The organism is Actinokineospora sp. UTMC 2448 (assembly GCF_024760565.1).
GTDB lineage: Bacteria > Actinomycetota > Actinomycetes > Mycobacteriales > Pseudonocardiaceae > Actinokineospora > Actinokineospora fastidiosa.
On record NZ_CP031087.1, the window covers coordinates 902558 to 960228 of the forward strand.

Genomic DNA, 57671 nt, shown 5'->3' on the forward strand with positions numbered 1-57671 from the left:
CGGGCGGATGGCCGCCGACGGCTACCCGGTCGACGCCGACACCCTGCTGGGCGAACTGCACCCCGACGCGCCCGCGGGCCGCCCGCACCTGGCCCAGGCGCTTGTGCGCGCGGGCGTCGTGGGCTCGGTGACCGAGGCGTTCGCGACGCTGCTGCACGGCCGCAGCGGCTACTACGTGCCCAGCCGCAAGACGCCCGTGCTGGAGGCGATCGGCCTCGTGAAGGCCGCGGGCGGCGTGTCGGTGCTGGCGCACGGGTTCGCCCACCGGCGCGGCCCGACGATCAGCGCCGAGGTGGTCTCCGAACTGGCCGGGGCCGGGCTCGACGGCGTGGAGGTCGACCACCCCGACCACGACGACGACGCCCGCGCCCGGCTGCGCGCGCTGGCCGACCGGCACGGCCTGCTGGTCACCGGCTCCAGCGACTACCACGGCACGAACAAGACCACCGCCATCGGCGCGGAGACCACCGCCCCCGAGGTGCTGGCCGCGATCGGCGAGCGGGCCACCGGCGCGGGGATACTGGTGGCCTGATGTTCGACGTCGCGCTGTTCGCCGAGGCCACGATCACCCTGCTGGTGATCATGGACCCGCCGGGCACCATCCCGGTGTTCCTGAGCCTGACCGGGCGCAAGTCCAAGCAGACCCGGCTGGGCGCGGCCCGGCAGGCGGTGCTGGTGTCGTTCCTGGTGATCAGCCTGTTCGCCGTCGGCGGCGAGGTGATCCTGCGCTACCTGGGCATAGGCATCCCGGCCCTGCAGGGCGCGGGAGGGCTGCTGTTGCTGCTGATCGCGCTCGACCTGCTCACCGGGCGCGGGTCGACCGAGCCGGAGATCGCCGAGGACGTCAACGTCGCCCTGGTCCCGCTCGGCACGCCGCTGCTGGCCGGGCCGGGCGCGATCGCGGCGACGATCGTCTTCGTGCGGCAGGCGGACGGCCACCTGGCGTCCTATCTGGCGCTCGGGGCCGCGATCGTCGCCGTGCACCTGTTCCTGTGGTTGTGCCTGCGTTATTCCGGCGCGGTCATCCGGTTCATCAAGGACAGCGGCATCACGCTGCTGGCCAAGATCGCCGGTCTGCTGCTCGCGGCCATCGCGGTGCAGTTGGTCGCGGACTCGGTGCGCGGCTTCATGGCGGGCTAGAGCACCTCGTCGATCGCCTCCTGGCTGCGGCCGATCACCGCGCGGCCGTCGTCGGTGATGATGATGGGGCGCTCGATCAGCACCGGGTTGGCGGCCAGCACGGCGATCCACGCCGCGCGGTCGTGCGGGAGGTTGGCCAGGTCGAGCTCCTTGGCCCTGGCCTCCTTCATCCGGGTGATCTCCCACGGCTGGCGGTCCAGCTTCGCGAGCACCTCGTCCAGCTCCGCCTCCGTGGGCGGGTCGTCGAGGTAGCGGCGCTCGGTGTGCCCGGGCGCGGCGGCGTCCAGCGCGGTCTTGGCGGCGCGGGACTTCGAGCAGCGGGGGTTGTGCCAGATCTCCACGCGGTCATTGTGCACGCCGGCGCGGATAGTGTCGGTGGGACTGCGTACGGTGTGGGCCGTGCGAGGTCAGCTGGGATTCGACAGCATGCCGCGGAAGTTGATCAAGGTGACGCCGTCGCGGCTCGGGGTGTGGGCGGACTGCCCGCGCCGCTTCCGCATGGCCTACCTCGACCGCCCGACCCCGCCGCGCGGCGGCCCCTGGGCGCACAGCACGCTCGGCGCGGTCGTGCACAACGCGCTCAAGGCGCTGTTCGACCTGCCCGTGCGCGCCCGCAACCCGGAGGCGGCGGCGGGCCTCGTGCGCACGCACTGGAAGGACGACGGCTTCGCCAGCGCCACCCAGGCCGCGGAGTTCCGCGACCGCGCCGCCGGGTGGGTGCACGACTACGTCGCCGACCTCGACGTCACCCACGAGCCGGTCGGCCTGGAGCGCTGGGTGTCCGCCCCGGTGGGCACGATCGTCGCCGAGGGCCGCGTCGACCGCATCGACCAGCGCGGCGACGAGGTCGTCATCGTCGACTACAAGACCGGCAGGCACGCCCTGACCACCGACGACGCCCGCGGCTCCCAGGCGCTGGCCCTGTACGTCCTGGCCGCCCGCCGGACGCTGCGCAGGCCGTGCACGAAAGTGGAACTCCACCACCTCCCGACGGGCACCGTCGCCGCGTGGGAGCACACGGACGAGTCCCTGGCCCGCCACCTCCGCCGGGCCGAGGAGATCGCCGACGAGTTCCAGCTGGCCACCGACACCCTCGCCGCGGGCGGCGACCCGGACATCCTGTTCCCCGCCCAACCCGGCCGCCAGTGCGCCTGGTGCGACTTCCGCCGCAGCTGCGCCGACGGCCAGGCGGCGGGCCCGCCCCTGGACCCGTGGGCCATGCTCGCCCCCTGACCGACGGTGCGGTCTCTGCGGTAGGGCACGCCGGATGCCTCGGCGCTGGCTGCTTCCGCTGGGTTGGCGACGCGCGCGGACCGGTCGGACTGCCCCGTCTTGGGGACGTCCGACCGCCCGTGCGGCGACGGCGACCAGCGCCATTCCGCACACGCCCGGCCATCGACCCGCCCCGGAGCGTGGCCGGGGGAGGGATGAGCGATGCTGTTGGGGTGACCGGTCCCACCGAACGCCTGCCGAAGCCGGATGATCCGACCGTGGAGCTGCCGCGTGCCCGGGCACGGCCCGGCGGGCCGTGGCGCGACCTGAGCGGCGCGCTGGCCGTCGGGCTGTGCGGCCTGGCGCTGGTGGTGCTCGCGCTGCAGGTCTACGCCTGGACCCAGCCGGACGTGCCCGGACCCGGCGTCGGCGTGCTGCTCGGCCACATCGCGGCCGCGGTCGCGGCCGTGGTCGCGCAGCGGTTCGCCGACCGGCTGCGCGGGCCGCAGGCGGCGTTGGCCATGGTGCTGGTCGCCGTCGCCTGCGGCGCCGCGTTCTGGTACTTCTGGTGGGCCTGAGTGGACTATCCGAACAGGACTCAGGCCAGCCAGGTGTTCCAGGTCGGCAGCAGCACGTCCAACAACGCCTCCGGGGCCTCGACGGCCGGGGAGTGCCCGGCGCCCAGGATGGCGGCGTAGTCGGCCTCCAGCCGGTCGGCCATGTCCCGCTGCACCGCGGGCGGCCAGGTGTCGTCGGCGATGCCGCAGGCGACCAGGCAGCCCGTGCTGTTGCTGCGCAGCCTCCGCGACAGGTCGGCGACCAGGTCGGGCTCGGTGCGCAGGCCGCGCGCCATGCCCAGCAGCGCCGCCGGGTTGTTGCGCAGGAAGCGGGCGCGGAAGAACTCGCGCAGCGGCTCCGACAGGCTCTGCCATCGCGGGTTCTCGCGGTTGAGCGCCTCCTGCGCCTGCTGCGCGGCCGCCACGCCGTGCTGGCGCAGGAGCGGGTCGCCCAGCTCGAGCACCTGCCTGCGGATGCCCTGCGGCAGCTCGCCCGGACCCGAGCTGAGCAGCGTCAGGCCCGCGATCGGCGCGCCCGCGAGCACCGCGCGCCGGGCGACCAGGCCGCCGAAGGAGTGGCCGACCAGCAGGACGGGGCGCCCGTCCGCGGCCAGCTTCTCCACCAGCTCCGCCAGGCCCGTGCCGAGCGCTGCGGGCAGGTAGGCGTTCTCATCGTCTGGTCCTGGCGTGTCCATCTGACCGGGGAGGTCGATGGCCAGCGCCTGGTAGCCCGCGTCGGCGATGGGGTCGAGCAGCGGGACGAAATCCTCTTTGGACCCGGTGTACCCGGGCACCAACAGGACAACCGGGCCGTCGCCGGTCGTGCGCAGGGCCGCGTAGTGGCCAGGCAGCTCGACCGGGACCGCGCGGTGCGGGGTCAGTTGCGAATACACCGGTACCTCGGACATGGGACCAGTGTGCGCCTCGGACCCGGTGTGAGTCTTATCGCAAAGCAACCAAAAGCGGGCCGCGCTGTTCGAGCACGATCGGACCGATCGTGGACATCGCCACCGGGCCGGTGTACCCGCCTCGGTCAACCGGGAACGTGCCCACCCGCGAGCCGTCGGTCTGGTCGATGACGGCCAGCCCGTCGGCCACCGGCACCAGCATCCGCCCGGCGAACAGCGTGCCGGGGCCCAGCGTGTCCGGCACGGTCCACAGGGGCTTCAGGTCCTCCATCGACAGCGCCACCGTCGCCGACCCGGTGTGCCAGTGGTACGCCCCGGACCCCGCGACGGTCTCGGCCACCGGGCCGTCCTGGCGCAGCGCGCCGACCTGCAGCGGGACGTTGGCCGTGCGCGCGCCGTCGTCGCCGAAGACGAGCAGCCGGGCCGGGTCGGGCAGCGCGACCGCGGTCAGCCGGTCGGTCATGGCCACGACCTGCGCGGACTCGGAGTCCAGCACCTCGCTGAACACGACCTCGGGCCGGTCGGCGTCCTTGGCCGTGGCCTTGTAGACCGTCAGCCGGTCGGCCAGGTCGTCGGGGCACCGCTCGATGACCGCGATGCGCCCGGCGTTCATGAACACCGAGTCGTAGGCGCACCCGGTGCGCGGCTGCCGGTCCGGCACGACCTGGGCCGGGACCTGGCCGTACTCCATGGTCTCGACCAGGTCGGAGCGCAGCGTGGTGATGAGCCGCTGGCCGGAGGCGGTCAGGTAGGTGCCGTCGCCGACCAGCTCGGCGTCCAGCTCGGCGTCCCAGTTCCGCTGGGCGGCCCGGGACCCGTCCTCGCCGTTGAGCGAGGTGACCTCGCTGCAGCCCCCGTCGCCCCGGGGGGCGTCGTCGGGCAGGAAGCCGCCGTCGGAGCGGTACACCGCGACGGCGTTCTGCCAGGCCGCGGTGACCGTGCACAGCGGCAGGTCGCGCCGGTAGCTCCACACCGGCTCGCCGGTGAGCGGGTCGCGCCCGATCACCTCGCCGTCCTGGGCGGTGACCACGACCGGACCGGCGGCGACCGGCTCCGGGGTGGCCGGGCTCTCGGCCCGCCACGCCTCGCCGAGCGACGGCGGGAACAGCTCCGGCGGCGCGGGCGACGGCGCCGCGCTGCGGGGAGCCGTCGCCGTGGCCTTCAGGTCGCTCGCCTGCCAGAGCAGGACCCACCCCGCGGCCACCGCGACGACCAGGCCGATCGCGACGACGACGTCCCGGCGCCGGGTGAACCGCGTGCGCCCGCCGGTGTCCACCGGGGGCGGAGGCGGCCCGGCCAGGACGTCCTCCGTCCAGGTGTGGAAGCCACCGCTCTCGGGCGTCAGCCCGTCGCCGTGGCCGCCGTCTCCCGGCTCCGGACGCGGGGAACCGGACTCGCTGCTGGGGGGCTCCGGTGCGGTCACCCGGTCAGTCTGCCGACCCCGGTGTATCGCCGGTGTTCGACCCCGGGGAAACGACCTCCCCGGCCCGCCTGCGCCGCCGGGTCCGGGTGCGCGCGGGCTTGGCCTGCGACTCCCCTTCCGAGGTCGACGCGGTCTCGGCGGGGGCGTCGTCGCCCTCGACGTCCACGCCGCCCCGCCTGCGCCTGCGCCGCGGCCTGCTGGACTTCTCCGCGCTCTCCTGGGCCTCCTCGGCCGGAGCCGAGCCCGTGCGCCTGCGGCTGCGCTTGGCGCCGCGCTTGCGCTCGCCGAGGTCCTCCTCCGGCTCGGCGTCCAGGCCCGCCCTGGTGCGCTTGGCCAGCGGGAGCCGCCCGCTCGCCTTCTCCGGGATGCCCAGGTCGGCGAACAGGTGCTCGGAGGTCGAGTAGGTCTCCACCGGCTCGGGCTTGCCGAGGCCGAGCGCGTCGCTGATCGACTTCCAGCGGGCCTCCTCGTCCCAGTCGACGAGGGTGATCGCCACGCCGGTGCGCCCGGCGCGGCCGGTGCGGCCGATCCGGTGCACGTAGGTCTTCTCGTCCTCGGGGCACTGGTAGTTGACCACGTGGGTCACGTCGTCGACGTCGATGCCCCGGGCGGCGACGTCGGTGCAGACCAGCACGTCGACCTTGCCGGAGCGGAACGCGCGCAGCGCCTGCTCACGGGCGCCCTGGCCCAGGTCGCCGTGCACGGCCCCGGCGGCGAAGCCGCGCTCGGTCAGGTCGTCGGCGACCTTCTGCGCGGTCCGCTTGGTCCTGGTGAAGATCATCGTCAGGCCGCGGCTCTCGGCCTGCAGGATGCGGGCCAGCACCTCGATCTTGTCCAGCGAGTGCGCCCGGTAGACGAACTGCTCGGTGCGCTCGTGGATGGCGCCCTGGTCGTGCTCCTCGGCGCGCACGTGCGTCGGCTGCCGCAGGAACGTCCTGGCCAGGGTGATGATCGGGCCGGGCATGGTCGCCGAGAACAGCATCGTCTGCCGCTCGTCGGGCACCATCGTCAGGATCCGCTCGATGTCGGGCAGGAAGCCCAGGTCGAGCATCTCGTCGGCCTCGTCGAGCACCAGCCCGCGCACCTTGCCCAGCACCAGGTGGCGCTGTTCGGCGAGGTCGAGCAGGCGGCCCGGCGTGCCGACCACGATGTCCACGCCCTTGCGCAGCGCGGCGATCTGCGGCTCGTACGGCCGCCCGCCGTAGATGGCGAGCACGCGGACGCCCATGTGCTTGCCCGCGTCCTTGATGTCGTGGGTCACCTGCAGGCACAGCTCGCGGGTGGGCACCACGACCAGCGCCTGCGGGGTGCCGTCGCCGGGCGTGGTGACCCGCTGCAGCAGCGGCACGCCGAAGCCCAGCGTCTTGCCGGTGCCGGTGCGGGCCTGCCCGATCAGGTCGTCGCCCGCCAGCGCCAGCGGCAGCGTCAGCGCCTGGATGGCGAAGGTCCGCTCGATGCCCGCCTCGCCGAGGGCGCGCACGATCTCCGCGCGCACGCCCAGTTCGGCGAAGGTCGGCGAGTCGGTGGCCACCGGCGCGCCCGCCTGCAGCGGATGCGATGTGTCGGTCTCCGGCACGCCCGCTTCGGCGTGCTCAAGGCTGACCGGGTCGAGTCCGGTTGTGTCGTTCGTCAGGGTGATCAACCTCTCCTGTTCACCAGCGCGCAACGGCCCTGGTCCGGCCGCTCGACCGCGCACCCGGACTCCCCCCGGTCCAGTCGTGCGCGGGAGGGCTCAGCGAGGCTTGCGCGCACCCTCCGCCCCGGCTCTCGATGGGCCGGGGACCACCCGTTTCCGCCGGTCCCGGCGGTGGGTGTCCTGCCGAGTCTACCCGGGTGTCCTGCCAGATACCCTGCCCGCATGGAGAACGCGGAGGTCGAGGGGCGCGGCGCGGCGCTCTCCCCGGGTGTGGTGGACCTGCTGGGCGTGCTCGCCTACGGCGAGCTGTCGGCCTTCGACCGGCTGGCAGAGGACGCGCGCACCGCCCCGACGCTGTCCGGTCGGGCGGCGCTGTCGGAGATGGCCGCTGCCGAGATGGGCCACTACCTGACCATCGCCAAGTACCTGGCCGGGCACGGCGTGGGCGTCGAGGACGCGATCCGCCCGTTCATCGGCCACATCGACACCTGGCACGCGTCCACCGCGCCGCGCTCCTGGCTGGAGTCGCTGGTCAAGGCCTACGTGGGCGACGGGCTGGCGGCCGACTTCTACCGCGAGATCGGCTCGTGGCTGGACCCGGACACCTCCGCCCTGGTCACCGAGGTGCTCGCCGACACCGGCCACTCCGCCTTCGCCGAGCGCGAGGTGCGCGCGGCCATCGAGCGCGACCGCACCGTCCGCGACCGGCTCGCCCTGTGGGGCAGGCGCCTGCTGGGCGAGGCGCTGACGCAGGCCCAGTACGTCGTCGCCGAGCGCGACGGCCTCGCCGAGCTGATCGTCTCCGGCACCGGCGACCTCTCCGGCATCGCGGCCCTGTTCCGCAGGCTCCAGCAGCAGCACGGCAAGCGCATGACCACCCTCGGCCTCGGCTGAGATTTCGCGGGTGGTGAACACCCTCGCCCCGTGCGGCGCGGGGGCGGCCCGCTCGACTAGCCTTCTGTCAGGCAACTACCAGTGTGGAGGTCGCGTGGAGGTCAAGATCGGTGTCGCGGACACCGCGCGGGAGCTTGTGCTGAACAGCAGCCTGACTCCTGACGAGGTCGAGGCCCTGGTCGCCGACGCCCTCAAGAGCAGCACGGGCCAGCTCGTGCTGACCGACGACAAGGGCCGCCGCTACGTCGTCCCGTCCGCGCGGGTGGCGTACGTGGAGATCGGCAGCGCGGACGTCCGCAAGGTGGGCTTCGCTCCCTGAGACCAGTCGCGCGGAAGGCCCACCCGGAACGTCCCGGGTGGGCCTTCCGCCGTTCCCGGCGCTAGACGTCGGCGTGGTCCAGGGTGGTCTGGACGACGAACGGGGGCCTGCTGGTGCCCATGATCCGGTAGCGGTCCCACGGGTCGGGGTCGGAGAGCTCGCCCGGGGCCTCGCCGCCGGGGGTGCGCAGGACGACCTTGGTCTTCTTCCCGCCCGCGAGCTCGGAGACCTTCTGGTCGGCCTGGATGCGGCCGTACCAGCGGTAGTAGCCGTCGATCGGCTGGAAGTGGCCGCGCAGCTCGACCCGGACGGTCAGCTCGTGGTCGGCGATGACGAGGGTGGCCTGGCCGCTGTAGCCGTCGTCCTCGGGGTGTTCGTCATGGGACATGGTGCGCGCTCCTACCCGGCCGCGGCGTCGTCGCCGTCGCCCAGTTTGACGATCTTGTTGATTTCCAGGGGCTTGTTCGGGTCGATGCTGACGCCGTGGGCGCGCATCGTCCCGTCGATGGCCGCCCAGATGGTCTGGGTCAGGTACTCCACGACGGAGTCGCGGCTCATGGTGCGGCGCTCCAGCCACCACTCGCCGACGTTCTGGACCATGCCGACGATGCCGTGGCCCCAGACCTCGGCGCCGCCGGAGTCGAGCTTGAACGCGCGCATGTAGTCGCCGAGCAGGCTCGACAGCGCGCCCGCGATGACGCCCTTGTCCTCGGCGACGATGTCGGAGTCGATGCGGCGGTCGCCGAAGGTGCGCCGCACCAGCAGGCGGTAGAGGTTCGGGTACTCCTCGATGATCGAGAAGAAGGCGTCGAGGCTCTTGCGGATGCGCGGCAGCGGCGCCTCCTCCCGGTTCATCGCCGGGATCAGCCGCTCGAACAGGATCTCGGTGCCGCGCTGGCCGAGGGCGACGAACAGGTCGGCCTTGTCGGTGAAGTGCCGGTAGAGCACCGGCTTGGTCACCCCGGCCTCGGCGGCGACGTGCTCCATGCCCACGTCGGGCCCGTGTTCGGCCAGCGCGCGCAGCGCCGCCTCCACGAACTCCTCGCGCCGCGCAGCCCGGTGCGACTTCCACCGGTCGCGCCTGGCGTCCCCGGAGAGCTGTCCCTTGACACGATCCGCCATGACGCTCATGCTACCAGAAGTAACTGTTACCGGAAGTAACGCATGATGCGTCAACGCACGGAGAAGGTGACTCGACGATGAGCCGCGCGCTGCAGGTGGCCAAGGTAGCCGATCGGGAGCGGACCGCGGGTCGGCTGCTCAAGTCTTCCGCCGAGAAGTTCTACGACCCCGAGGTCGACATCGATTGGGACGCCCCGATCGCCGAGGACAAGTACTTCCACCCCGAGCACCGGATCTCCCTGTACGGGACCGAGCTGTGGGAGCGGCTGACCCCCGAGCAGCGCGTCGAGCTGGGCAAGCACGAGACCGCCAGCATCGCCAGCACCGGCATCTTCTTCGAGGTCCTGCTCATGCAGATGCTGCTCAAGCAGGTCTACAAGCACGACCCGACCACCGACCACGTGCACTACATGCTCACCGAGATCGCCGACGAGTGCCGCCACTCGACGATGTTCGGCAAGGCGTGCAAGCGCTTCGGCGTCCCGGCGTACGGGCCGCGCCGGTGGATCAAGTCGCTGGCCCGGATCCTGCCGGTGGTCGGCCGGGGCCCGTCGGTGTACGCGGCGATCCTGGTCGCCGAGGAGATCCTCGACCGCATGCAGCGGGAGAACATGGCCGACGAGAACCTCCAGCCGCTGATCCGCATGGTCAACCGCATCCACGTGCTGGAGGAGGCCCGGCACGTGACCTTCGCCCGGCAGGAGGTCGCGCAGGGCATGTCCGAGGCGGGCTGGGTGGCCAAGCAGTACCACCGGGTCATGGCCGCGGTGGTGTCGTACTTCGTCGCGCTGAGCCTGGTGAACCCGAAGGTCTACGAGGCCGTGGGGCTGAACAGGCGCGAGGCGTGGAAGGCGGCGAGGAACAATCCCCACTTCCAGCAGACCATCGCCTACTGGGGCGAGCGGATCATGGCGTTCCTGAAGGAGGCGGACCTGGTCGGCGGCCCGTCGATGATCCTCTGGCGCCGCTCGATGCTGCTGCCGAAGTGACGGGCGCCGGTGCCTGGAACTCGAAGCTACCGCTTAGTAAGTTGAGCGGCATGTTCCAGGCATCGGACGGCGTCGCACTGCACGTCGAGGACAGCGCGGACGCGTCCGCCCCGGTCACGGTCCTGCTGACGCATGGGTGGACCAGCGACAACCGGGTGTGGGACGCGGTCGCGCCGCGCATCCCGCACCGCGTCATCCGCTTCGACCACCGCGGCCACGGCTCCTCCGGCCACGGCGAGGCCACCCTGGAGCGCCTGGGCGACGACCTGGCCGAGCTGATCGCCGCGGCGGTGCCGGAGGGCAGGCTGGTCCTGGTCGGCCACTCGATGGGCGGCATGGCGATGATGGCCCTCGCCGCCCGCCACCCCGACCTCGTGCGGTCCCGCGTGCACGCGGCGTTCTTCGTCTCGACGTCGTCCGGCCGGATGGCGGAGATCACCTTCGGCCTGCCCCGACCGCTGGTCAAGGCCGCCATGGCCCTGCGAAAGCGGCTCGGCAGGCCGCGCAGGCCCGCTTCCGCGGCGACCGCGCCGCAGCACCCGCGCAGGTCCGCCCCCGCGGAGACCGCGCCGCACAGGCCCGCCCCGGCGGAAACTGCGCCGCACAGGCCCGCCCCGGCGGAGGCCGCGGTGGCGTCCGCGCCGAAGCCGCCGCGCAGGCCGAGCCCGCTGCAGGCCCGCGCCCAGCTGGCGTTCCTGCGCTGGCTGCTGTTCGGCGCCCGCTACGACCGCGCCGACCTGCTGTCCGTCGCCGACCAGCTCCGCGTCGTCCACCGCCGCTCCGCCGCGGCCCTGCGCTCGTCGATCAACCGCCACGCCGCCGCCGAGGCCCTGCGCGTCTACCGCGACGTCCCCACCCAGATCCTGACCGGCCAGCGCGACCGCCTCATCCCGGCCGAGCACTCCCGCGCCATCGCCGCCGAACTCCCGGACGCCGAACTCGTCGTCTACCCCAACGCGGGCCACATGCTCCCGTACGAACGCGTGGACGACCTGGTCGCCCGAGTGCTCGCGGCGGTCTAGGCGCGGTCGCGCCTGCCCCACGCCTCGTGGAGCATCTTCTCGGCCATCGCTGCCAGGCTCCGATCGGCGGCCATCCGCAGCCTGCTCACCGCCAACTCGTAGCACTCGTCGTCCACCCGGCGGCCGATCACCCAGACCACGACCACGGTCCCGTCCGGCTCGACGCGGTAGACGATCCGGATGTCCCGGTCGCCGACCACCAGCTTGCGGAAGGTCGTCAGGTTGCCGAGTCGACGACCGCCGAGCGGCTCGCCGCGCTTGTCGGGCTCGGTCTCGAGCTTCTTGAGGGCCTTGATGACGGTCTTTCGCGTCGAGCCGTCGAGGTCGCGCAGGTCTTCCCGGGCGTCAGCGGTCAGTTCGACCCTGGCCACGATCACTCCTCGTCGAGGTTCACACCGAACTCAGCGGCGACGTCGTCCAGGCTGTACCGCTCGCCCGAGTCGGTGAGCGCGCGGGCCCAGGCGACCGCGATCAGCTTGAAGTCCTCCTCGAGTGACTCCAGGTACTGCAGGCGCTCCATGGTCTTGATGTCGACGATGGCCGCGGCAGGCCGGTTGTTGCGGAAGACGAAGAAGGTCCGTCCCTCGCTGGCCTGGTTCACCAGCTTGGACAGCCCGCGGGCGTTGGCCTCGCTGACGCTGATGACGTCGTTGGTGTCGATCTGCACGGCTGGCCTCCCCTTGGCCAGAATCCTGGCCAGAATCGTGCCCAGTCTACGCCGATCAAGGAGACATGTGCACCCGTGAGGCGGTGCTGTGTTCAGCTGCTGGACCGGTGCCGACACAGGCGGTGGGGGACGAGCTTCTGGTCGTCGGCCACCAGCAGGCGTTCGCGGATGAGGAAGTCCGGCAGCTCGTGGCGGTGGCCCGCCGCCTCGCCCCAGATCTCGGTGGTGACCTCGTCCAGGGCGCGCTCGAGGGCCGTGAAGGACGACAGGCCGAGGCAGAGGCGGGTCTGGGTGCGGCCCAATGGGGCGGGGGAGGCGATCCCGGGGGTGAAGTACTCCCGGTAGTACGCCGCCAGCACCGTCCGGTGGCGGGGTTTGCGGGTCAGCAGCAACTGCACCCGCACCGCGGCGCCCGAGAGGCCGATGGACGTCTCCGGGCCCAGTTCGACGAGGTCGCCGTCGTCCGGGGCGCTGCCGGACACCGTCAGGTGCACGCGGTAGCGGGAGTCCCACACGTGCACCTCGGACTCCCCGTCCGGCAGCGGGAACGCGCAGCGCTCGGCGACGGTGAAGCGCCTGCTCTCCGCCATCACGTACACCGCGAGCGGGGCCTGCCGCCCGTGGCCGTTGACCAGCCACCACCGGCCGTCCATGTGGCGCAGGTACGGCGCGTTCGGCGCGCGGGAGACGCGGTCGTCGGCGCCCGCGCTGAGGAAGTCGCGGTCGAGGGCGAACCGGGTGGTCGGCGCGACCGGGACCGGGGACGGCAGGGCGTGGTAGTCGACGATCAGGTCGGCCAAGCCACCACGTCTCCCACCACCGCGGTCACGTTGTCGCGGGCGCCCGCCTCGCAGGCCAGGCGGACCAGGGTCTCCACGCACTGGCGCGGGTCGGCGGCGCGCAGGCCGGTCAGCGCGGCCAGGAAGTCGGCGTCGTCCAGGGCGTCGGTGAGGCCGTCGCTGCACAGCAGGTAGCGCTCGCCGACCACCGCGGGCCGGGACCAGGTGTCCGGCTGCAGCGTCGGCTCCATGCCGACGGCGCGGACCAGGGCGTTGCGGTTGGGGTGGCGGGCCCCTTCCTCAGCGGTCAGGTGCCCGGCGGCGACGAGCTCGGCGCCCAGCGTGTGCGGGGAGCTCAGCAGCTCGACGCGGTCGGTCTGCACGAGGGTGACGCTGTCGCCCACATACGCCCCGCGCACCCAGCCGTCGGCGCCCAGGGCCGCGATGACCAGCGTCGTCGCCATGCCGTGGGTGGCCGGGTCGGTCTCGGCGTACGCGCGCACCGCCGCGTTCGCGCGGACCGCTGCCTCCTCGGGCGGCATGTCCGGACCCGCGGCGACCACCGACTCCATCGCCAGCCGCGAGGCGACCTCGCCCGCGGGCGCGCCGCCGACGCCGTCGGCGACGGCGATGAGCCGCTCGCCCGCGTGCCACGAGTCCTGATTGGTGTCACGCCCGCCGAGGGCGCTGCACCCCGCTACCAAAAGCCGCATATCTCCACGGTGCCGGCCGAGTGCTGAGAACGGCAGGGGGAGGGCTCCCCCTTATTCGTGCGCCTGCAGCGGGAACCCGCCGCCGATGCCGCGCCACGCCAGGTTGGAGATCAGGCCGATGGCCTCCTCCTTGGGCACCACCCGGTTGTCGTCCAGCCACGCGCGGGCGGCGATCTGGCTGACGCCGACCAGGCCCACGGCCAGCAGCCGGGCGCGGTTCTCGTCGAGGCCCGCGTCGGCGGTGATGGTCGCGGTGATGGCGTCGACGCTGGCGTTGGTCGCGCGGGCGACCGCGTCCTGGACCAGCGGCTCGTTGCGCAGGTCGGACTCGAAGACCAGGCGGAACGCCTGGCTCTCGCCGTCGACGAAGTCGAAGTAGGCCCGCACCGCGTTGCGCACGCGCGTCTTGTTGTCGGTCGTGGTCTCCATCGCCGTGGAGACCCGGCTGATCAGCTCGTCGACGTGCTTCTCCAGCAGCGCCATGTAGAGCTCCAGCTTGCCGGGGAAGTGCTGGTAGAGGACCGGCTTGCTGACCCCGGCGCGCTCGGCGATCTCGTCCATGCCCGCGGCGTGGTAGCCGTTGGCGGCGAACACGTCCTGGGCCGCGGCCAGCAGCTGGGCTCGGCGCGCCGTGCGGGGGAGTCTCGCGCCGCGCCCGCCGCTGTGCTGAATCGTCTCCGACATGCGTCCCCTCGCTCCACTGCGTGCCGCCGAGGTCACCGGCGCCGACGTCCGACACTACTAGCCGGTAGGCCGATTGCGGGAATCCTCGTCCGCCAAAACCGTCAAGACAAGTATCCGGCGTGACCCGGACCACTGTTCGGCGAGTCGCCCCCGGGCGATTCACACTGGAGCGATGACCGTTTCGCTGTCCGATGCCCAGTTGCCCCCGGTGGATCCGACGCGCCCGGCATGGCCCGGCGCCGAGGAGACCATCGGGGGAGTGCGGCTGCACGTGCGCCGCACCCCTGGCCACGGCGACGTCCCGGCCGTCTACGTGCACGGGCTCGGCGGGTCCGCCACGAACTGGACCGACCTGGCCGACCAGCTCTCCGGCCACGCCCCCGGACTCGCCGTCGACCTGCCCGGCTTCGGCCGCAGCACGCCGCCCGACGGCTACGACTACACGCTGCGCGCGCACGTGGACACCCTCGTCAAGGTCCTCGGCGGCCTCGACGGCAGGCCCGTGCACCTGCTGGGCAACTCGATGGGCGGGGCCATCTGCCTGCTCGCCGCCGCGGCCGCCCCCGAGCTGGTGCGCACGCTGACCCTCATCTCGCCCGCCGTCCCCGACCTGCGGCCGGACCCGCGCAGGCTGTCGGACCCGAGGCTGGCGCTGGCCATGCTGCCGCTGCTGGGCAAGCGGGTGCGGCGCAGCCTCGCGGCCATCACCCCGCGCGAGCGCACGCGCCAGATGCTGGAGCTGTGCTTCGCCGACCCGAGCCAGGTGCCCGAGCAGCGGGTCGCCGAGGCGGAGGCGGAGTACGCCGAGCGCGCCGAGCAGGCGTGGGCGAACCCGGCGCTGGAGGGGAGCACCATCGGCCTGATCCGGTCGTGGCTCGTCGTCGGGCCGCGTTCGATCTGGCGCGCCGCGCCCAGGATCACCGCGCCCACGCTGGTCATCTGGGGCACGCGGGACCGGTTGATGTCGGTGCGGAAGGCCCCGCGCACTGCCCGCGCGATCCCCAACGCCCGGCTGCTCGTGCTGCCCGACGTGGGCCACGTCGCGCAGATGGAGCGGCCCGCGACCGTGGCCAGGGCGGTGCTGAGCCTGTGGCGCTCGGCCGCTGGCGACCGGTGGTGACCCGCTTACCGAGAGCGCACGCGCCCGGTGTGGCACCCTTGAACCCGTGAGCGAGTGGGACGGTTCGTCACCCTCCGCGACCGCGGAGCCCGACGAGGAGCGCTACCGCCCCGGCGCTCGGCGCACCGCAGCCGAGCCGCTGGCGGCGTCGTGGCGACCCGACCCGACGGCGGGGGGCGGCGCGAGAAAGCACGCCCGCCGCGGCTTCTTCGCCACCTACGGCTGGCGCGTCTACGCCGTGCCGGTGCTGCTCGCCGTCACCGGCCTCGTGGTCGTCCAGACCGCGGCGGACCGCTCGCCGGAGACCACCGCCGCGGGCCTCAACCCGGCGCTGTCGCAGACGCAGCAGGCGACGACCACGCCCGGGCCCGCGCTGACCGAGCGCCCGCCGGTCGACCTGGACATCCCGTCCGCCGAGCTGCCCTCGGGCGGCTCCTACGCCAAGTCGGGCTCCGGGGAGTGGCGGGTGCTCGCGGGCAGCGGCAAACAGGTCGGCGAGGGACGCCTCTACACCTACACAGTCGAGGTGGAGGGCGGCATCCCCGCGGCCCAGTACGGCGGCGACGACGTCTTCGCCGGGATCGTCGACGGCACGCTGAGCGATCCCCGCGGCTGGACCAGCCTCGGCGAGGTCGCGGTGCGCCGGGTCGGGCCGGGGGAGAACGCGGACTTCCAGGTCAGCCTCACCACGCCGGAGACGACCCGCCGGGTCTGCGGGTTCACCATCAAGTACGACTCGTCGTGCGCGATCAACGACCGGGTCGTGCTGAACCTCGCCCGCTGGGTCCGCGGCGCGGTGGCCTTCGAGGCCGACGTGCTCACCTACCGCAAGTACGTCATCAACCACGAGGTCGGGCACGTGTTCGACCTCGGCCACGTGGGCTGCGCCAAGACCGGCGACCTGGCCCCGGTGATGATGCAGCAGACCTTCGGCGTGGCCAACGACTACGTCCACGAGCTCAACCGCGCCTCCGGCGGCGGGGGCGTGCCCAAGGACGGCAAGGTGTGCAAACCCAACGCCTGGCCGAATCCGCAAGCCCGCCCCGGCAACTGACCGCCGCGTCCCGCCATCTGGGAGCCGGGAAGGCGGAGTGGGAGTGTGGCGTTGGAAGCGATGACAATCGCCGCGCGAATCGCCGGAGTTCGAGGAGGACCGATGGCTGGCAGTCTGCCGCCGCTAGTGGAGCCCGCAGCGGAGCTGACCAAGGACGAGGTGGCCCGCTACAGCCGCCACTTGATCATCCCCGACGTCGGCATGGACGGCCAGAAGCGCCTGAAGAACGCCAAGGTGCTGGTGGTCGGCGCGGGCGGGCTGGGCAGCCCGGCGCTGCTCTACCTGGCCGCGGCGGGCGTGGGGACCCTCGGCGTGATCGACTTCGACGTCGTCGACGAGTCGAACCTGCAGCGCCAGGTCATCCACGGCCAGTCCGACATCGGCAAGTCCAAGGCGGTCTCGGCCAAGGAGTCCATCGCCGAGATCAACCCGCTGGTGAACGTGATCCTGCACCAGACGCAGCTGGACTCGTCCAACGCGCTGGAGATCTTCCGCGACTACGACCTGATCCTGGACGGCACCGACAACTTCGCCACCCGCTACCTGGTCAACGACGCCGCCGTCCTGCTGGGCAAGCCGTACGTCTGGGGCTCGATCTTCCGATTCGAGGGCCAGGTCAGCGTGTTCTGGGAGGACGCGCCCAACGGGCAGGGCCTCAACTACCGCGACCTCTACCCCGAGCCGCCGCCGCCGGGCATGGTCCCGAGCTGCGCCGAGGGCGGCGTGCTGGGCGTGCTGTGCGCGTCCATCGGCTCGATCATGGTGACCGAGGCGATCAAGCTGCTGACCGGCATCGGCGAGCCCCTGCTCGGCAGGCTGATGGTGTACGACGCGCTGGAGATGTCGTACCGGACCATCAAGATCCGCAAGGACCCCGAGACCAAGCCGATCGAGGGCCTGATCGACTACGAGGCCTTCTGCGGCGTGGTCTCCGACGCCGCCCAGTCCGCTGCGGCGGGCAGCACCATCACGGCGCAGGAGCTGAAGGAGAAGTTCGACCGCGGCGACGACTTCGTGCTCATCGACGTCCGCGAGCCGAACGAGTTCGAGATCGTCCGCATCCCGAACTCGATCCTCATCCCCAAGGACCGCATCCTCTCCGGCGACGCGCTGGCCGAACTGCCCCAGGACAAGCCGATCGTCCTGCACTGCAAGTCCGGCGTCCGCTCGGCGGAGGCCCTGGCCGCCCTCCACAAGGCGGGCTTCGCCGACGCCGTGCACGTCGGCGGCGGCGTCCTGGCCTGGGCCAAGCAGGTCGACCCGAGCCTGCCCACCTACTGACAGCAGCGCTGGCTCCTCTGGCTGCGCCCGCGCAGGTGCCCGGACGGGACTGCACGGGCGCAGCCAACCCGGCTGGGGCCGGGGGGGTCGGGCTGGCGGCAGGCAGGTCCGGCTGACGAGGGCGGGTTTGCCTGCCGAGAGCGAACTTGGCCGACGGGGACACCAGCCGACGGCAGGCAAGGTTATCGGACCCAGGCACCTCCAGTTGATGGCAAACCTTGCCAACCAGCGGCTGGCAAGGTCCGCCTGTGGCTGGTGAGGTCCGGCCGTCGTGTGGGCTGGCGAGGTGTGGTCGCCGCGTGGCTGGCGAGGTCCGGCCGCCGGGTGGCTGGTGAGGTGCGGTCGCCGGGTTGCTGATGAGGTTTGGCCGTCGGATGGCTGGTGAGGTCCGGCTGTCGGGTGGCTGGTGAGGTGCGGTCGCCGGGTGGCTGGTGAGGTCTGGTCGCCGGGTTGCTGGTGAGGTCTGGTCGCCGGGTGGGCTGGCGAGGTGCGGTCACCGGGTGGCTGGTGAGGTCCGGCTGTCGGGTGGCTGGTGAGGTGCGGTCGCCGCGTGGCTGATGAGGTCCGGTTGCCGGGTTGCTGGTGAGGCTCGGCCGTCGGGTGGCTGGCGAGGCCTGCGTGCTCGGCGGCAGGCCCTCCGGGCGGCGCGAGTGCGGCGATTCCCGCCTGCCGCGCCAGCACAACGCTCCCGCTGACCGCGCGGGCGACCCCGGTTATCCACAACCCATCGGTAACCGGGGCGCTCGCGGGTGTGACGTCGATAGACTGGCCAGGGGGCCGCCCCCCGGGGAGCGGTGGGCCGTTCCCGCGCGTCACAGCGCCGAAACCGCCGGTCCACCGGGTAGCGTCCCCGGCCGTGAGCACACCGCCCCCTGAGCACGTCCGGGCCGCGTTCGGCGCCCGGGGCGCCGACCCGGTCCTGATCGAGAACGGGCCGGTGTGGCGGTGTGACGACATCGCGCTGCGGCCTGCGGGGAGTCCGGCGGAGGCGTCCTGGGTGGCGCAGACGCTGGGCGAGTTGGACGTGCCCGACCTGCGCATCGCCCGGCCCGTGCGCTCCAGCGACGGGCGCTACGTCGTCGGCGGGTGGGCGGCGTTCCGGTACGTCACCGGCAGGCCCGAGCCGCGCTACGACGACGTCGTCGCCGCGTCCCTGCGCTTACACGAGGCGACCAGCCGCCTCAACCGGCCGCGCTTCCTCAACCTGCGCGCCGACGTCTTCGCCATGGCCGACCGCATCGCGTGGGGCGAGGAGCACGCCGAGCTCGACGCCGACCTCGGCGGCAGGCTGTTCCACCTGCTGGCCGAGCGCCGCGGCGAGCTGACCACCAAGCCGCAGGTGGTGCACGGCGACCTGTTCGGCACCGTCCTGTTCGACGGCGACGCCGCGCCCGGCCTGGTCGACTTCACCGCCTACTACCGCCCACCGGAGTGGGCGGCCGCCGTGGTCGTGGTCGACGCCCTGGCCTGGGGCGGGGCCGACGACGGCATCGCCCGCCGCTGGTCGCACCTGCCGGACTGGCCGCAGGCCCTCCTGCACGCCCTGCTGTTCCGCCTGGCCGTGCACGCGCTGCACCCGAAGTCGACCCAGCGCTCCATGCGCGGCCTGGAGCGCGCGGCGAACCGGGTGACCGACCTGCTCTAGCGCGCGGACCGCGGTCCGCCGTGGTCGTGATCACGCCAAGATCGTGCAGGCGTGTGCAGAAGAACTCCTTGACCGGCGGGACAACCGCCGTCGCGCCGCCGATTCTCACCAGTGCCGCACGGACACTGCGCAGGCAAGTTCGCACGCCGGAAACATGTCCGCATCCGCGGGTAACACGCCCTGCATACGTTCGGAAGTGCCCCAACCGCCGCCGGATCAGGAGACGGGCATGACGAACGTGGCCGCCCCCGCCGTCGACACGCACTGCCCGTATTGCGCGCTGCAGTGCGGAATTCGGCTGTCCGGCGCGCGGGTGGAGCCCCGCGAGTTCCCCACCAACCGCGGTGGCTTGTGCCAGAAGGGATGGACGTCGGGAACGCTGCTCACCACCGCGCACCGGCTGACCACCCCGCTGGTCCGCGTCGGCGGCGAACTCGTGTCCGCGTCGTGGGACGACGCCCTCGATCTCATCGCGCGCAAGCTGAGCGCGCTGCGCGCGGAGCACGGTCCGGACTCCGTCGCGGTGTTCGGCGGCGGCGGGCTCACCACCGAGAAGTGCTATCTGCTCGGCAAATTCGCCCGGGTCGCCCTCGGAACGTCGCAAATCGACTACAACGGACGCTTCTGCATGTCCTCCGCCGCTGCGGCGGGCACGCGCGCGTTCGGCCTCGACCGCGGGATGCCGTTCCCCATCACCGATGTCACGCGGGCCGACGTCGTCCTGCTCGCGGGGGCCAACCCCGCCGAGACGATGCCGCCGTTCCTGCAGCACGTCCGCAACGCCGCCAACTCCGGCGGGCTCATCGTCGTCGATCCGCGCCGCACGCCCACCGCGGAGCAGGCGACCCTGCACCTGCAGCCGCGCCCGGGCACGGATCTGGCCCTGGCGCTGGGAATCCTGCACGCCGTCGTGGCCGACGGTCACCTGCGTGGGGATTACGTCGCCGAGCGCACCACCGGGTTCGAGGCCGCGTGGCGGATCGCCGCGGCCTGGTGGCCGGAGCGGGTCGAGCGGGTGACCGGCGTTGCCGCCGCCGACCAGCGCCGGGCCGCCGCCCTGCTGGCGGACGCCGACCGCGCCGTCGTGCTCACCGGGCGCGGGACCGAGCAGCACGCGCGCGGCACCGACACCGTCTCCGCGTGGATCAACCTGGCACTGGCGCTCGGCCTGCCCGGCGTCGCCGGGTCCGGCTACGGCTGCCTGACCGGCCAGGGCAACGGTCAGGGCGGTCGGGAGCACGGCCAGAAGGCCGACCAGCTGCCCGGCTACCGCCGCATCGACGACCCGGCCGCCCGCGCCCACGTCGCCGGGGTCTGGGGCGTCGACCCGGACTCCCTGCCCGGCGTCGGCCGCTCGGCCTACGAGCTGCTCGACGCGCTCGGGACCGAGGGCGGGCCGAAGGCGCTGCTGGTGTTCGGCAGCAACGTCGTGGTCTCCGCGCCGCGCGCCGGGCACGTCGCCGACCGGCTGTCCGCCCTCGACCTGCTCGTGGTGGCCGACTTCGTGCTCTCGGAGACCGCGCGCCGGGCCGACGTCGTCCTGCCGGTCACGCAGTGGGCGGAGGAGGACGGCACGCTGACCAACCTGGAGGGCCGGATCCTGCGGCGCGTGAAGTCCGTCGACCCGCCGGACGGGGTGCGAAGCGACCTGTCCGTGCTCCGCGGGCTGGCCGTCCGCCTCGGCCAGCCCGCCCACCGCTTCCCCGACGACCCGGACGAGGTGTTCGCCGAACTGCGCCGCGCCTCCCGGGGCGGGCCCGCCGACTACTCCGGGATCACGCCGGAGCGGCTGAGCGCGGGCGAGGAGCTGTTCTGGCCGGTGCCCGACGAGGACCACCCGGGCACGCCGAGGATGTTCCTCGACAGCTTCGCCCACCCCGACGGCCGCGCCCGGTTCGTCCCCGTCGACCACAGCGGGCCAGCCGAGCCGGTGGACGACGAGTACCCGCTCATCGCCACGACCGGGCGGGTCCTGCAGCACTACCAGTCCGGGGCGCAGACCCGGCTGGTGCCCGAGCTGGTCGACGCCGTGCCCGAGGTCCACGTCGAGGTGCACCCGGACACCGCCGCCCGCGCCGGGCTCGCCGAGGGGGCATGGGCGCGGGTCGTCTCGCGCAGGGGCGCGACGCGCGCCCGGGTCCGGCTGGTCGCCTCGGCCCGGCAGGACACGGTGTTCCTGCCGTTCCACTTCCCCGGCGCGCAGCGCGCCAACCTGCTCACCAACCCCGCGCTCGACCCGACGAGCCGGATGCCCGAGTTCAAGGTCTGCGCCGTCCGCCTGGAGGTCATGACATGAGCGCGCGCCGCGTGGTGGTCGTCGGCTACGGCATGGCGGGGGCCCGGCTGGCCGAGGAGATCCGCCGCCGGGACCGCACCGGCGAGCGGGTGGCGCTGACCGTCATCGGCGCCGAGCCGCACGCCGCCTACAACCGCGTCCTGCTGTCCGCCGTCGTCGCGGGAACGATGGACGCGGACGCGATCCGGCTGCAGGACGCCGACTGGGCCGAGCGCACCGGCATCGACCTGCGGCTGGGCGTCGCCGTCACCGCCGTGGACCGCGACGAGCGGCGCGTGCGCCTGTCCGACGGGTCCGCTGTGGACTACGACGCGCTGGTGCTGGCCACCGGCAGCACCGCGTGGGTGCCGCCGACCGAGGGCCTGCGCGCCGAGGACGGCGCGCTGGCCGAGGGCGTGGCCTGCTTCCGGGACCTCGACGACTGCGCCGCCATCGTCGGCCGCGCGCGGCCCGGCGCGCCCGTCGCGGTGCTCGGCGGCGGCCTGCTCGGCCTGGAGGCCGCCCGCGGCCTGGCCGGGCGGGGCGCGCTGGTGACCGTCGTGCACCCCGTCGGCCACCTGATGGAGCGCCAGCTCGACCCCGGGGCCGGGGCCGTGCTGGCCAGGACGCTGGCCGGACTGGGCATCGAGTTCCGGCTGGGCCGCCTCGCCGCCCGCTACGTGCCCGGCGACGGTCTCAAGCTCGACGACGGCGCCCACGTCCCCGCCGACCTGGTCGTCGTCTCGGCGGGCGTGCGCGCGGAGACGACGCTGGCCGAGGCGATGGGGCTGGAGTGCGATCGCGGCGTCCTCGTCGACGACGCCCTGCGCACCAGCGACCCGCGCGTGCACGCCATCGGCGACTGCGCCCAGCACCCCGGCACCGTCTCCGGCCTGGTGCAGCCAGCGTGGGAGCAGGCCGAGGTGCTCGCCGACCTGCTCACCGGCGCGGCCCCGGCCGCCCGCTACCGCGGCACGCCGGTCGTCACCCGGCTCAAGGCCCGCGGCGTCGACCTTGCCGCGCTCGGCGAGGTGCACGCCGAGGACGCCGACGCCGAGATCCTCTGCCTCCAGGACGCGACCCGCGGCCGCTACGCCAAGCTCGTGCTGCGCGAGGACCGGGTCACCGGCGCCATCCTGCTCGGCGTCCCGGACGCCGCCGCCGCCGTCACCCAGCTCTACGACGCCAAGACCCCGGCCCCGTCCGACCGCCTCGCGCTCCTGCTCGGCCGGGCCCTCCCGGCGGCGGGCGCCCCCGCCCACAGCCCCGCCGACCTGCCCGCGACGGCCGTCGTGTGCCGGTGCAACACCGTCTCGAAAGGACAGTTGGTGAAGGCGTGGCGCGGCGGCGCCTGCTCGGTGGCCGACCTCGCCGCCACCACCCGGGCCACCACCGGCTGCGGCGGCTGCGCCGAGGCGGTCCGCGGCATCGCCGACTGGCTGGCGAAAGCCTGATTCTTCCCCGTTTCGAGCTGTCGAGTGAGTTCAGCGCGCTCTCAGGAGGACCTGTATGACGACCGAGTCGCCGTCCGTTCGCGCCGGGCGATGGATCGACCACTGGGAGCCGGAGGACCCGGACTTCTGGGCGCGCACCGGACGCCGGACGGCCACCAAGAACCTCGTGCTGTCCATCTTCGCCGAGAACCTGGGCTTCAGCGTCTGGGTGCTGATGAGCATCGTCGTCGTCAGCCTCAACTCGGTGGGCTACGACTTCTCCGTCGGCCAGACCTTCTGGCTGCTCATCGTGCCCAACCTCGTGGGCGCCGCGCTGCGGGTGCCCTACACCTTCGCCGTCCCGCGCTTCGGCGGTCGCCTGTGGACGACCGTCAGCGCGGGCCTGCTGCTGATCCCGTGCGCCATGCTCGCCTACGCCGTGCTCAACGTCGGCACGCCGTACTGGTTCTTCCTGCTGACCGCGGCCGCGATGGGCTTCGGCGGGGGCAACTTCTCCTCGTCGATGGCCAACATCTCCTTCTTCTTCCCCGAGGGCAAGAAGGGCCTGGCGCTGGGCCTCAACGCCGCGGGCGGCAACCTCGGGGTCGCGCAGACGCAGTTGCTGGTCCCGTTCGCGATCAGCATCGGGACCGGCGTGAACCTCGCCTACGCCGCCCTGATGTGGCTGCCGCTCATCATCCTGGCCGCCGCGGGCGCCTGGTTCCTCATGGACAGCATCACCTCGGCCAAGCCCGACGGCACCTCCTACCGCGAGGCGCTGTCCAACAAGCACACCTGGGTGATGTCGTTCCTCTACATCGGGACGTTCGGCTCGTTCATCGGCTTCTCGTTCGCCTTCCCCGTGCTGATCAAGATCGCCTTCGTCGAGCACGCCGGGTTCGTCGGGCTGGCGTTCATCGGTGCGCTGATCGGCTCGCTCACCCGGCCGTTCGGCGGCTGGCTCGCCGACCGGGTGGGCGGCGCGCGGATGACCCTGCTCGTCTTCGCGGGCATGGGCCTGGGCGCGGTCGGGGTCATGGCCAGCGTGGCCACGGGCAGCTTCGCGCTGTTCTTCGGCTCGTTCGTCTACCTTTTCGTGCTCAGCGGCATGGGCAACGGCTCGACGTACCGGATGATCCCCATGATCTTCTCCGCCGAGGTGCGCGCGCGGGCGGCCGAGACCGGCGAGGACGCCGACTCCGCGGTCAAGCGCGCCAAGCGGCAGGCGGCCGCCGTCGTCGGCATCGCTGGCGCGGTCGGCGCGTTCGGCGGGGTGCTGGTCAACCTGGTCTTCAAGTTCTCGCTGGAGAGCGCGCGGACGCTCACCCCGGCGCTGATCGCCTTCCTCGGCTTCTACGCCCTGTGCGTCGGCGTCACCTGGTGGTTCTACCTGCGCAAGTCCTTCGCCGTGCGGCGTGCGCCCAGCCTGGCCTACGCGGGCGTCTGACTAGGCGTCGGGCAGTTCGGCGAAGATGTTCTCGGCGATGCGCCGGGTGACCACGCACGGCTCCTCGACGGCCTCGTAGGTGCCCAGCACGGTCAGGTGCGAGCCGTGCTCGTGGGCCTGCCTGCCCGCGTCGATGGCGACCGAGATCCCGCAGTCCTTCCCCGCCGAGCCGTCGACCTCGTAGGTGGTGTTGCCGAACAGGTCCTCGGTGCGCCGGTAGCTGGGCGTGCCGGGCGGCTCGGCGCGGAAGAAGACCGACGCCGTCGTGATGCCCCGGTTGTACGGCAGCGCGTAGCGGCACAGCTCGGCCGTCGACTCGTGCTCGCGCACCTCCACGTCGATGCCGGTCGCCTGGGCGAGCGCGGGCAGGAAGCGCTCGCAGTCCAGTTCGGCCGCCACGGCCTTGGGCAGGGCGACCGTCACCGCGGCCGCCTTGGCGGGCACCACGGACGCTGGCGGCGGCTCGGTGTCGACCACCGTGGAGCGGGGCGCCCGCGCGGCCGGGGAGCCGGGCGCGCAGGCCGGGAGGAGCGCGAGGGTCAGCGCGGCCGTCACCAGCGCCGCGCACGTTCGGAGACGCACGGCGACGACGGTAGGACGCGCGTCACCCGAAACCCAAATTACCGCCGGGAAATCAACCGATCGTGCGCGGCGTCACCCGCACGGGTTGCGCGGTGCTGAGGGGAGACATCCGTAACCGGCGGGAAACAACCAGGAATCCCCGGTGATACGGGCGAATCAGAGCATGACGGCACGGGTCCACGCCGAGTCGGCCCGAGCGGAGGAGGGCAACGCATGACGCGGACTGTGGTCGTCGTCGGGCACGGCATGGTCGGGCACCGCCTCGTCCAGGCGCTGCGCGACCGCGACGCCGAGGGCGCGTGGCGGGTCGTGGTGTTCGCCGAGGAGGGCAGGCCTGCGTACGACCGGGTCGCGCTCACGTCCTATGTGGACGACTGGGACACCGCCCGGCTGGAGCTCGACGGTGCGCGGTACGCCGGGGACGACGCCGTCGCGCTGCACCTGGGCGACCCGGTGACCGCGATCGACCGGGCCGCGCGCACGGTCACCACGGCGTCGGGCCGCGTGCAGCCCTACGACGCGCTCGTGCTGGCCACCGGCTCCGCGCCGTTCGTGCCGCCGGTGCCCGGCCGCGACCTGCCCGGCTGCCACGTCTACCGCACCATCGAGGACCTCGACGCCATCCGCGCCTCGGTCGAGCGGGCCAGGACGGGCGTGGGCCGCGGCTCGGCGATGGTCGTCGGCGGCGGCCTGCTCGGGCTGGAGGCGGCCAAGGCGCTGCGCGACCTGGGCGTCTCCCCGCACGTGGTCGAGCTGGCGCCCCGGCTGATGCCGCTGCAGGTCGACGACGGCGGCGGCGCGCTGCTCAAGCGGCTGATCGAACGGCTCGACGTCACCGTGCACCCGGGCACCTCGGCGGCGGCCATCGAGGCCGACCGGGGCAGGCTGCTGGCCAGGCTGGCCAACGGCACCGAGCTGGACCTCGACCTGATCGTCTTCTCCGCGGGCATCCGGCCCCGCGACCAGCTCGCCAGGGACTGCGGCCTTGGCGTCGGCGAGCGCGGCGGGATCGTGGTGGACGCGGCGTGCCGCACCACCGACCCCGCCGTCTACGCCATCGGCGAGTGCGCGCTGGCCGACGGCAGGGTCTACGGCCTCGTCGCCCCCGGCTACGCCATGGCCGAGGTCGTCGCCGACCGGCTGCTGGGCGGCGCGGCGGAGTTCACCGGCGCGGACATGTCGACCAAGCTCAAGCTGATGGGTGTGGACGTCGCCAGCTTCGGCGACGCGCACGCGGCCACCGAGGGCGCGCTGGAGGTCGTGGTCAACGACGCCGTCGCGGGCACCTACCGCAAGCTGGTGGTCTCCGACGACGCGAAGACCCTGCTCGGCGGTGTCCTGGTCGGCGACGCCACGGACTACGCGAGCCTGCGCCCGCTGGTCGGCCGCCCGCTGCCCGCCGAGCCCGGCGCGCTGCTGGCCCCCGCGGGCGGCGGTGGCGGCGCCGGGGTGGGGGCGCTGCCGGACGAGGCGCAGATCTGCTCGTGCAACGCCGTCACGAAGGGCGACATCCGCGGCGCGATCCTGGAGCAGGCCGCCGATGACGTGCCCAAGATCAAGGCCTGCACGCGCGCGGGCACGGCGTGCGGGTCGTGTGTGCCGATGCTCAAGCAACTGCTCGCCTCCTGCGGCGTCGAGCAGTCCAAGGCCCTGTGCGAGCACTTCACGCACTCGCGCGCCGAGCTGTTCGAGATCGTGCGGGCGACCGGGATCACCACGTTCAGCGAGCTGGTGGCGCGGCACGGCAGCGGGCGCGGGTGCGACATCTGCAAGCCAGCGGTCGCCTCGATCCTGGCGTCGCTGGGCAACGGGCACATCCTGGCGGGGGAGCAGGCGGGCCTGCAGGACACCAACGACCGCTTCCTGGCCAACCTGCAGCGCAACGGCACGTACTCGGTGGTCCCGCGCATACCCGGCGGCGAGATCACCCCGGCCAAGCTCATGGCGATCGCCCAGGTCGCGGCTGACTTCGGGCTCTACACCAAGATCACCGGCGGGCAGCGCATCGACCTGTTCGGCGCCACCGTCGACCAGCTCCCGGCCATCTGGCGGCGGCTGGTGGACGCCGGGTTCGAGTCCGGCCACGCCTACGGCAAGGCGCTGCGCACGGTGAAGTCGTGCGTCGGGTCCACCTGGTGCCGCTACGGCGTGCAGGACTCCGTCGGCCTGGCCATCGAGCTGGAGCTGCGCTACCGGGGCCTGCGCTCGCCGCACAAGCTCAAGTCGGCGGTCTCCGGCTGCGCCCGCGAGTGCGCCGAGGCCAGGGGCAAGGACTTCGGCGTCATCGCCACCGAGACCGGGTGGAACCTCTACGTCGGCGGCAACGGCGGCACCCTGCCCCGGCACGCCGACCTCCTGGTGTCCGATGTGGACAAAGAGACGCTGGTCAGGGTGATCGACCGGTTCCTGATGTTCTACATCCGCACCGCCGACCGCCTGCAGCGCACGTCGGTGTGGCTGGACTCCATCGAGGGCGGCCTCGACCACGTCCGCGACGTCGTCGTGCACGACAGCCTGGGCATCGCCGAGGAGCTGGAGGCCCAGATGGCCGAGCACGTCACCGGCTACGCCGACGAGTGGGCGGGCGTGCTCGCCGACCCGGAGAAGCTGGCCCGGTTCACCTCGTTCGTCAACGCCCCCGGCGCGCCGGACCCGACCATCTCCTTCCGCGCCGAGCGCGGGCAGTCGGTCCCGGTGCCGCTGGGCATCCCGGAGGTGGTCTCCCGATGACCAGTACCGTTCCCGCCCCCGCGTGGACCGCCGTCTGCCCGCTGTCGGCGATCGAGCCGGAGACCGGCGTGGCGGCGCTGCTGCCCGACGGCGCCCAGGTCGCGGTCTTCCGCACCCGGGACGCGGTGTACGCGCTGGGCAACATCGACCCGTTCAGCCAGGCCGCGGTCCTCGCCCGCGGCATCGTCGGCGATCTGCGCGGCACGCCCGTGGTCGCCTCGCCCATGCACAAGCAGCGCTTCGACCTGCGCACCGGCGAATGCCTCGACGACCAGGGCGTGTCGGTCCCCACCTACCCGGTCCGGGTCGTGGGTGGAACCATTCAGCTGGGGCGCCCGTGACCGCGCTCCTGGAGGAGACCGCCGTGACCGCGACCCAGGTCGGCCCGCTGGCCGGTTACACAGTGGGGGTCACCGCCGCGCGCCGCGCCGACGAGCTGGGCGCGCTGCTGGAGCGCCGCGGCGCCGAGGTCCTGCACGGCCCCGCCATCCGCATCGTCCCGCTCGCCGACGACAGCGAGCTGCTGGCCGCCACGACCGGGCTGCTGGACGGCCCGGTGGACGTCGTCGTGGCCACCACCGGCATCGGCTTCCGCGGCTGGATGGAGGCCGCCGAGGGCTGGGGCCTCGGCCCGGCGCTGCGCGCGGCGCTGACCGGCGCTGCCGTCCTGGCCAGGGGCCCGAAGGCCAAGGGCGCGGTCCGGGCGGCAGGCCTGGTGGAGGCGTTCTCCCCGGAGTCCGAGGCCAACGCCGAGGTCCTCGCCCACCTGCTCGACCAGGGGGTGGACGGCAAGCGGATCGCCGTCCAGCTGCACGGCGAGCCGCTGCCGGACTTCACCGACACCCTGCGCCGCGCGGGCGCCGAGGTCGTGGAGATCCCCGTCTACCGCTGGACCGCCCCCGCCGACCCCGCGCCCCTGGAGCGGCTGATCGACGCGGTGCTGTCCGGGCAGGTGGACGCGCTCACGTTCACCAGCGCCCCGGCCGCGGCCAGCACCCTCGACACCGCCGACCGCATGGGCAAGCTGGACGCCCTGGTGGACGCCCTGCGCACCCGCGTGCTGGTGGTGGCGGTGGGCGCGATCACCGCGGGCCCGTTGGCAAGGCACGAGATCCCCGCAGTCTGGCCCGACCGGGCGCGCATCGGCGCCCTGGTCCGCCACCTGTCGGACACCATCCCCACCCGGGCCACCCGCGTCACCGTCGCCGGACGGGAGCTGGAGCTGCGCGGCCAGGCGGTGCTGGTGGACGGCGACCTCCGACCGGTCGCCCCCGCGCCCATGGCCCTCCTCCGCGCGCTGTCGGCCACGCCCGGCCGGGTCCTCTCCCGAGCGACCCTGGCGGGCGTGCTGCGCAGGCACTCAGGCCGGGAGTCCACAGTGGACGAGCACGCGGTGGAGACGGCGGTGGGCAGGCTCCGCGCTGCCCTCGCCGTCCCCGGCGTGGTCCAGACCGTCGTCAAGCGCGGCTACCGCCTGGCGGTGCCCACCCCATGACCCTGATCCTGGTCGCGCACGGCACCAGGTCGGCGGAGGGCACGGCGGTCACGTACGACCTGGCGGACCAGGCGCGCGATCTCCTCCCCGAGGTCCCGGTCCGCGTGGCGTTCGCCGACGTCCGTCGCCCGAACCTGACCGATGTCCTCCGCACGGTCCACGACCCGGCCGTCGTCGTCCCCCTGTTCCTGTCGGCCGGGTACCACGTCCGGGTCGACGTCCCGGCCCAGATAGCCGCCTCCGGCCGCCCGGCGAGCACCACGCCGCATCTGGGCCCCGCGCATCCTCTGATCGCCGCCACCCACGACCACCTGACGACGGCAGGCTGGCGCCCCGGCATCCCCGTCATCCTGGCCGCCGCGGGCTCGACCGACCGTCGCGCGCAGTCCGAAACCCGCAAAGCGGCACTGCTCCTGGCCGCCCGCACAGGCTCCCCGGTCACAGTCGCCTACGCCGCCACCGCGCAACCGACCATCGCCGAGGCGGTAGCCGCGACCCCCGGCCCGACAGCGGTGGCGACCTGGCTCCTGGCCCCCGGCCTGTTCCACAAGAGGATCACCGAGAGCGGGGCGGAGATCACCACGCCGCCCTTGGCGGCCCACCCCAAACTCCTGGACCTGATTGCCCGCAGATACACCGAAGCCCGCGTCTACGAAAGCGCCGCATAAACAAAGCGCGCGTATGGCGGGAAGTGGGGGCGGGAGACGGCACTATCGCCGACCATCCGGCATCGGCGGGCCGGTGGCAGGCGCGGGACCGCCCGGAATAATTGCACCCGCAACCAGGTTGACCCGGACAACCGCGCCACCACCTCCGGTGGCCACCCGCTCCGAGGAGGCCGTCATGCCCGCCGTGACCGCCGACACCCTGACGCTGCCGCGGCTCCCGCGGCTGCCCGAGACCACCGCGTGGCGGCGCGCCGCCAAGGTCGTCAAGGCGCAGAAGTTCCTCGAAGGCGAGGGCTTCCAGGTCCGCCGCCCGTTCCCGGGCGTGGACCTCGCCATGGCCGACCCCTTCCTGCTCCTCGACCACATGGGCGCCGTCGAGTACGCCCCGGGCGAGGCCAAGGGCGCTCCGTGGCACCCGCACCGCGGGTTCGAGACCGTCACCTACATGATCGACGGCGCCATGCAGCACACCGACTCCATCGGCGGCGGCGGGCTCATCACCGACGGCGCCACCCAGTGGATGACGGCGGGCGCGGGGATCCTCCACAACGAGGTGCCCCCGCAGGACATGGTCGCCAAGGGCGGGCTGTTCCACGGCGTGCAGCTGTGGGTGAACCTGCCCCGCACGCTCAAGCTGGCCCAGCCCCGCTACCAGGACATCGGGGCCGCCGACGCCCGGCTGCTCTCCAGCGACGACGGCGGCGTCCTCGTGCGCCTCATCGCGGGCGACCTCGCGGGCCACGCGGGTCCCGGCGCCACCCAGACGCCGATCACCTACGTGCACGCGTCCGTCGCCGCGGGCGCGCGGCTGGCAGTGCCGTGGCCCAAGGAGTTCAACGCCTTGGTCTACGTCCTCAGCGGCAGCGGCGTCGTCGGTCAGGAGGACCGGCCGCTGGAGGAGGGCCACCTGGCCGTCCTCGGCCCCGGTGACGCGCTGACGCTGCGCGGCCGGTCGGCGTGGGAGGTGCTGGTGCTGGGCGGCCGTCCGATCAACGAGCCGGTCGCGCGGTACGGGCCGTTCGTGATGAACACGCGACAGGAAATCATCCAGGCTTTCGAGGATTACCAGGCGGGCAGGCTGGGGCAGATTCCGGCGGCCCACCTCGGATCCACAGTGGAGTGAGGGAAATGACCGACGTCCTCGACCTTTTCACCCGGGGCAGGCTGTTCCGCGAGAGCGGCGACCCGGCGACCGCGGCGCGGCTGCTGGCCGAGGCCGCCGTCCTGGCCCCCGAGCGGGCTGTGCTCACCGAGCTCGCGCTCGCGCAATTCCAGTCCGCCGCACTCGGCCCGGCCGAGCGCACCGCGCGCAGGCTGCTGGACATGGACCCGTCCGACGGTTACGCGCACCTGCTGCTCGGCCGCGCGCTCTCCCGGGCCAACCGGCACCGCGAGGCGCTCCCGCACCTGCGGATGGCCGCGGCGATGGATCCGAGCCCGGAACTGGACTCCCTGGTTGCCGACGCCGAGTCCCGGGCTGGCTCAGTCCATTGAGGACCACGCAATCACGGTGGCGCCGCATATCGGGAACGATTGAATGTCGGTAGCGTGCGGTGATGCGATCATAACGGTATGAGGTGAGTCTGTTCGGGGGGTTGAATCGATCACATTCCCCTGAAAGAGTGAATTCCGTTCACGGTAGGTCTCGCCGTGGGGTGTTCCATGCAGCGACCTCGACGCTCTCCCCGGCGGCCTGCTTTGAGGAGGAATCGATGACGCTTGCCCACGAAACGGCTCCGGTGATCGGCCGCGCCGCCGCCCGCGAGCAGGAGACACGGCACCACGCGGAAGCGTGCGCGAAGGCGATGCTCACCGTCGCCGATCACGCCACCGACGCCACGGACTGCAAACTCCTGCTGGAGATGCTCGGCCTGGACACGGCCAACCGAGAGGCCGTGACGACCTAGCCGGACCAGCGGTACCGGCGCAGGTCGACCCGGTCCCCGTCGGCGAGCACACCCTCGGCGCGCAGCAGTTCCAGCTGCCGTCGGACGATGTGCGGCGCGGGCACGCCGGTGGCCCGCAACACCCGGTGCCACGGCAGGTCGTGGCCGTCCTCGCGCAGGACGCGCCCGACCAGCCGCGGCGTCGAGGCGCCCGCCATGGCGGCGATGTCGCCGTAGGTCGACACGTGCCCGGGCGGGATGGCGCGGACGAGGTCGCGGATGCGCTCGTGCAGTTCCTCGTTCACCTCAGCCCGGCCACCAGCTCGCCGACGCGCTCGGGCCGCTCCAGATAGACGACATGCCCGCAGTCGACGTCGACCACCTCGACGTCGGCGCCCTCGCAGGCGCGCAGGTACTCCGCGCCCACGTACGCGGCGCCGAGCGCGCGCACCATCACCGCGCGCACCCTCGGCACGGGCGCGGGCCTGCACATCTCGCTCCACGCCGTCGCGATCGCGGGCGGGCAGTAGCGCGGGTGCCACCCGCGCTCGGTCTGCGTCCAGTGGGCGGCGACCTCTTCCTCGATCACGTCGTCGCTCGCGGTCGGCCAGTCGCCGCGCTGGGCCGCAAGCGCTTGCGCGCGGTCGGCCACGGCCTCGCCTGCCGACAGCGCGTTGGCCAGCGCGTCCTCGGGCCGCACGTACACGGCCGGGTCGAGCAGGAGCAGTGAGCTCACGCGCTCCGGCGGCAGGTGCAGGGCCACGACGCCGCCGAAGGAGTGCGCGACCACCGGCACCGGGCCGAGCCCCCGCGTCTCCAGCACCGCGGCGACGTCGGCGGCGTGCTGCTCCAGCGTCCACGGCGGCAGCGACGGCGACCGGCCGTGCCCGCGCAGGTCCGGGGCGATCACCCGGTGCCCGGGCAGCTGCTCGGCGGCCAGCCGCCGGAAGCGGCCGCCGTGCCCGGTGACGCCGTGCAACATCACCACCACGGGTCCGTCGGCGGGACCGAATTCGTGCACATGCAGGGCGTCGGCCATGGCCGGAATCCTCCCATGGGCGTGCCGCGCGCCGGACCGTCGCGGGCGCGTGGTGCAATCGGGGGCGTGGCTGGCGGAAGCTCCCCCTTCGCCCCGCAGCTCGTCCGGCGACCTGCGGCAGCGGGGCGCGCCACGAAGTGGGACGCCGACGCCCTCGGCGTGCTGGAAGGGGCGGGCGGGTTCGTCCGCGTGCTCGGCGGTCCGGGCAGCGGCAAGACCACGCTGCTGGCCGAGGCCGCCGCCGACCGCATCGCGGGCGGGGTCCGGCCCGACCAGGTGCTGGTGATCACCACGAGCAGGCGCGCGGCCACCGACCTGCGCGCCCGGATCACCGCCCTGCTGACCGAGCGCGGCGAGGGCTCCCGCACCGTCCGCGAGCCGCTGGTCCGCACCGTCCACTCCTACGCCTTCGCCGTGCTGCGCATCCAGGCGATGATCCACAATGGCCCCGGCCCCCGGCTGCTGACCGGCCCCGACCAGGACGCGGTGATCCGCGAGCTGCTGGAGGGCGACGCCGAGGACGGCGCGCAGGACTGGCCGGAGCGGCTGCGCCCGGCGCTGAAGGTGCCCGGGTTCGCCGAGGAGCTGCGCGACCTGCTGCTGCGCGCCGCCGAGCGCGGGCTCGGCCCGGAGGACCTGATCGACCTCGGCAGGAAGCACGGCCGCGACGAATGGGTCGCCGCGGGCGTGTTCGGCCAGCAGTACGAGGAAGTCACCCTGCTCCAGGGCGCGGCGGACAGCGGCATCGCCCACACGACCGCGCCCGCGCTCGACGCCGCCGAGCTGGTCGCCAGCGCCCTCATCGCGTTCCGCACAGACGAGGAGCTGCTGGCCGCTGAGCGCGCCCGCGTGCGCCACCTGCTGGTCGACGACGCCCAGCACCTCGACCCACTGCAGTTCCGACTGCTGACCACGCTCGGCGAGTCGGCGAAGGAGTTCATCCTCGCCGGGGACCCCGACCAGGGCGTGTTCTCCTTCCGCGGCGCGGACGTCCGCCTCATCCGCGACGCCGAGCCCGACCGGACCGTCGTGCTCGGCCGCGGCCACCGCATGGCCCCCGCGGTCCGTCGCGCGGTCGCCCACCTGGCCGCCCGCCTGCCCGGCGCCCGGCCGAGGACCGACAGGAGCAAGGCCGAGGGCGGGACCGTCATGGTGCGGCTGCACGCCTCCGCGGCGGCCGAGGCGTCCTGGGTCGCCGACCAGCTCCGCCGCGCCCACCTGATCGACGGGGTGCCGTGGTCGGACATGGCCGTGATCGTGCGCTCGGCGACCCGGTCCGTCCCGGTCCTGCACCGGGCCCTGGCCGCGGCGGGGGTGCCGGTGGCCGCGCCGGGCGACGAGCTGCCGCTGGCCCAGCAGCCCGCCGTGCGGCCGTTGCTGGCGGTGCTGCGCTGCGCGGCGTCCCCTGACCAGCTGGACCCCGCGACCGCGGAGCTGCTGCTGTCCTCCCAGCTCGGCGGCGCGGACCCGTTGGCGCTGCGCCGGTTGCGCCGGGGGCTGCGCAGGCTGGAGGTGGCCGCGGGCGGCGACCGGTCCAGCGACGACCTCCTCGTCGAGGTGCTCACCGACGAGGACCGGCTGACCGCACTCGACGACGCCGAGTCCGGGCCCGTCCGCCGCGTCGCGGCCCTGCTGTCGGCCGCGCGCAAGGGCATCGCCGACGACATCGGCCTCGAACGCCTCCTCTGGGACCTCTGGCAGGGCAGCGGCCTGGAACCCCGCTGGGTGGCCACCGCCGCGCGCGGCGGGCCGGTCGGCGCGCAGGCCGACCGCGACCTCGACGCGGTCGTGGCGCTGTTCCACGCCGCCGAGCGCTACGCCGACCGGCTGCCCGGCTCCGGGCCGGGCGAGTTCGTCGAACACCTCGTCGGACACCGCATCGCGGGCGACACGCTGGCCGCGAGCGCGCCGCAGGGCGAGGCCGTCGCGATCCTCACCGCGCACGCCGCCGCCGGTCGCGAGTGGACGGTCGTGGCGGTGCCCGGCGTGCAGGAGGGGGCCTGGCCGGACCTGCGGCTGCGCGGCTCGCTGCTCGGCGTGGAGCGGATGGTCGACGTGCTCTCCGGCGTCAATCTCGCCGAGGAGGTCTCGGCGACCGCGCCGCTGCTGGCCGAGGAGCGCAGGCTGCTGCTCGTCGCCGCGAGCCGGGCCCGGCAGAAGCTGCTGGTCAGCGCCGTGCGCGGCGAGGAGGAGCAGCCGTCGCGGTTCCTGGCCGAGGTGGCGGGCGTCGCCGAGGAGGAGTCCGACGACCCGGTCCCGATCGCCAAGCCCGAGCGCGCGCTGGTGCTGGCCGACCTCGTCGGCGAGCTGCGCCAGGTGGTCTGCGACGGCGCGACCGAGCCCGGCAGGCGCGCGCTCGCCGCGCGGCAGCTGGCCCGGCTGGCCGCCGCGGGCGTGCCCGGCGCGCACCCCGACGAGTGGTACGGCCTGCCCGAGATGTCGACCGTCGTGCCGCTGCGCGACGCGGCCCGCCCGGTGCGGGTGTCGCCGTCGGTGGTCGAGGTGCTGGTCAAGTGCCCGCTGCGCTGGCTGGTCGAGCGGCACGGCGGGTCCGACCCCGCCGAACTCGCCGCGGTGACCGGCACGCTGGTGCACGCGCTGGCCCAGGCCGCGGCCGCGGGCGCGTCCCGCGCGGACCTCATGCGCGAGCTGGACCGCGCGTGGTCGTCGGTGGACGCGGGCGCGCCCTGGTTCTCCAAGCGGGAGCAGAACCGCGTCCGCGCCATGGTCGACACGTTCCTGGACTGGCTGCACGCCACCCGCGGCGAGCTGACCCAGGTCGCCGTCGAGCGGGACGTGCGCGTGGACCTGCCCGACGGGGTGAGCGTCAGCGGCCGCGTCGACCGGCTGGAGGCCGACGCCGACGGCCGCCCGGTCATCGTCGACATCAAGACCGGCAAGTCGCCGGTGAGCGCGGAGGCCGCGCAGGAGAACCCGCAGCTCGCGGTCTACCAGCTGGCGGTCGCCTACGGCGCGTTCGCCGAGGACGGCCTCGCCCGCGAACCCGGCGGCGCGCGGCTGCTGTACGTCGCCAAGCGCGCGCGCGGCAAGGCGACCGAGCGCGGACAGGCGCCGCTGGACGCCGAGGCGCGGGAGCACTGGCTCAAGATCGTGCGCGAGGCCGCCCAGTCCACCGTGGGCCCGGACTACGTCGCCATGGAGAACCCGGACTGCCCGCGCTGCCCGGTCCGCACCGCGTGCCCGCTCAACCCGAGCGGCCGCCAGGTGACCGAATGAGCCTGCCCCTGCCGGGTCTCGCGCTGGTCAGCCCGGCCGAACTGGCCCACGAGCTCGGCATCGCCGCGCCCACCCCGGAGCAGGCCGCGGTCATCGCCGCGCCCCCGGAACCCGCGCTCGTGGTCGCGGGCGCGGGCGCGGGCAAGACCGAGACCATGGCGGGCCGGGTCGTGTGGCTGGTCGCCAACGGTCTGGTCACCCCCGACCGCGTGCTGGGTCTGACCTTCACCCGCAAGGCCGCCCGCCAGCTCGCCGACCGCGTCCGCGCGCGGCTGCGCAGGCTGGCGGGCGCGCGGCTGCTGGACAAGCTGGACCCGACCGGCGAGCGCCGCGCTGCGGTGTACGCGGGCGAGCCGACCGTGCTGACCTACCACGCGTACGCGGGCAGGCTCGTCGCCGAGCACGGCCTGCGGCTGCCGGTCGAGCCGGGCGCGCGGCTGCTCACCGAGACCGCGTCCTGGCAGGCCGCCCACCGCGTGGTGTCGACCTGGAGCCAGGACCTCGACACCGACCTGGTCCCGGCGACGATCACCCAGCGCGTCCTGCAGCTGGCGGGCGAGCTGGCCGAGCACCTGGTCGACGAGGACGCGTTGCGCCGCAGTGCCGACGAGCTGTGCGTGCTGATCGAGTCCGCGCCCCGGGCGAAGGGACAGCGCCAGGACCTGTCGCAGAAGCTCAGGGAGGTCATCGTCACGCAGCGCTTCCGGGTCGCGCTGCTGGCCCTGGTCGACGCCTACACCGAGCGCAAGCGCCGGGAGGGCGCGATCGACTTCGGCGACCAGATGTCGCTGGCCGCCCGGCTCGCCGAGACCCACCCGGAGGTCGTGGCGGGCGAGCGCTCCCGCTACACCGCGGTCCTGCTCGACGAGTACCAGGACACCGGCCACTCCCAGCGCGTGCTGCTGCGCGCGCTGTTCGGCCTCTCGCAGTCCTATCCGGACGCCGAGCCGATGACCGTGACGGCCGTCGGCGACCCCGCGCAGGCCATTTACGGCTGGCGCGGCGCGAGCGCGGCCAACCTGCCGCGCTTCGCCACCGACTTCCCGCGCCGCGACGGCGGGCGGCTCGTCCCCGCGGCGAAGTACGGCCTGCTGACCAGTTTCCGCAACCCCGCCGAGGTGCTGGACCTGGCCAACGCGATCTCCGCGCCGCTGCGCGCCAACGGCCTCGAAGTGGACGAACTGCGCTCCCGCCAGGGCGCGCCAGCGGGCGATGTCACGCTCGCCCTGCTGTCCGATGTGGACACCGAGGTCCAGTGGGTGGCCAACCAGGTCGCCGACCGCTGGCACGCCGCGCTCCAGGCCGACGGCAAGGCCCCGACGGCCGCGGTGCTCGTGCGGCGGCGGGCCGACATGGCCGACCTCGCCACCGCGCTGCGCGAGCGCGGGCTGCCGGTCGAGGTGGTCGGCCTCGGCGGCCTGCTCGACGAGCCGGAGGTCCGGGACCTGGTGAGCGCGCTGCGCGTGCTCATCGACCCGCTCGCGGGCACCGCGGCCGCCCGGCTGCTCACCGGATCGCGCTGGCGGCTGGGCGCGGCCGACCTCGCGGCGCTGTGGGCGCGGGCGCGGGAGCTGTCCGGGACGTACGCGACCCCGCAGGAGGGGCCCTTCGACGCGCTGCCGGGCGAAGGGGTCGAGCAGGCGGGCCTGGTCGACGCCATCGACGACCCCGGCGAGCGGGAGGCGTACTCGGACCTGGGATACCGCCGGATCCGCGCGCTCGGCGCCGAGTTGCGCGCCCTGCGGCGCAGGCTGGACCAGCCGCTGCCCGAGCTGGTCGCCGACGTGGAGCGCACCATGCAGCTCGACATCGAGGCCACGGCCCGCCGCGGCGGCGTGGGCCGGGCGCACCTGGACGCCTTCGCCGATGTCGTCGCCGACTACGCGCGGGCAGCGCCGTCGGCGAGCCTTGCCGCGCTGCTGGACTACCTGCGCACCGCGGAGGACGCCGAGGACGGGCTGGAGCCGGGCGAGGTCGAGGTCGCCGACGACCGGGTGCAGATCCTCACCGTGCACTCGGCCAAGGGCCTGGAGTGGCGCATCGTCGCCGTCCCGCACCTGGTCGACTCGGTGTTCCCGACCAAGCGGCGCGGCGGGTCGTGGCTGACCTCGGTCACCGAACTGCCCGCCCACCTGCGCGGAGACGCGCAGGACCTGCCCGTGCTCAACCTCGGGCCGGCGGGCAACCGCAAGGAGGTCGAGGCGCTGCTGGAGGAGCACAAGGACGCCTTCGCCGAGCGCGCGCTGCTGGAGGAGCGCAGGCTCTGCTACGTCGCGCTCACCCGCGCCGAGCACTCGCTGATCGTCTCCGGGCACTGGTGGGGCAAGACCAAGTCCACCCCGAGCGGCCCGTCGGAGTTCCTCACCGAGCTGGCCGGGTTCGCCGAGGCGGCGGGCTGGACCGACGTCGTGGAGATCTGGGAGTCCCCGCCGCCCGACGGCGCGGAGAACCCGCTCTCGGCCAAGGTGAACACCGCCCAGTGGCCCGCCGACCCGCTGGGCGAGCGCCGCGCCGACGTCGTCGCCGGGGCCGAACTCGTGCGCGCCGAACTCGCCGCGCTCGGTGACACCCCCGACGACCCGCCGGACGACCCGGACGGCTGGGTGCGCGACACCGACGTCCTGCTCGCCGAGCGCGCGGCGGCCGCCGCCCGGCGCGAACGCGTCGCGCTGCCTGAGCAGCTCTCGGTCAGTCAGCTCGTCGAGCTGGCCGCCGACCGCGACGCGCTCGCCCGCAGGCTGCGCAGGCCGCTGCCCTACCCGCCGAACCCGGTCGCCCGCCGCGGCACCGCCTTCCACACCTGGCTGGAGCGCCGCTTCGGCTCCCGCGCGCTGATCGACCTCGACGAGCTGCCCGGCGCCGCCGACGACGACGCCGCGCCCGACGACGACCTCGACGCGCTGCAGGCGGCCTTCCTGCGCTCGTCGTGGGCCGACCGCGTCCCGCACGACGTCGAGGTCCCCTTCGCCACCGAGATCGACGGGTTCGCCATCCGCGGCCGCATGGACGCCGTCTTTCGCGACGAAGACGGCGGCTGGACCGTCGTGGACTGGAAGACCGGCGCGGTGCCCGACGCCGAGCGCCTGCCCGCGCTGACCGTGCAGCTGGCCGCGTACCGCCTGGCGTGGGCAGGCCTCACGGGCGTGCATCCGGACCAGGTGCGCGCGGCCTTCCACTACGTCCGCCACGACCGCACGCTGCGGCCAGCCGACCTGCTGGACGCCGACGGCCTGCGTGATCTGCTGCGCTCCGTGCCCCTCGACTGACGTCCCCTGGGCCGAGCGGGTTAACCTTCGCCACGTGACGCGGATCGCTCGGGGATGGGCCCGATGACCCGGTTCCGGTCGGCGATGCACGAGTTGTCCGACCGCTCCGAGCACGACCTGGTCGGCATCATCCGGATGCCCGCGTCCCGGGTGAGCCCGGTGACGTCGATCATGCGGCGGGTGATCGGCGCGCTGCTGGCGCTGATCGCGACGGTGCTGATCGTCTACCTCGACCGGGACGGCTACCGGGACGTCAACGAGGACGGCGTGAGCTTCCTCGACGCGTTCTACTACGCCACGGTGTCGCTGTCGACGACCGGATACGGCGACATCACCCCGTACAGCGAGTCGGCCAGGCTGGTCAACATCCTGGTGATCACGCCGCTGCGGGTGCTGTTCCTGATCGTGCTGGTCGGCACCACGCTGGAGGTGCTCACCGAGCGCTCCCGGCAGGCGTTCAAGATCCAACGGTGGAGGACGAAGGTGCGGGATCACGTGGTGGTCGTCGGTTACGGCACCAAGGGGCGCTCCGCGGTGAGCGCGGTGCTCTCGGACGGGGTCGACCCGAGCCGCATCGTCGTCGTCGACCAGGACCAGGCGATGCTCGACGCGGCGTCGCTGCTCGGGCTGGTCACCGTGCACGGCTCGGGCACCCGCTCCGACGTGCTGCGGGTGGCAGGCGTGCCCAGGGCGCGCTCCATCGTCGTCGCCGCCAACCGGGACGACTCGGCGGTGCTGATCACGCTGACCGCCCGCGAGCTCGCCCCGAAGGCCCAGATCGTCGCCGCGGTCCGGGAGACCGAGAACGTGCACCTGCTCCGCCAGTCCGGCGCCAACCAGGTCGTGGTCTCCAGCGAGACCGCCGGGCGCCTGCTGGGCATGGCCACGCACACCCCGACCGTGGTCGGCCTGGTCGAGGACCTGATCACCCCCGACGAGGGCCTGGCGATCTCCGAGCGCGAGGTCGAGGAGAGCGAGATCGGCGGCTCGCCCCGGCACCTGTCCGACATCGTGCTGGGCATCGTCCGCGCGGGCACGCTCTACCGCGTCGACTCCTCCGAGGCCGACGCGATCGAGCGCGGCGACCGCCTGCTCTACATCCGCAAGGTCACCCCGGCGTCCGACTGAGGGGGACTTGCCCGGGGTGCGACGATCCGGGGGTGCGTGTGCCGCCGGTTCTGGGGACGCCTGCCGGGCAGGCGGGCGTCGTCGCGCTGATGAGCGTGCTGATGGCCGTGCTGTTGGCGTTGTTCGGCGCTTACGGCATGTGGTCGGTCGCCGCCGAGGCGTGGGAGACGACGGGGAAGGTCACCGTCGCGGTGTCGTGCGCCGACCCCGGGCGCGAGGAGGTCGAGTACGTGCGCGACGGCGCGCCCGTGCGCGCCGAACTCGACGCCTGCGGGCATCGCGAGGGCGAGGAGGTGGCGCTGTCGGTGACCGACGGCGAGGTGCACCTGGGCAGCGCCCGAACCGGCGCCACGACGGACGCCCGCGTGGTGGGCGTCGCCCTCGCCGTGCTCGCGGGCATGGCGGGCGCCGGGTTCGTCGCGCTGTACCGCCGCGGCTAGGCCACGTGCTGGGAGTCCGCGGCCCAGGTGTTGCAGTAGTTGCCTCGGTTGTTGCGGTAGCCGTGCTCCTGCCAGGAGCCGTTGTTCTCCGGTGAGCCGTGGTCGCGCGGCAGGTTCGCGTTCCAGTCGCCGCGCTGGTAGCCGTCGGCGAGGAACTGGCGGACGATCTCGTCGGGCACGCCCGCGTCGCCGTTCCATGCCCCGGCGAACCACATCCCGCCCAGGCACGACGCCTGCAGCTCGGCGCGCCGGGACAGCTCCAGCCCGGCCGCGGTCTGGTCGCCCGCCTCGTACTTCGCCTCGTGGTAGGTCGGCAGGATGCCCGACAGCCACTGGATGTGGTGGCCGAACTCGTGGCCGAACAGGGCGAGGTAGTAGCCGGGCTGGTTGCCGTAGTCGCCGGTCTGCAGGCCCTCGAACGGCATGTAGATCGTGTTGTTGCGCGAGCAGTAGAACGCCGCCGCCGTCGCGCCGCTGGTGCTGCCGCACGGGCTCTCCCAGCTGGTGCCGGACGGGAACTCCAGTCCGGGCGTCTCGTACGGCAGGCCCGCGCGCTCCATCGCGGGCGCCCACGCCTCCTCCATGCACGGCAGGACCCGGGTGAAGAACGCCTTGGCGGCCGCGGGGTCGCTCGGCCAGCCGCTGATCGCGCAGCTCGCGGCGTTGGTGCCGTTGTCGCCGTGCAGCGGGTTGTCGGCGAGCGTGTAGACCGGCTGCGGACCCGACGGCGTCTCGGTCGTCGTCGTGTAGTCCGTGGTCTCGGTGGTGGTCTCGGTCGTCGTGGTGGTCGACGTGTAGTCGTAGGACGTCGTCGACGGGTAGTCCGAGGCCGACGAGTACCCGGTGTACGACGGGTAGGTGGAGTACGTGGGGGAGGAGTAGCCGACGTCGTTGTAGTCGTCGTAGGCGTCGGCGATGCTGAACGCGCCGACCAGGCCAGCGGCCAGGATCAGCACGCCGACCAGCGACACCGCGGTGATCACGCCCGCGTTGGACTTGGGCGGCATCGGCGGCCGGTAGGCGGGCCACGGCTGCTGCGCGTAGCCGTACTGCGCCTGGCCGTAGGTCTGCTGTGGATGGTGCATGCCGGGCGGGAGCGGACGCGCGTACGGTGGGGGCGCCACCGGGCGCGGGGGCGGCATCGGCGGACGGTAGCCGCCGGGCGGCGGTTGCTGGTGCCAGGGTCCGTACGGCGGCTGCGTCATCGCTGAATCCCCCAAGTTGTCCGAGATCGCCGGTGAGCATAGGCGGGCTCGGCTATCGTTCGCTGCCGTGTTGACCAAATGGGGGATCGCCGCCGGTCTCGTAGTCGCCGGGATCACAATCGTGGGCCAGCCGACCTTCTCGCCGCCGCCGAACGCGCCGACCTTCGACTTCCCGCTGCCCACGCCGGGGCAGCCCACGGGCGGGCCGATCATCGTGCCGCAGCCGCCGACCGGCGAGGTCCGCCCGACCCGGCCGCCCGGCGTCCCCGTCGTGCTGCCGCGCAGCGTCAACATCCAGCTCAAACTGGAGCGCGACGGCAGCGTGAGCGTGGTCGAGCAGGTCATCGTGCAGGCCAAGTCGACGATGACCCGCACGGCGCCGCTGCGCGTGGGCGACCGCGTCTTCACCGTCAGCGACCCGAAGGTCGACGGCAACGGCACCGCGTCGGTCACCGGCGACCAGCTGGTGATCAAGCTCGGCGAGGGCGCGTCCACCGTCTCGTACAAGCTGGACGGTGCCATCGCCGACCTCGGCGACCGGCTGCAGTTCCGCTGGCAGGTCGCCAGCGGCTGGGACACCAAGCTGGTGTTCCTGCGCGCCTCCCTGCTCACCCCCAAGCCCGGCTACGACTTCGTCTGCCTCGCGGGCGCGCCGAACACCGAGGAGCGCTGCGACTCCGCGGTCACCGACGCGGCGGGCATCCTGCGGGTGCTGCACTCCGATCTCGACACCGGCGCCAGGGTCGACGTCACGGCCACCCTGGACGCCGGGCTGGTGCCCGCGACGGCGAAGTTCGACAGCGGGGTCGCGGGCACGGGCCCGTTCGCGCTGACCCCGCTCAGCGGCGGCGGCCTCGGGCTGGTGCTGCTCCTGCTGATCGGCGGCTTCGCCGTGGTGCTGACCGCCCGCGGCCGCGACACCCGGGCGCTCGCCGCCGAGGGCGCGCCGGTCGACGTGCTCGTCGGCCAGGGCGAGCGGGTCGTCTTCGCCTCGCCGGACGGCATCCTGCCCGGCCAGGCGGGCACGGTGATCGACGAGCGGGTGGACCCGCGCGATCTCACCGCGACGGTGATCGACCTCGCCGTGCGCAACTACCTGTGGATCACCGAGGCCGGTCCGGACTGGCAGATCGTGCGGCGCAACGCGCCCGACGACGCGCTGACCGCCTACGAGCGCGCGGTGTACGACGCGCTGCTGCCCGAGGGGACCGACGCGGTGACCGTCTCGGCGCTGCGCTCGACCCCGCCGCGGGTGGCGGGCGCGCAGTCCGCGGTCTACGCCGACGCGGTGTCGCGCAGCTGGCTTTCCCGCAGGCCCGGGGGTCTGGGCAAGGTCGGGATCATCGGGGCGGCGGTCGCGGTCGTGGGCGCTGCGGTGACCGTCGCGCTCGCGCTGAGCGGCGGTCCCGCGCTGTTGGGCGTCGCGGTGGTCATCGGCGGTATCGGGCTGCTGCTGGGCGCGCGGCTGCTGCCCGCGCGGACCAAGCGCGGCGGCCTGCTGCTGCAGCAGGTCCGCGGACTGCACGGCTACCTGCGCGCGGCGCGGCCGGACCGCGTGCCCGTCGCCGACCGCGAGATGGTCTTCTCCCGCTCGCTGCCCTACGCGGTCGCCTTGGACGAGACCAAGCAGTGGTTGGAGCGCAACGCGCAGACCATGTCTGCGGGCCTGTACTGGTACGCCGCGCAGGAGCCGAGGTTCGACCCGCGCCGCTTCGCCGACCGGTTCCCGGCGCTGGTCGACGAGCTGGATGCGGTATTTGGCAAACGGTGACTGTTCCGTCCGGGTGAGTGTGGAGTCGTTATTGCGGGTCGGGGTACCGTGCGCGGGATTTCGCGTCACCCGATCAGGGAGGACTCGGTGCTCACCACCGTGACAAGGGCGGTCCTCGCCGCCGTGGCAGGCCTTACCCTGGCCGCCGCCTCGGCATCCGTCGCGTCCGCGCAGGAGAACCCGGAGGACGTGCCGCCGACCCTGGTCCGCGTGCTCGCCGACTGCGCCGCCGACGGGAAGACCGACGTCGAGGTCTACCTCGACGACCTCGGGCCCTACAAGGTCCTCCTGGAGGGGTTCGGCGAAGAGGCGCAGGAGACCGCGCTGCACGAGGAGCACGAGGTCTACTGGCACGAGTTCACCGACGTCCCGGTGGGCGACTACGTCGTCCGGGTCGAGGGCGCCGACCTGCCGTCGGACGGCGTTCCGGTGCAGGTCAAGGCGTGCGACGACCGCAAGCCGTCCCAGCCGGGGCTGACCGTCGACGTGCAGTGCCAGGGCGGATGGGGAGTGGCCACCTTCGAGGTCGCCAACACCGAGGGGCAGACGCGCTCCTACACGCTGGAGATCACCGAGGAAGCGCAGCAGTACGAGGCGAAGGAGATCCTGCCCGGGCTGTTCGTGCGGATCACCGAGAACCTCTACGACGACGGCACCTACACCGCCGTCCTCAGCGGCGAGAGCCTGGACGAGCCGATCACCGAGGAGTTCACGGTCAAGTGCGCGCCGAAGGACGCGCCGAACGTGGTCGCCGACGCGCGCTGCGACGACAAGGAAGACGTGACCACGCCCGCCGTCGTCCGCGTGACGGTGGGCAACCCGAACCGCCACGACGCGGACTACACGATCACCGTCGGCGACGTGACCGAGACGGTCACCGTCGTGGGCGGCTGGCAGGAGACGGTCGACCTCGGCCCGTTTCCCGGCGGGGTGTACCCGATGACCGTGATCGGCTCCGACGGCTCGGAGACGCCCACGCACGTGCTGGTCGACTACTGCGAGGACGTCGTCGTCGACGATGACGGTCTGCAGGTCTCCGTGCGCTGTGTCGGCGAGGAGTCCGTGGTGACCGTCCGGTTCTTCCCGAGCCAGAGCAAGCGCGTGTTCAAGGTCGAGGGACGGCCGGAGTTCGACGCCGTCGTCGCCCCCGACCGCGACGGGCGCTACGACTGGATGCGGCACGAGGGCATCGAGGACGGCGTCTACACCGCGGTCCTGCGCGGCCCCGGCAGCGAGACGCGCGAGCAGTTCACCGTCGACTGCGTCGAGGGCGGGCCGACCACCACCACGACGACGACCCCGCCGACCTCGGTGACCTCGGGCCCGCCGACCACGACCCCGTCCGGCCCGCCGCCGCAGGGCAGCCCCGGCCCGGTCGACGACCTGCCGGTCACCGGCGCGGCCGTCACCGGCATGGTCGTGCTCGGGCTGGCCGCGCTCGGCATGGGCGCGGGACTGGTCTTCGCCGCCCGCCGCAGGCGCGTCTGACATCGCTTCCGGGGACGCCCCGACCAGGGCGTCCCCGAAGTTGTCCACAGGCCGTCGAGTCGCTCTGCCTGCGACCCCCGCCGCTCCCGTAGGCTCGCTGGCGTGACCGTTTCCGAGAAGCTGCACCGCTACGCCCTGGCCAATGGCCTGCGGGTGGTCCTCGCGCCGGACCCGACCGCGCCGGTCGTCGGCGTGAGCGTGCACTACGACGTGGGCTTCCGCTCCGAGCCGGAGGGCAGGACCGGGTTCGCCCACCTCTTCGAGCACCTGATGTTCCAGGGCAGCGAGAGCCTGGAGAAGCTGGCGCACTTCCGGCACGTGCAGTCCTCCGGCGGCACGTTCAACGGCTCGACGCACCCGGACTACACCGACTACTTCGAGGTGCTGCCGTCGGCCGCGCTGGAGCGGGCGCTGTTCCTCGAGGCCGACCGCATGCGCGCGCCGAAGCTCACCGAGGAGAACCTCCGCAACCAGATCGACGTGGTCAAGGAGGAGATCCGGCTCAACGTGCTCAACCGGCCCTACGGCGGGTTCCCCTGGATCCTGCTGCCCCCGGTGCTCTACAAGACCTTCCCCAACGCCCACAACGGCTACGGCGGGTTCGAGGACCTGGAGGACGCCACCGTCGCCGACTGCGCGTCCTTCTTCGACACCTACTACGCACCGTCCAACGCGGTGCTCACCGTGGCGGGCGACTTCACCGTCGACAACGCCAAGGCGCTGATCGAGAAGCACTTCGGCGACGTGCCCGCGCGGCCCAGGCCCGCGCGCCCGTCCTTCGCCGAGCCGCCGCCCTCGGGCGAGCTGCGCGCCGACCACCCCGACGCGCTGGCCCCGCTGCCCGCGGTCGCGCTCGGCTATCGGGTGCCCGACCCGTCGACCGACATGGACGGCTACCTCGCGCACCTGGTGCTCGCGGGCGTCCTCACCGAGGGCGACGGCTCCCGGCTGCAGCAGCGGCTGGTCTACGGCGAGCGGCTGGTCACCGACGTCAACGCCGGGTGCGGCCTGTTCGGCCCGTTCGAGGCGCGCGACCCCGACACGTTCACCATCACCGCCATCCACTCCGACGAGGTCGGCGTCGACCGCGTGCTCGGCGCGATCGACGAGGAGCTGGACCGGCTGGCGGGCACCCCGCCGGAGGCGCGCGAGCTGGCCAAGGTCACCGCGCGCTGGCAGGCCAGCCTCCACAAGGAGCACGACCGCATCGTCAGCCGCACCCTCGCGCTGGGCGCGTTCGAGCTGATGTTCGGCGACCCCACCATGATCGACCGGCTGCCAGAGCGGATCGCCTCGGTGTCGGCGGACGCGGTGTCGGCGGCGGCCAAGGCGCTGCGCCCGGACTCGCGCGCGGTGCTGACCGTGTCCCCGGCGGGTGCCTGAGATGACCATTCCCAGCTGTGCAGGAGGAGCCCAGTGACCCGTACCGCAGAGGAGATCGGGCGCACCGAGCTCGGCCCGCGTCCGCTGCCCCCGCTGGGGGAGCAGCGCCCGCCCGCGCGTCCGGCTGCGGTCGACACCGTGCTGGGCACCGGCCTGCGGGTGATCGCCGTGCAGCATCCGACTGTGCCGATGGTCGAGGTGCGGCTGTCCGTCCCGTTCGCGGGCGCCGACCCGCTGCACGCCGCGCGCGCCGAGGTGCTGGCCGCCGCGCTGCTGACGGGGACGGAGCGCCGCGACCGGGTCGCCATCGACACCGAGCTGGCCCTGGTGGGCGGTGAGATGTCGGCGTCGGCGGACCCCGAGCAGCTCTCCATCACCGCCAACTCCCTCGCCGACGGCTTCGACACCCTGCTCGACGTCCTCGCCGACCTGCTGACCGGCGCGGTCTACGCCGACGACGAGGTCGCGGGCGAGCGCGGCAGGCTCGTCGAGCGGATCACCGTCGCGGGCTCGCAGCCGCGGGTCATCGCCCGCAAGGCGCTGCAGAAGCACCGCTACGGCGACCACCCGTTCACCCGCGAGATGCCCGAGGCCGAGGACGTCGCCGGGATCGAGGCAGCCCAGGTGCGCGCCCTGCACGCCGACGCCGTCGTCCCGCGCGGCTCGGTCCTGGTCGTGGTGGGCGATCTGGCCCCCGATGACGTCGTCGCCCGCGTCGACGCCGCGCTCGGCGGCTGGTCGTCCGACCGGTCGGCCACCGTCCTGCCCCCGCTGCCGGAGCTGACCCCGGGCGCGCTGAAGCTGGTGCCCCGCCCCGGAGCCGTGCAGTCCCAGCTGCGGCTGTCGGCCCAGTCGATCCCCAGGACCGACCCCGGCTACGCCGCCCTGCAGCTGGCCAACCTCGCCTTCGGCGGCTTCTTCTCCTCCCGGCTGGTGGAGAACATCCGCGAGGACAAGGGCTACACCTACCACGCGCGGTCCTATTCGGAGTTCACGCCCAGCGGAGCCACCCTGCTGGTCGAGACCGACACCGCCAGCGCGGTGACCGCAGGCGCCCTGCACGAGATCCGCTACGAACTCGGCCGCCTGGTGCTGAGCCCGCCCACGGAGTCCGAAGTGGAGACGGTCCGCCAGTACGCCATCGGCCTGCTGCTGACCTCCACCGCGTCCCAGGCGGGCCTGGCCTCCCAGCTGTCCGGCCTGGCCCCCCTGGGCCTGGGCCTGGAGTGGCTGCTCGACCACCCGGAGCGGATCAAGGCCGTCACCGCCGACCAGGTAGCCGAAGCCGCCCGCCTCTTCGCCCCCACCCGCTTCACCGGCGTCGTGGTAGGCGACCCCGCAGGCTTCCCCGACCTCGAACTCCTGGGCGGCGTAACCCAATCCTGATTCGTTTACCCCCCAGCCCCTACGCACAGAAGGGATGTGGCGGTGACCCGCCCGTTCGACCTAGCGGACGTCCCCGCCCTCTCCCGCTCCACCCTGGAACGAGACGAATCCCTCCGCACCTCCCCCACCCACCTCGACGAACTGTGGTCCAAGGGCCAAGTCCTCCTCGTGGACCCCAAGGGCCGCACCCCAGTCCGAACACCACCCACCCCAACTCCACCCACCCCGCCCCTGGCTGGCTCGGCACCGGCTGATCCGGCTGGGGCTGGGGTGGCACCGCCCAACCCGGCTCCGGCTGGCTCGGCTCCAGCCGATCCGGTCCGGGGCGGGTCCTCCGGTGCGGCGCTCGCGGAGGCGGCCGGTCCGGCTTCCGGTGGGGTGAGTGATCCGGCTCTCGCCGGGGCCGTCAAGGCCCTGTCGCTTGGGCAGTCTCGGCCCTCGGTCGCGTCCGGACGGATCGGGGCGCCGCAGCGGGGTGTGGTGGCGTTGAGCCTGCGGGCCGCCGCCGACATCCAGGCCGACCGGCCCGACGATGCCGTGTTGCTCGGCACGCTCGATGGCGTCGGGTACTGGGCCGTGCCTGCGGATGAGGCGATGACCGGGGAAGCCGTGCCCCCGCCCAACTCGTGGGGGCTCTGGCCGGGCGTCCGCTCGACCTCCGGTGAGGAGTGGCACGACCTGCGGGCCGTCGGCGGGCTCCTCGACGACACCGCCGCCGGCCTGTTCACCACCGCCGTCGCCCTGCGCGGGTGGCATGACCGCGCCAAGTTCTGTGCCTGCTGCGGGGCCGCGGTGCGGCGGATCGCGGCGGGGTGGGCGTCGGAGTGCACCGGGTGTGGGCGCGAGGAGTACCCGCGCACCGACCCGGCCGTCATCTGTCTGGTGCACGACGGCGTCGGCGTCAACGGTGAGCGGGTGCTGTTGGCCCGCCAGCCGGTGTGGCCGCCGGAGCGGTACTCGGTGCTCGCCGGGTTCGTCGAGGCGGGGGAGTCGCTGGAGGCGTGCGTCGAGCGGGAGATCGCCGAGGAGGTCGGGGTCGCCGTGCGCGGCATCCGGTACCTCGGCAGCCAGCCGTGGCCGTTCCCGCGCTCGGTGATGATCGCCTTCGCCGCCGAGGCCGACCCGGACGCGCCGCTGCGCCTTGCCGACGGCGAGATCGAGGAAGCCCGCTGGGTGCCGCGCGAGGAGGTGCTGGCCGCGCTGGAGGCCGGGGGCGAGATCCCCGGCCTGCGGCTGCCGGGCGCCACCTCCATCGCCGGGCAGATGCTGGCGGGCTGGGCGCTGGCCTGACCGTTTCGGAACCGGGTCGTCACTGCCCGGAAATGCTCCGAAAAAGTTGCGCACCCCGTGATAAAACGATCTCCACCCCGTGCTCAACTTGTGCTAATTACCGACTGACGGACTAATCGTCAATTGCGCCGTCCGGCCTATTCGCCGACCCGCTGTCACTTGTCGTCCACAGCGCGTGCCTCTTCCCGCTGATGTTGCTCTGACCAGCCGATACGGGTGTCTCCACAGTGCAATCACCGTAGAGTGGAATTGGCTGTCCATGACAATTTCGCCGCCTGATCCACCGCCGGTATTCCCGGCTCTTGTGCCCCGGTGTCCCCGGTCGTTAATTTGGCGATCCGTAGCGTGTCCGTAACACGTATTTCGCCCCGACCCTATTTCTGGCGCGTGCTCGGCGCCAGGGAGGATGACCGTGAGACTCAAGAGAGAAACCCGGAGATTGGCGATCACCGCGGCGGGGACCGCCGCGCTGGTGGTCGCCGGTCTCGTGATCGGCTCGGGCATGAGCTCGGCCGCGCAGGGGGAGCTCACCCAGAGCTACTCGTGCCCCTTCCCGCTGATCGGCAACCAGACCGTCACCATCGACATCCGCACCGAGCAGCCCGACACCATCGCCGCGGGGGCCTTCACCCCGGCGCTGGACATCACGGCCGTCTCCAACGCGGGCGCCACCGCCACCCAGGGCCTGCGCCTCGTGGGCGCGGAGACCATCCAGGGCGTCGCGCGCGCCACCTCCACCGTCCGGGGTCCGGGCGGCCAGGGCGACCAGACCGTCCAGGTCACCACCCAGGTGCCCAACCAGCCCATCCCCGCCGTGGGCAACGACCTCGTCCTCAACGCCACCGGCAGCGCCCCGGGCCTGCGGTTCGACGAGCCCGGCAGCGCCTCGCTCGAAGTCACCGACATCGTGCTGGAGATGACGCCGCTGCGCGCCGACGGCACCCCCACCGACCTGGGCACCTTCGTCGCCGACTGCACGCCGACCGACGGCCAGGACACCGTCCTGCACACCTACCAGGTGACCGGCGCCGCCGTGACGCCCGAGGAGCCGCTGGGCGTGGGCAACACGCCGCCGCTGCGCCAGACCTACACCTGCCCGTTCCCGCTGATCGGCAACCAGAACGTCACCGTCGACATCAGCGCGGACCTGCCGACCGAGATCGCCGCGGGCACGTTCACCCCGGCGATCAACATCAGCGCCGTGTCCAACGCGGGCGCGACAGCCACCCAGGGTCTACGCCTGGTCGGCGCGGAAACGGTGGAAGGCAAGGCCGTCGCCACCTCGCTGGTGAAGTCGCCGCAGGGCCACCTCGCCGTCGCCGTGGGCACCGACGTGCCGAAGCAGACCATCCCCGCCGTGGGCAACGACCTGATCGTCAACGCCGCCGGGTCCGCTCCCGCGCTGCGCTTCGACGAGCCGGGCACCGCGACCCTGTCGGTGCACGACCTGGTGCTGACCATGACCCCGCGCCGGGCCGACGGCACCGAGACCGGCCTGGGCACCTTCGTCGCGGACTGCACGCCGACCGCGGGCCAGACCACCGTGCTGCACACCTTCACCGTGACCGCGCCCGCCGACACCGAGGCCCCCTCGGCCCCCGGCGCCCCGGCCGCCGGTGAGATCACCCAGAACAGCATCGCGCTGTCCTGGGCCGCCGCCACCGACAACGTCGGCGTCACCGGCTACGACGTGCTCTCCGGCGGCGCTGTCGTCAAGAGCGTGACCGGCACCGAGGCCGTCGTCGACGGCCTGGAGCCCGACTCCGAGCACACCTTCACCGTCGTGGCCAAGGACGCCGCGGGCAACACCTCCGCCGAGTCGGCGCCGGTCACCGCCCGCACGCTGGCGGCCCCGGACACTCAGGCCCCGACGGTCCCGGGCGCCCCGGTCGCGGCGAACATCGGCCAGACCAGCGTCGACCTGTCCTGGCCCGCCTCCAGCGACAACGTCGCGGTCACCGGCTACGACGTGCTGTCCGGCGGCTCCGTCGTCGCCAGCTCGACCGGCGCGTCGGCCACGGTCAGCGGCCTGACCGCCGACCGCGAGTACACCTTCACCGTGGTGGCCAAGGACGCCGCGGGCAACACCTCCGCCGAGAGCCCGGGCGTCACCGTGCGCACCCTGGCCGCGCCGGACACCGAGGCCCCCACCACGCCGGGCAACCTGCGCGCCACCGGCGCCTCGCAGGACAGCGTCGGCCTGGCCTGGGACGCGTCCTCGGACAACGTCGCCGTCACCGGCTACGTGGTGACCTACGGCTCCGAGTCGGTCGAGGTCGCGGAGACGTCGACCACGATCACCGGCCTGTCGGCCTCCACCGAGTACACCTTCACCGTCGTGGCGAAGGACGCCGCGGGCAACACCTCCGCCGCGGGCGGCCCGGTGACCGTGCGCACCGAGGACGTCCCGGACACCGAGGGCCCGACCCCGCCGTCCGGCCTGACCGTCACCGAGCGGACCCAGTCCAGCATCTCGCTGAGCTGGCAGGGCTCGATCGACAACGTGGGCGTCGCGGGCTACGAGGTGCTCTCTGGCGGCGACGTCGTCAAGAGCGTGACCGGCACGAGCGCCACTGTGGACGGTCTGCAGCCGGACACGGTGTACTCGTTCACCGTGGTCGCCAAGGACGCCGCGGGCAACACCTCCGCGGCCAGCAACCAGGTCGACACCCGCACCGAGCCCGCGCCCGACACGCAGGCGCCGGACGCGCCCGCCAACCTGCGCGCCGCGGACACCACCCCGACCAGCATCGCGCTGGCCTGGGACGCCGCGGACGACAACGTCGGCGTCACCGAGTACGAGGTCTTCCGGGGCGCCACGTCCCTGGGCACGGTGACCGGCACGTCGAAGCTGGTCGAGGGCCTCGAGCCCGACACCGAGTACACCTTCACGGTCGTGGCGCGCGACGCCGCGGGCAACACCTCCGCGGCGAGCGCCGCGCTGACCGCCCGCACCGCCAAGGCGCCGGACACGGTCGCGCCGTCGGCCCCGGGCAACCCGCGCTCGACGGGCGCCTCGCAGACCAGCATCACGCTGGCCTGGGACGTCGCGCAGGACAACGTCGGCGTGACCGGCTACGACGTCCTCAACGGCACCACCGTGGTGGCGTCGGTGACGGGCACCTCGGCGACGGTGGCGAACCTGACCCCCGACACCGAGTACACCTTCACCGTCGTGGCCAAGGACGCCGCGGGCAACGTCTCCGCCCCCTCGGCGACGGTCACCGCGCGCACCCAGCCGCGCGACTCGACCATCATCGAGTACGGCTACGACCTGACCGGCAAGACCAAGATCAAGGCGGCCAACGGCACGGTCAACCTCCGCGGCGGCATCGACGCCGAGCTCGACCTGGCGACCGGCACCTTCACCGCCGACCTGGCGCTGAACCCGACGAGCGGCAACTTCCGCATCTTCGGCTTCATCCCGGTCTCGGCGAAGATCGAGTTCGCGCAGGCGGACCGCACCACGGGCTCGCTGGCCGGTGGCGTGCTCAAGTCGACGTCGAAGGTCACCGTCAAGATGCCGCGCATCACGATGATGGGCTTCCCGATCAGCACGAGCGCGGACTGCCAAACGAAGACCCCGGCGACCATCCCGCTGCAGTCGAAGCCCAACTTCGACCCGCTGGCCGGTGGCACCCTGACGGGCACGTACACGCTCCCCGCCCTGCAGGGCTGTGGATCGATGAACAGCCTGATCAGCGCCCTGACCTCCGGTCCGGGCAACACCATCGAGGTCGCCCTGGCGCCGCGCCCCGTCGGCTGACCCTGAACCCCGGTTGACCGCGTGGCCCCGTCGCACCCAGCGGCGGGGCCACGCGGTTGTCCACAGGCCCCTCCGGCGGGGCCGGGGCGTCAGTAGGCTGGCGAGTGGGTCGGCGCCCTTCGTTCCGGTATATCCGGATGCCCCGAGCACGTCCACGATGCGACCATCGCCGTGATGGCCACGGCATCGGGCGTGCGGATCGGCTGGACACAGCTTCCAGCCCACGTTCGCCATGCCGTCGAGACGATCCTGGGCGACACCGTCGTCGAGGCCGTGTCGCAGGCGGGCGGATTCTCGCCGGGCACCGCGGACCGCGTGCGGACCGCCGGTGGCGTGCGCGCGTTCGTCAAGGCCGTCGGTTCGGCGTTGAACGAGCACAGCCCGAGCCTGCACCGCCGTGAAGCCCGGGTGACGTCCGCGATGCCGGACTGGGCGCCCGTGCCCACCCTGCTCGGCCACCACGACGACGGCGACTGGGTGGTCCTGGTCTTCCAGGACATCGACGGCCGCCACCCGAGCACGCCCTGGCGTCCGGACGAACTACGAGCGGTCCTCACCGCGTTGGACGAGTTCGCCGCTAAGGCGACGCCTTCGCCCGTGCCGAACCTGGACACCGTCGCCACCCAACTGACCCAAGACCTCACCAGTTGGCACCGCATAGCGGAGAACCCACCCGACGACCTCCACCCGTGGGCCGCCCGCCACCTGAGCACTCTCCGCACAGCCACCGACCGCGCGCTGGCCGCCCTAGACGGCGACACGCTCACCCACATGGACATCCGCGCCGACAACATCCTCATCGCCGACGCAGTGACCTTCGTGGACTGGCCCTGGGCCTGCCGAGGACCGTCCTGGTTGGACAGCACGATGCTGCTGATCAACGTCTGCCTCTACGGCGGCCACGACGTCAGCGCGCTCCTCACCGAGCGAGCCGTCACCCACTGCGCGAACCGCGACGACCTGGTCGCCGTGCTGGCCGCCATGGCGGGCTTCTTCACCGACGCCGCGCGCCAGCCCCCACCCCCAGGACTCCCGACGGTCCGCGCCTTCCAACACGCCCAAGCGACAGCCCTGCTCGACTGGCTCAGCACCGACCTCACAGATCGCTGAGCAACAACTCCGTGACGACTTCCTCGGGAACCGCCCACCCCGCCCGCATAACGGCCGGAAGGTCGGGATCCCACGGCGTCCCACCCGGATCACCATCGAGCGCCGGGAGCTCGATGTCGTTGGCCCGAGCGTGGTCCAGCGCTTCGCGGTAGTCGTCCGCGCCCATGCGCCAGGGAGTAGCGCCCAGGGCGAGCAGTTCCCGCATGACCACTAGCCCCGCCGGATCGAAGTCGGTGTGCGCCTCCACCTGACACCCCGCCGCCACCAACCGCGACACCAACACCCGCGCGGTCGGGTTGAGCCTGCCGGACACGCACACCACCGGCACCTCCAACCCCGCATCCGCGACCGCCTCCACCAACCGAGCCCGCATGCACACCCGCACGACCCCACGCGGAAGCCCAACCAAGCCCCACCCAGCGGGGACCGCAGAACCGGGAGACCCGCCAGCCGACGCCCGCTCGGCCGCATGGACCGCGACCGCCGAGGCGGGGGAGCTGTCATGGATGGCACCCGTCGACAACGCACCTTCCGGAGCGCGGGACGGGGCCGCCGGGTTGGGGGAGTCGTCGGGGCCGATACCGCTCGCCCAGGCGAGCGGGGCCGGGTTGGGGCCTGTGGGGCTCGGGAATTGGTGGGCGCCGCTAGCTGAGGCGAGCGGTGCCGGATCGGAGGCGGACCGGTTGGAGGTGTGGTCTTGACCGGGTTCCGTCGAAGGCGTGGGCCGGTCGTTCGGGGCCGAGCGGCCGGGGTCGCCGTGCGGGACCGCCTCGGCTGGTGGGTGGGGCAGGTTGCGCAGCGGCGAGGCGGTCTGGGCTGTGGCGTCCGCGATGCTCTCGTGAGCGGTGTTGCCGTGGGCAGTGCCCTCGTGAGTGGCGCCGTCGCGGGCGGTGCCGTCATGCACGTTGCCGTCACGATCACTGTCGCCATCGGCGGCGCCGTTGGGGGCGTGCGGAAGGGCGCGTAGGGGGAGGTGGGTGGGGCCGGGTAGGCCGGGGAAGCCGTGGACCAGGACCGGCTGGCCCACCCCGTCGGTGATGCCGCAGCGTTCCCAGAGGTGGGTCTCGTCGCGGCGGGTGCGGGGGAGGGGGACGTCGTGGGCGAGGGCGGCGGCGCGGAGGACCAGGGTGGCGACCTTGCGGCCGGGGTCCAGGGCGTGGGGGTCGCCCGCGGCGCGGGCGAGCTCGACTCGGGACAGCCAGGTGGTGGGGCGGGTGGCGCTCAGGTTCAGGCGGGCCAGCACGGCCGCCGCCTGGCGGGCGGGGGTCTCCAGGCGTTCGGGGGCGATCTTGGCGTAGCGGCGGACCTGGTCGATCCACGTCCGCGCCCAAGGGGCGGCGGCCAGGCCCGCTGAGGCCAGGGCGGACCGCAGCAGGTCGTCCGTCCACTCCCGGCGGGCGGCGTCGACCGATGCCTGGTCCGGGCGGAACTCCACCGGTTCGCCGTGCACAGCGCTCAGCACGTCCGGCAGTCCACAATGGAAGACCGCTTGGACGCGCTCGTCGAGATCCGCCACCCGGATCGTCGTGCCGACCCCGAGTTCCAGCGTACGCCCGAACAGCGCCGAGACGGCGGCCGTCGCGGCGGGTGTGGATGGTTTGTAGCCCAGCTTGACCTGCCCGCGCTGCACCGCCTTGCGGGCCTGGCGCCACAGCGCCTCGTACTCGGGGCGGCGCGGATCAGGGGTCATCTCGGTCCAATGACGCGCCGTCCCAGGTCGTGTGCGTGCACGCGACGCCGTGGCCGGACTTCGGGCGCAGCACGTCGTAGATGTGCATGCGCGGGATGCGGTCCGACACGCCCCAGCCGCTCGGCCAGGTGATCACCCAGTCCATGTCCAGGTCCACCAGCAGCCCCAGCATGCGGGCGATCGTCGGGTCGTCCAGCCGCTCGAACGCCTCGTCCAGCAGCACCAGGCGCAGCGGCGACATCGCCGAGCCCGCGCTGATCGCCCCGTAGAACGCGGCCGCCGCCGCGAACAGCGTCACGTACGAGATCAACCGCGTCTCGCCCGAGGACAGCTGGCGCAACCGCCGCGACCGGGGCTTGCCGTCCGGCCCCGTGTCCCGCACCCGCACCGTGAACGCGTACCACGACCGGTAGTCCAGCGCCCGCGCCAGGATCTCCCCGAAGCCCGCCGACGCCGAGTCCCGCTCGGCCTCGATGCGCTCGGTGAACACCTGCTGCAACCGCGCGTCCTGCTCCGGCGTGCGCTGGGCGAACGGCGTGCGCAGCAGCCGCAGACCCTCCAGTGTGGACTCGTCGAGCCACGGCGCAGGCTGCCACTCCAGGCGCACGTGCACGCCCTGGCTGGACCGCGCCGTCTCCAGCACCTCGTTCATGCGCCGGGTCAGGTCCTCGGCGACGGCGATCTGCGCCGCCAGCCGCTCGGCCAGCTCCCGCACCAGGTGCAGGGCGAAGATCCCCTGGTAGCGCTCGGTGAGGAAGTCCCGCCGCTCGGCCAGGTCGGCCGCCACCCGCCGCGCGGCGACGGCGACCGGCGCGGGCCCGTCCTCGGCCGACACCACGACCGTCAGGATGCCCGCGTGCCGCTCGGGCGCGACGTTGTGCGTACCCGCAAGGGCCGCCTGCAGCGTCTGCAGCTTGGTCAGCACGGTGTCCTCGCCCGGCAGCCGCTTCGACGCAGCCACGGCCTCGGCCAGCACCGCGAAGGCGTCCACATCGGACTCCGGCCGCTCCACGTCGACCGCGGCCGCCCACACCCCCGGCGCGGCCAGCGCCTCGCCGAACGCGCGCGCCGCCGCCGCGGCCGCCGCGGCCTTGCCGTCGATCTCGGCGGTCCGCGTCTCCAGCAGCGTCTGCGTCTTGACGACCTGGTTCGACACCTCGTTGGCCGCGCGCCGCGCCGCGGGCAGTTGCTCCCGCACGGCCTTGCGCTCCCGATCCAGCTCCGCGAGCTGGCCCTGCACCCGCTCGGCCTCCCCGCCGACCGCGGAGGTCAGCTCGGCCAGCGCGGCGGCCTCGCGGTGGAACTCGACGCACTGCTCGTCGGCCACCGCCTCGGCGGACTCCCGGTCGGCGACCGCGGCGTGGTAGTCGTGCAGCGCGTCGGCGAGGTCGCGGACGGTCGCCGTGCACCGCCGTCCCAGCGCGTCGCGCAGGCTCGCGGCCAGGTCGCGCAGGCCCGCGGCCGAGCGGTGCGCGGCGCGCAGCGTCTCGGTGTCGGTGGCCAGTCCCGCCGCGCCCGCGTCCCGGGCCAGTTCGGCCTCGGCCGCCCTGATCCGGCCGTCGGCCGCGGTGTGGTCGGCCCGCCGCTGCTCGGCGCGCGCGGCTGCCTCCGCCGCCTGCCGGTGCGTCTCGTCCGCGCTGACCCGGGCCCCGATCAGCTCCCGGTCGTCGGGGAAGGCGTCGAGGTGGCCGTCCCACACGGCGACGGCGTCGGTGTGGGCGCGCAGCTCGGCCTCCGCCTCGGCCAACGCCGAGCGCAGCCGCTCCAGTTCGGCGGAGAGCTCCGCGCCCG

The 57671-nt window shown here is 73.4% G+C and carries 50 protein-coding genes (2 of these 50 running past the window's edge); 33 read left to right on the forward strand and 17 right to left on the reverse strand.

Annotated features, from left to right (window positions below):
• Together Actkin_RS04365 and Actkin_RS04370 are read left to right on the forward strand one after the other, a co-directional pair.
• Positions 1–532: the 3' portion of a PHP domain-containing protein gene (locus Actkin_RS04365; protein ID WP_189208284.1), read on the forward strand. The gene continues 329 nt to the left of window position 1, outside the view; 532 of the gene's 861 nt are visible here — the last part of the coding sequence; its start codon lies off the left edge, out of view; it ends in the stop codon at positions 530–532.
• On the forward strand, positions 532–1140 hold the full coding sequence (locus tag Actkin_RS04370) for a MarC family protein (RefSeq protein WP_189208283.1): 609 nt from the start codon (positions 532–534) through the stop codon (positions 1138–1140). The genes Actkin_RS04365 and Actkin_RS04370 overlap by 1 nt, the downstream gene beginning before the upstream one ends.
• On the opposite strand, the gene Actkin_RS04375 is transcribed toward Actkin_RS04370, so the two are convergent.
• Entirely contained in the window at positions 1137–1481 is a 345-nt protein-coding gene (locus Actkin_RS04375; RefSeq protein WP_189208282.1) for an ArsC/Spx/MgsR family protein, read from the reverse strand. The two genes, Actkin_RS04370 and Actkin_RS04375, sit on opposite strands and share 4 nt — an antisense overlap.
• Positions 1482–1566: 85 nt before the next feature.
• Here Actkin_RS04375 and Actkin_RS04380 point away from each other — a divergent pair, with 85 nt between their 5' ends.
• Positions 1567–2373, forward strand: a complete 807-nt coding sequence (locus Actkin_RS04380) for a RecB family exonuclease (RefSeq protein WP_258906050.1) — start codon at positions 1567–1569, stop codon at positions 2371–2373.
• Positions 2374–2567: 194 nt separating this feature from the next.
• Positions 2568–2930 carry a hypothetical protein gene (locus Actkin_RS04385; RefSeq protein ID WP_189208280.1) on the forward strand — a complete coding sequence of 121 codons (363 nt, stop codon included), beginning with the start codon at positions 2568–2570 and terminating at the stop codon, positions 2928–2930.
• 20 nt (positions 2931–2950) lie between these two features.
• Here the strand turns inward: Actkin_RS04385 and Actkin_RS04390 are convergent, their stop codons facing one another.
• The 3 genes from Actkin_RS04390 to Actkin_RS04400 are packed head-to-tail and all read right to left on the reverse strand — an operon-like array spanning position 2951 to position 6882.
• Complete coding sequence (locus Actkin_RS04390; RefSeq protein WP_189208279.1) at positions 2951–3817, reverse strand: alpha/beta fold hydrolase; 867 nt, start codon at positions 3815–3817, stop codon at positions 2951–2953.
• 34 nt (positions 3818–3851) lie between these two features.
• Positions 3852–5240 (reverse strand): Rv3212 family protein, encoded by a 1389-nt coding sequence (locus Actkin_RS04395; RefSeq protein WP_258906051.1) that lies wholly within the window; start codon positions 5238–5240, stop codon positions 3852–3854.
• A 4-nt stretch (positions 5241–5244) separates the two neighbouring features.
• Positions 5245–6882, reverse strand: a complete 1638-nt coding sequence (locus Actkin_RS04400; protein ID WP_258906052.1) for a DEAD/DEAH box helicase — start codon at positions 6880–6882, stop codon at positions 5245–5247.
• Positions 6883–7098: 216 nt separating this feature from the next.
• Here Actkin_RS04400 and Actkin_RS04405 point away from each other — a divergent pair, with 216 nt between their 5' ends.
• The gene (locus Actkin_RS04405; RefSeq protein ID WP_189208277.1) at positions 7099–7770 is read left to right on the forward strand and encodes a ferritin-like fold-containing protein; all 672 of its coding nucleotides are present in this window, start codon (positions 7099–7101) and stop codon (positions 7768–7770) included.
• 94 nt (positions 7771–7864) lie between these two features.
• A complete protein-coding gene (locus tag Actkin_RS04410; protein WP_189208276.1) occupies positions 7865–8089 on the forward strand; it encodes a DUF3107 domain-containing protein in 225 nt (74 codons plus the stop codon).
• A gap of 61 nt (positions 8090–8150) precedes the next feature.
• Here Actkin_RS04410 and Actkin_RS04415 read toward each other — a convergent pair whose 3' ends face one another.
• Complete coding sequence (locus Actkin_RS04415; RefSeq protein ID WP_189208275.1) at positions 8151–8477, reverse strand: DUF4873 domain-containing protein; 327 nt, start codon at positions 8475–8477, stop codon at positions 8151–8153.
• 11 nt (positions 8478–8488) lie between these two features.
• On the reverse strand, positions 8489–9220 hold the full coding sequence (locus tag Actkin_RS04420; protein ID WP_189208274.1) for a TetR/AcrR family transcriptional regulator: 732 nt from the start codon (positions 9218–9220) through the stop codon (positions 8489–8491).
• A 68-nt stretch (positions 9221–9288) separates the two neighbouring features.
• Between Actkin_RS04420 and Actkin_RS04425 the strand changes: the two genes are divergently transcribed.
• Both Actkin_RS04425 and Actkin_RS04430 read left to right on the forward strand, forming a co-directional pair.
• A complete protein-coding gene (locus Actkin_RS04425) occupies positions 9289–10200 on the forward strand; it encodes an AurF N-oxygenase family protein (protein WP_189208273.1) in 912 nt (303 codons plus the stop codon).
• 50 nt (positions 10201–10250) lie between these two features.
• Positions 10251–11222, forward strand: a complete 972-nt coding sequence (locus Actkin_RS04430) for an alpha/beta fold hydrolase (RefSeq protein WP_258906055.1) — start codon at positions 10251–10253, stop codon at positions 11220–11222.
• On the opposite strand, the gene Actkin_RS04435 is transcribed toward Actkin_RS04430, so the two are convergent.
• The 5 genes from Actkin_RS04435 to Actkin_RS04455 form a co-directional block, all read right to left on the reverse strand.
• Positions 11219–11593 (reverse strand): type II toxin-antitoxin system RelE family toxin, encoded by a 375-nt coding sequence (locus Actkin_RS04435; protein ID WP_258906056.1) that lies wholly within the window; start codon positions 11591–11593, stop codon positions 11219–11221. The genes Actkin_RS04430 and Actkin_RS04435 overlap by 4 nt on opposite strands.
• Before the next feature lie 2 nt (positions 11594–11595).
• A complete protein-coding gene (locus tag Actkin_RS04440) occupies positions 11596–11889 on the reverse strand; it encodes a type II toxin-antitoxin system Phd/YefM family antitoxin (RefSeq protein ID WP_189208270.1) in 294 nt (97 codons plus the stop codon).
• Between the two features lie 92 nt (positions 11890–11981).
• Complete coding sequence (locus Actkin_RS04445) at positions 11982–12689, reverse strand: hypothetical protein (RefSeq protein ID WP_189208269.1); 708 nt, start codon at positions 12687–12689, stop codon at positions 11982–11984.
• Positions 12677–13381 (reverse strand): PP2C family protein-serine/threonine phosphatase, encoded by a 705-nt coding sequence (locus Actkin_RS04450; RefSeq protein ID WP_189208268.1) that lies wholly within the window; start codon positions 13379–13381, stop codon positions 12677–12679. The genes Actkin_RS04445 and Actkin_RS04450 overlap by 13 nt, the downstream gene beginning before the upstream one ends.
• 51 nt (positions 13382–13432) lie before the next feature.
• Entirely contained in the window at positions 13433–14065 is a 633-nt protein-coding gene (locus Actkin_RS04455; protein ID WP_189208267.1) for a TetR/AcrR family transcriptional regulator, read from the reverse strand.
• A gap of 172 nt (positions 14066–14237) precedes the next feature.
• Here Actkin_RS04455 and Actkin_RS04460 point away from each other — a divergent pair, with 172 nt between their 5' ends.
• From Actkin_RS04460 to Actkin_RS04490, 7 genes are all read left to right on the forward strand, one after another.
• On the forward strand, positions 14238–15185 hold the full coding sequence (locus Actkin_RS04460; protein ID WP_189208266.1) for an alpha/beta fold hydrolase: 948 nt from the start codon (positions 14238–14240) through the stop codon (positions 15183–15185).
• Between the two features lie 46 nt (positions 15186–15231).
• The gene (locus tag Actkin_RS04465) at positions 15232–16239 is read left to right on the forward strand and encodes a DUF3152 domain-containing protein (RefSeq protein ID WP_189208265.1); all 1008 of its coding nucleotides are present in this window, start codon (positions 15232–15234) and stop codon (positions 16237–16239) included.
• A gap of 102 nt (positions 16240–16341) precedes the next feature.
• Complete coding sequence (moeZ, locus tag Actkin_RS04470) at positions 16342–17520, forward strand: adenylyltransferase/sulfurtransferase MoeZ (RefSeq protein WP_189208264.1); 1179 nt, start codon at positions 16342–16344, stop codon at positions 17518–17520.
• Positions 17521–18376: 856 nt separating this feature from the next.
• Positions 18377–19165: a TIGR02569 family protein gene (locus tag Actkin_RS04475; RefSeq protein WP_258906057.1), complete on the forward strand. Its 789-nt coding sequence runs from the start codon at positions 18377–18379 to the stop codon at positions 19163–19165.
• Positions 19166–19394: 229 nt separating this feature from the next.
• Positions 19395–21461, forward strand: a complete 2067-nt coding sequence (locus tag Actkin_RS04480; RefSeq protein ID WP_258906058.1) for a molybdopterin oxidoreductase family protein — start codon at positions 19395–19397, stop codon at positions 21459–21461.
• The gene (locus Actkin_RS04485; RefSeq protein WP_258906059.1) at positions 21458–22894 is read left to right on the forward strand and encodes an FAD-dependent oxidoreductase; all 1437 of its coding nucleotides are present in this window, start codon (positions 21458–21460) and stop codon (positions 22892–22894) included. Before Actkin_RS04480 ends, Actkin_RS04485 begins: the two co-directional genes overlap by 4 nt.
• A gap of 55 nt (positions 22895–22949) precedes the next feature.
• A complete protein-coding gene (locus tag Actkin_RS04490) occupies positions 22950–24320 on the forward strand; it encodes an MFS transporter (RefSeq protein ID WP_258906060.1) in 1371 nt (456 codons plus the stop codon).
• On the opposite strand, the gene Actkin_RS04495 is transcribed toward Actkin_RS04490, so the two are convergent.
• On the reverse strand, positions 24321–24902 hold the full coding sequence (locus Actkin_RS04495) for a hypothetical protein (protein WP_189208259.1): 582 nt from the start codon (positions 24900–24902) through the stop codon (positions 24321–24323). It lies immediately after the preceding gene.
• Between the two features lie 213 nt (positions 24903–25115).
• On the opposite strand from Actkin_RS04495, the gene nirB reads away from it, so the two are divergent.
• The 7 genes from nirB to Actkin_RS04530 all read left to right on the forward strand — a co-directional run bounded on the left by nirB (position 25116) and on the right by Actkin_RS04530 (position 31702).
• Positions 25116–27632 carry a nitrite reductase large subunit NirB gene (nirB, locus tag Actkin_RS04500; RefSeq protein ID WP_258906061.1) on the forward strand — a complete coding sequence of 839 codons (2517 nt, stop codon included), beginning with the start codon at positions 25116–25118 and terminating at the stop codon, positions 27630–27632.
• A complete protein-coding gene (gene nirD / locus Actkin_RS04505) occupies positions 27629–27973 on the forward strand; it encodes a nitrite reductase small subunit NirD (protein WP_258906063.1) in 345 nt (114 codons plus the stop codon). The genes nirB and nirD overlap by 4 nt, the downstream gene beginning before the upstream one ends.
• Positions 27970–29127 (forward strand): uroporphyrinogen-III synthase, encoded by a 1158-nt coding sequence (locus tag Actkin_RS04510; RefSeq protein WP_258906065.1) that lies wholly within the window; start codon positions 27970–27972, stop codon positions 29125–29127. The genes nirD and Actkin_RS04510 overlap by 4 nt, the downstream gene beginning before the upstream one ends.
• A complete protein-coding gene (locus Actkin_RS04515) occupies positions 29124–29795 on the forward strand; it encodes a sirohydrochlorin chelatase (protein ID WP_258906066.1) in 672 nt (223 codons plus the stop codon). The genes Actkin_RS04510 and Actkin_RS04515 overlap by 4 nt, the downstream gene beginning before the upstream one ends.
• 175 nt (positions 29796–29970) lie before the next feature.
• Positions 29971–30918 (forward strand): pirin family protein, encoded by a 948-nt coding sequence (locus tag Actkin_RS04520; protein ID WP_258906068.1) that lies wholly within the window; start codon positions 29971–29973, stop codon positions 30916–30918.
• A gap of 5 nt (positions 30919–30923) precedes the next feature.
• Positions 30924–31289, forward strand: a complete 366-nt coding sequence (locus Actkin_RS04525) for a tetratricopeptide repeat protein (protein WP_189208253.1) — start codon at positions 30924–30926, stop codon at positions 31287–31289.
• Positions 31290–31507: 218 nt separating this feature from the next.
• On the forward strand, positions 31508–31702 hold the full coding sequence (locus tag Actkin_RS04530; RefSeq protein WP_189210180.1) for a hypothetical protein: 195 nt from the start codon (positions 31508–31510) through the stop codon (positions 31700–31702).
• Here Actkin_RS04530 and Actkin_RS04535 read toward each other — a convergent pair.
• Complete coding sequence (locus Actkin_RS04535) at positions 31699–31986, reverse strand: MGMT family protein (RefSeq protein WP_189208252.1); 288 nt, start codon at positions 31984–31986, stop codon at positions 31699–31701. The two genes, Actkin_RS04530 and Actkin_RS04535, sit on opposite strands and share 4 nt — an antisense overlap.
• On the reverse strand, positions 31983–32720 hold the full coding sequence (locus tag Actkin_RS04540; RefSeq protein ID WP_189208251.1) for an alpha/beta fold hydrolase: 738 nt from the start codon (positions 32718–32720) through the stop codon (positions 31983–31985). The genes Actkin_RS04535 and Actkin_RS04540 overlap by 4 nt, the downstream gene beginning before the upstream one ends.
• Before the next feature lie 15 nt (positions 32721–32735).
• On the opposite strand from Actkin_RS04540, the gene Actkin_RS04545 reads away from it, so the two are divergent.
• The 4 genes from Actkin_RS04545 (at position 32736) to Actkin_RS04560 (ending at position 40791) form a co-directional block, all read left to right on the forward strand.
• Positions 32736–35957, forward strand: a complete 3222-nt coding sequence (locus Actkin_RS04545) for an ATP-dependent helicase (RefSeq protein WP_396122937.1) — start codon at positions 32736–32738, stop codon at positions 35955–35957.
• The gene (locus Actkin_RS04550; protein WP_258906070.1) at positions 35954–39223 is read left to right on the forward strand and encodes an ATP-dependent helicase; all 3270 of its coding nucleotides are present in this window, start codon (positions 35954–35956) and stop codon (positions 39221–39223) included. Before Actkin_RS04545 ends, Actkin_RS04550 begins: the two co-directional genes overlap by 4 nt.
• 63 nt (positions 39224–39286) lie before the next feature.
• Positions 39287–40351, forward strand: a complete 1065-nt coding sequence (locus Actkin_RS04555; protein WP_258906071.1) for a potassium channel family protein — start codon at positions 39287–39289, stop codon at positions 40349–40351.
• 32 nt (positions 40352–40383) lie between these two features.
• A complete protein-coding gene (locus tag Actkin_RS04560; RefSeq protein ID WP_258906072.1) occupies positions 40384–40791 on the forward strand; it encodes a hypothetical protein in 408 nt (135 codons plus the stop codon).
• On the opposite strand, the gene Actkin_RS04565 is transcribed toward Actkin_RS04560, so the two are convergent.
• Positions 40788–41933 (reverse strand): neutral zinc metallopeptidase, encoded by a 1146-nt coding sequence (locus tag Actkin_RS04565; RefSeq protein WP_258906073.1) that lies wholly within the window; start codon positions 41931–41933, stop codon positions 40788–40790. The genes Actkin_RS04560 and Actkin_RS04565 overlap by 4 nt on opposite strands.
• 130 nt (positions 41934–42063) lie before the next feature.
• Between Actkin_RS04565 and Actkin_RS04570 the strand changes: the two genes are divergently transcribed.
• From Actkin_RS04570 to Actkin_RS04600, 7 genes are all read left to right on the forward strand, one after another.
• Positions 42064–43767: a DUF2207 family protein gene (locus tag Actkin_RS04570; RefSeq protein ID WP_258906074.1), complete on the forward strand. Its 1704-nt coding sequence runs from the start codon at positions 42064–42066 to the stop codon at positions 43765–43767.
• 87 nt (positions 43768–43854) lie between these two features.
• Positions 43855–45255, forward strand: a complete 1401-nt coding sequence (locus Actkin_RS04575) for an LPXTG cell wall anchor domain-containing protein (protein WP_258906075.1) — start codon at positions 43855–43857, stop codon at positions 45253–45255.
• Positions 45256–45357: 102 nt separating this feature from the next.
• Positions 45358–46638 (forward strand): M16 family metallopeptidase, encoded by a 1281-nt coding sequence (locus Actkin_RS04580; protein WP_258906076.1) that lies wholly within the window; start codon positions 45358–45360, stop codon positions 46636–46638.
• A 33-nt stretch (positions 46639–46671) separates the two neighbouring features.
• Positions 46672–48024, forward strand: a complete 1353-nt coding sequence (locus Actkin_RS04585; RefSeq protein ID WP_189208242.1) for a M16 family metallopeptidase — start codon at positions 46672–46674, stop codon at positions 48022–48024.
• A gap of 414 nt (positions 48025–48438) precedes the next feature.
• Positions 48439–49314 (forward strand): NAD(+) diphosphatase, encoded by an 876-nt coding sequence (nudC, locus tag Actkin_RS04590; protein ID WP_396122977.1) that lies wholly within the window; start codon positions 48439–48441, stop codon positions 49312–49314.
• A 412-nt stretch (positions 49315–49726) separates the two neighbouring features.
• Positions 49727–53080, forward strand: coding sequence for a fibronectin type III domain-containing protein (locus tag Actkin_RS04595; RefSeq protein ID WP_258906079.1), 3354 nt, complete (start codon positions 49727–49729; stop codon positions 53078–53080).
• Between the two features lie 174 nt (positions 53081–53254).
• The gene (locus Actkin_RS04600) at positions 53255–54190 is read left to right on the forward strand and encodes a phosphotransferase (RefSeq protein ID WP_258906080.1); all 936 of its coding nucleotides are present in this window, start codon (positions 53255–53257) and stop codon (positions 54188–54190) included.
• On the opposite strand, the gene Actkin_RS04605 is transcribed toward Actkin_RS04600, so the two are convergent.
• Together Actkin_RS04605 and Actkin_RS04610 are read right to left on the reverse strand one after the other, a co-directional pair.
• Positions 54177–55880: a TIGR02679 domain-containing protein gene (locus Actkin_RS04605; RefSeq protein ID WP_258906081.1), complete on the reverse strand. Its 1704-nt coding sequence runs from the start codon at positions 55878–55880 to the stop codon at positions 54177–54179. The genes Actkin_RS04600 and Actkin_RS04605 overlap by 14 nt on opposite strands.
• Positions 55870–57671, reverse strand: the 3' end of a protein-coding gene (locus Actkin_RS04610) for a TIGR02680 family protein (protein WP_258906082.1). It continues 2269 nt past the right edge of the window; the window shows 1802 of its 4071 coding nt (coding positions 2270–4071); its start codon lies beyond the right edge, outside the window — the gene reads right to left on this strand; the stop codon is at positions 55870–55872. Before Actkin_RS04610 ends, Actkin_RS04605 begins: the two co-directional genes overlap by 11 nt.

What these genes read in the sequence shown, in the direction of transcription:
- Actkin_RS04370 (WP_189208283.1), top strand. Translation starts at nt 532, where the DNA reads ATGTTCGACGTCGCGCTGTTCGCCGAGGCCACGATCACCCTGCTGGTG.
- Actkin_RS04380 (WP_258906050.1), top strand. Translation starts at nt 1,567, where the DNA reads ATGCCGCGGAAGTTGATCAAGGTGACGCCGTCGCGGCTCGGGGTGTGG.
- Actkin_RS04385 (WP_189208280.1), top strand. Translation starts at nt 2,568, where the DNA reads ATGAGCGATGCTGTTGGGGTGACCGGTCCCACCGAACGCCTGCCGAAG.
- Actkin_RS04390 (WP_189208279.1), bottom strand. Translation starts at nt 3,817, where the DNA reads ATGTCCGAGGTACCGGTGTATTCGCAACTGACCCCGCACCGCGCGGTC.
- Actkin_RS04405 (WP_189208277.1), top strand. Translation starts at nt 7,099, where the DNA reads ATGGAGAACGCGGAGGTCGAGGGGCGCGGCGCGGCGCTCTCCCCGGGT.
- Actkin_RS04415 (WP_189208275.1), bottom strand. Translation starts at nt 8,477, where the DNA reads ATGTCCCATGACGAACACCCCGAGGACGACGGCTACAGCGGCCAGGCC.
- Actkin_RS04420 (WP_189208274.1), bottom strand. Translation starts at nt 9,220, where the DNA reads ATGAGCGTCATGGCGGATCGTGTCAAGGGACAGCTCTCCGGGGACGCC.
- Actkin_RS04425 (WP_189208273.1), top strand. Translation starts at nt 9,289, where the DNA reads ATGAGCCGCGCGCTGCAGGTGGCCAAGGTAGCCGATCGGGAGCGGACC.
- Actkin_RS04430 (WP_258906055.1), top strand. Translation starts at nt 10,251, where the DNA reads ATGTTCCAGGCATCGGACGGCGTCGCACTGCACGTCGAGGACAGCGCG.
- Actkin_RS04450 (WP_189208268.1), bottom strand. Translation starts at nt 13,381, where the DNA reads ATGCGGCTTTTGGTAGCGGGGTGCAGCGCCCTCGGCGGGCGTGACACC.
- Actkin_RS04455 (WP_189208267.1), bottom strand. Translation starts at nt 14,065, where the DNA reads ATGTCGGAGACGATTCAGCACAGCGGCGGGCGCGGCGCGAGACTCCCC.
- Actkin_RS04460 (WP_189208266.1), top strand. Translation starts at nt 14,238, where the DNA reads ATGACCGTTTCGCTGTCCGATGCCCAGTTGCCCCCGGTGGATCCGACG.
- moeZ (WP_189208264.1), top strand. Translation starts at nt 16,342, where the DNA reads ATGGCTGGCAGTCTGCCGCCGCTAGTGGAGCCCGCAGCGGAGCTGACC.
- Actkin_RS04480 (WP_258906058.1), top strand. Translation starts at nt 19,395, where the DNA reads ATGACGAACGTGGCCGCCCCCGCCGTCGACACGCACTGCCCGTATTGC.
- Actkin_RS04485 (WP_258906059.1), top strand. Translation starts at nt 21,458, where the DNA reads ATGAGCGCGCGCCGCGTGGTGGTCGTCGGCTACGGCATGGCGGGGGCC.
- Actkin_RS04490 (WP_258906060.1), top strand. Translation starts at nt 22,950, where the DNA reads ATGACGACCGAGTCGCCGTCCGTTCGCGCCGGGCGATGGATCGACCAC.
- nirB (WP_258906061.1), top strand. Translation starts at nt 25,116, where the DNA reads ATGACGCGGACTGTGGTCGTCGTCGGGCACGGCATGGTCGGGCACCGC.
- nirD (WP_258906063.1), top strand. Translation starts at nt 27,629, where the DNA reads ATGACCAGTACCGTTCCCGCCCCCGCGTGGACCGCCGTCTGCCCGCTG.
- Actkin_RS04515 (WP_258906066.1), top strand. Translation starts at nt 29,124, where the DNA reads ATGACCCTGATCCTGGTCGCGCACGGCACCAGGTCGGCGGAGGGCACG.
- Actkin_RS04520 (WP_258906068.1), top strand. Translation starts at nt 29,971, where the DNA reads ATGCCCGCCGTGACCGCCGACACCCTGACGCTGCCGCGGCTCCCGCGG.
- Actkin_RS04525 (WP_189208253.1), top strand. Translation starts at nt 30,924, where the DNA reads ATGACCGACGTCCTCGACCTTTTCACCCGGGGCAGGCTGTTCCGCGAG.
- Actkin_RS04530 (WP_189210180.1), top strand. Translation starts at nt 31,508, where the DNA reads ATGACGCTTGCCCACGAAACGGCTCCGGTGATCGGCCGCGCCGCCGCC.
- Actkin_RS04540 (WP_189208251.1), bottom strand. Translation starts at nt 32,720, where the DNA reads ATGGCCGACGCCCTGCATGTGCACGAATTCGGTCCCGCCGACGGACCC.
- Actkin_RS04545 (WP_396122937.1), top strand. Translation starts at nt 32,736, where the DNA reads ATGGGCGTGCCGCGCGCCGGACCGTCGCGGGCGCGTGGTGCAATCGGG.
- Actkin_RS04550 (WP_258906070.1), top strand. Translation starts at nt 35,954, where the DNA reads ATGAGCCTGCCCCTGCCGGGTCTCGCGCTGGTCAGCCCGGCCGAACTG.
- Actkin_RS04555 (WP_258906071.1), top strand. Translation starts at nt 39,287, where the DNA reads ATGACCCGGTTCCGGTCGGCGATGCACGAGTTGTCCGACCGCTCCGAG.
- Actkin_RS04565 (WP_258906073.1), bottom strand. Translation starts at nt 41,933, where the DNA reads ATGCCGCCCCCGCGCCCGGTGGCGCCCCCACCGTACGCGCGTCCGCTC.
- Actkin_RS04600 (WP_258906080.1), top strand. Translation starts at nt 53,255, where the DNA reads ATGGCCACGGCATCGGGCGTGCGGATCGGCTGGACACAGCTTCCAGCC.
- Actkin_RS04605 (WP_258906081.1), bottom strand. Translation starts at nt 55,880, where the DNA reads ATGACCCCTGATCCGCGCCGCCCCGAGTACGAGGCGCTGTGGCGCCAG.